General features: G+C 63.7%; 58 protein-coding genes, 2 tRNA genes and 1 pseudogene (1 of these 61 only partly in view). 29 read left to right on the top strand and 32 right to left on the bottom strand.

Annotated elements, in window-relative coordinates; translation table 11 throughout:
* Positions 1-51: 51 nt before the first annotated feature.
* The 3 genes from RJT37_RS16250 to RJT37_RS16240 form a co-directional block, all read right to left on the bottom strand.
* Positions 52-126 (bottom strand) — tRNA-Met (locus tag RJT37_RS16250).
* 114 nt (positions 127-240) lie between these two features.
* Positions 241-696 carry a GtrA family protein gene (locus tag RJT37_RS16245; protein WP_313686094.1) on the bottom strand — a complete coding sequence of 152 codons (456 nt, stop codon included), beginning with the start codon at positions 694-696 and terminating at the stop codon, positions 241-243.
* Positions 697-1509, bottom strand: coding sequence for a glycosyltransferase (locus RJT37_RS16240; protein ID WP_313686093.1), 813 nt, complete (start codon positions 1507-1509; stop codon positions 697-699). It lies immediately after the preceding gene.
* Positions 1510-1660: 151 nt separating this feature from the next.
* On the opposite strand from RJT37_RS16240, the gene RJT37_RS16235 reads away from it, so the two are divergent.
* Positions 1661-4075 carry a DUF2298 domain-containing protein gene (locus RJT37_RS16235; protein WP_313686091.1) on the top strand — a complete coding sequence of 805 codons (2415 nt, stop codon included), beginning with the start codon at positions 1661-1663 and terminating at the stop codon, positions 4073-4075.
* A 35-nt stretch (positions 4076-4110) separates the two neighbouring features.
* Here RJT37_RS16235 and RJT37_RS16230 read toward each other — a convergent pair whose 3' ends face one another.
* The 12 genes from RJT37_RS16230 to RJT37_RS16175 form a co-directional block, all read right to left on the bottom strand.
* Positions 4111-4800 carry a non-canonical purine NTP pyrophosphatase gene (locus RJT37_RS16230; protein ID WP_313686090.1) on the bottom strand — a complete coding sequence of 230 codons (690 nt, stop codon included), beginning with the start codon at positions 4798-4800 and terminating at the stop codon, positions 4111-4113.
* Positions 4801-4906: 106 nt separating this feature from the next.
* Positions 4907-5191, bottom strand: a complete 285-nt coding sequence (locus tag RJT37_RS16225) for a DUF5808 domain-containing protein (protein ID WP_313686088.1) — start codon at positions 5189-5191, stop codon at positions 4907-4909.
* 62 nt (positions 5192-5253) lie between these two features.
* Positions 5254-6900 carry a bifunctional N(6)-L-threonylcarbamoyladenine synthase/serine/threonine protein kinase gene (locus tag RJT37_RS16220; protein ID WP_313686086.1) on the bottom strand — a complete coding sequence of 549 codons (1647 nt, stop codon included), beginning with the start codon at positions 6898-6900 and terminating at the stop codon, positions 5254-5256.
* 33 nt (positions 6901-6933) lie between these two features.
* Positions 6934-7254, bottom strand: coding sequence for a 30S ribosomal protein S24e (locus RJT37_RS16215; protein ID WP_311173020.1), 321 nt, complete (start codon positions 7252-7254; stop codon positions 6934-6936).
* Positions 7255-7399: 145 nt separating this feature from the next.
* On the bottom strand, positions 7400-7933 hold the full coding sequence (locus RJT37_RS16210; RefSeq protein ID WP_313686084.1) for a GTP-dependent dephospho-CoA kinase family protein: 534 nt from the start codon (positions 7931-7933) through the stop codon (positions 7400-7402).
* Positions 7934-7936: 3 nt separating this feature from the next.
* Positions 7937-8134, bottom strand: coding sequence for a transcription elongation factor subunit Spt4 (gene spt4 / locus RJT37_RS16205; protein WP_313686082.1), 198 nt, complete (start codon positions 8132-8134; stop codon positions 7937-7939).
* A complete protein-coding gene (locus RJT37_RS16200; protein WP_313686081.1) occupies positions 8135-8713 on the bottom strand; it encodes a DNA-directed RNA polymerase in 579 nt (192 codons plus the stop codon).
* A gap of 3 nt (positions 8714-8716) precedes the next feature.
* Complete coding sequence (locus RJT37_RS16195) at positions 8717-9100, bottom strand: type II toxin-antitoxin system VapC family toxin (protein WP_313690017.1); 384 nt, start codon at positions 9098-9100, stop codon at positions 8717-8719.
* 124 nt (positions 9101-9224) lie between these two features.
* Positions 9225-10454 (bottom strand): translation initiation factor IF-2 subunit gamma, encoded by a 1230-nt coding sequence (locus tag RJT37_RS16190; RefSeq protein WP_313686079.1) that lies wholly within the window; start codon positions 10452-10454, stop codon positions 9225-9227.
* Positions 10455-10639: 185 nt separating this feature from the next.
* Positions 10640-12112, bottom strand: a complete 1473-nt coding sequence (locus RJT37_RS16185) for a ribonuclease FAU-1 family protein (RefSeq protein ID WP_313686077.1) — start codon at positions 12110-12112, stop codon at positions 10640-10642.
* Positions 12113-12155: 43 nt separating this feature from the next.
* Positions 12156-12530, bottom strand: a complete 375-nt coding sequence (locus tag RJT37_RS16180) for a DUF7532 family protein (RefSeq protein ID WP_313686075.1) — start codon at positions 12528-12530, stop codon at positions 12156-12158.
* A 259-nt stretch (positions 12531-12789) separates the two neighbouring features.
* Complete coding sequence (locus tag RJT37_RS16175) at positions 12790-13908, bottom strand: transposase (protein ID WP_313686073.1); 1119 nt, start codon at positions 13906-13908, stop codon at positions 12790-12792.
* A 177-nt stretch (positions 13909-14085) separates the two neighbouring features.
* Between RJT37_RS16175 and RJT37_RS16170 the strand changes: the two genes are divergently transcribed.
* A complete protein-coding gene (locus tag RJT37_RS16170) occupies positions 14086-15096 on the top strand; it encodes a PrsW family intramembrane metalloprotease (protein ID WP_313686071.1) in 1011 nt (336 codons plus the stop codon).
* A 53-nt stretch (positions 15097-15149) separates the two neighbouring features.
* On the opposite strand, the gene RJT37_RS16165 is transcribed toward RJT37_RS16170, so the two are convergent.
* Entirely contained in the window at positions 15150-15860 is a 711-nt protein-coding gene (locus RJT37_RS16165) for a riboflavin synthase (protein ID WP_313686069.1), read from the bottom strand.
* Positions 15861-15958: 98 nt separating this feature from the next.
* On the opposite strand from RJT37_RS16165, the gene RJT37_RS16160 reads away from it, so the two are divergent.
* The gene (locus RJT37_RS16160) at positions 15959-16207 is read left to right on the top strand and encodes a DUF7533 family protein (RefSeq protein ID WP_313686067.1); all 249 of its coding nucleotides are present in this window, start codon (positions 15959-15961) and stop codon (positions 16205-16207) included.
* 51 nt (positions 16208-16258) lie between these two features.
* On the opposite strand, the gene RJT37_RS16155 is transcribed toward RJT37_RS16160, so the two are convergent.
* The 4 genes from RJT37_RS16155 to RJT37_RS16140 all read right to left on the bottom strand — a co-directional run bounded on the left by RJT37_RS16155 (position 16259) and on the right by RJT37_RS16140 (position 21307).
* Positions 16259-17551 (bottom strand): M24 family metallopeptidase, encoded by a 1293-nt coding sequence (locus RJT37_RS16155; protein WP_313686065.1) that lies wholly within the window; start codon positions 17549-17551, stop codon positions 16259-16261.
* 7 nt (positions 17552-17558) lie between these two features.
* A complete protein-coding gene (locus RJT37_RS16150; RefSeq protein ID WP_313686063.1) occupies positions 17559-19415 on the bottom strand; it encodes a UvrD-helicase domain-containing protein in 1857 nt (618 codons plus the stop codon).
* 78 nt (positions 19416-19493) lie between these two features.
* Positions 19494-19676, bottom strand: coding sequence for an HVO_0416 family zinc finger protein (locus RJT37_RS16145; protein ID WP_313686061.1), 183 nt, complete (start codon positions 19674-19676; stop codon positions 19494-19496).
* A 113-nt stretch (positions 19677-19789) separates the two neighbouring features.
* Positions 19790-21307, bottom strand: coding sequence for a carboxypeptidase M32 (locus RJT37_RS16140; RefSeq protein ID WP_313686059.1), 1518 nt, complete (start codon positions 21305-21307; stop codon positions 19790-19792).
* Between the two features lie 101 nt (positions 21308-21408).
* Here RJT37_RS16140 and RJT37_RS16135 point away from each other — a divergent pair, with 101 nt between their 5' ends.
* The 5 genes from RJT37_RS16135 (at position 21409) to RJT37_RS16115 (ending at position 23464) form a co-directional block, all read left to right on the top strand.
* On the top strand, positions 21409-22098 hold the full coding sequence (locus RJT37_RS16135) for a DUF7114 family protein (RefSeq protein ID WP_313686057.1): 690 nt from the start codon (positions 21409-21411) through the stop codon (positions 22096-22098).
* 92 nt (positions 22099-22190) lie between these two features.
* Positions 22191-22262 (top strand) — tRNA-Thr (locus tag RJT37_RS16130).
* 352 nt (positions 22263-22614) lie between these two features.
* Entirely contained in the window at positions 22615-22896 is a 282-nt protein-coding gene (locus RJT37_RS16125) for a ribbon-helix-helix domain-containing protein (RefSeq protein ID WP_313686055.1), read from the top strand.
* Complete coding sequence (locus tag RJT37_RS16120) at positions 22889-23173, top strand: type II toxin-antitoxin system RelE family toxin (protein WP_313686053.1); 285 nt, start codon at positions 22889-22891, stop codon at positions 23171-23173. The genes RJT37_RS16125 and RJT37_RS16120 overlap by 8 nt, the downstream gene beginning before the upstream one ends.
* A gap of 87 nt (positions 23174-23260) precedes the next feature.
* Positions 23261-23464, top strand: coding sequence for a hypothetical protein (locus RJT37_RS16115; protein ID WP_313686051.1), 204 nt, complete (start codon positions 23261-23263; stop codon positions 23462-23464).
* Positions 23465-23831: 367 nt separating this feature from the next.
* Here RJT37_RS16115 and RJT37_RS16110 read toward each other — a convergent pair whose 3' ends face one another.
* The 4 genes from RJT37_RS16110 to RJT37_RS16095 form a co-directional block, all read right to left on the bottom strand.
* Positions 23832-24341: a hypothetical protein gene (locus tag RJT37_RS16110; protein ID WP_313686049.1), complete on the bottom strand. Its 510-nt coding sequence runs from the start codon at positions 24339-24341 to the stop codon at positions 23832-23834.
* Positions 24342-24485: 144 nt separating this feature from the next.
* A complete protein-coding gene (locus tag RJT37_RS16105; protein WP_313686047.1) occupies positions 24486-24809 on the bottom strand; it encodes an ASCH domain-containing protein in 324 nt (107 codons plus the stop codon).
* A gap of 66 nt (positions 24810-24875) precedes the next feature.
* Positions 24876-25955, bottom strand: a complete 1080-nt coding sequence (locus tag RJT37_RS16100; protein ID WP_313686045.1) for an AI-2E family transporter — start codon at positions 25953-25955, stop codon at positions 24876-24878.
* A gap of 109 nt (positions 25956-26064) precedes the next feature.
* On the bottom strand, positions 26065-27408 hold the full coding sequence (locus RJT37_RS16095) for an MFS transporter (protein ID WP_313686043.1): 1344 nt from the start codon (positions 27406-27408) through the stop codon (positions 26065-26067).
* Positions 27409-27597: 189 nt separating this feature from the next.
* Here RJT37_RS16095 and RJT37_RS16090 point away from each other — a divergent pair, with 189 nt between their 5' ends.
* The gene (locus RJT37_RS16090) at positions 27598-28722 is read left to right on the top strand and encodes a DUF3179 domain-containing protein (protein ID WP_313686041.1); all 1125 of its coding nucleotides are present in this window, start codon (positions 27598-27600) and stop codon (positions 28720-28722) included.
* Positions 28715-29308 carry a hypothetical protein gene (locus RJT37_RS16085; RefSeq protein ID WP_313686039.1) on the top strand — a complete coding sequence of 198 codons (594 nt, stop codon included), beginning with the start codon at positions 28715-28717 and terminating at the stop codon, positions 29306-29308. The genes RJT37_RS16090 and RJT37_RS16085 overlap by 8 nt, the downstream gene beginning before the upstream one ends.
* Before the next feature lie 382 nt (positions 29309-29690).
* Here RJT37_RS16085 and RJT37_RS16080 read toward each other — a convergent pair whose 3' ends face one another.
* A complete protein-coding gene (locus tag RJT37_RS16080; RefSeq protein ID WP_311172976.1) occupies positions 29691-29840 on the bottom strand; it encodes a 50S ribosomal protein L40e in 150 nt (49 codons plus the stop codon).
* A gap of 146 nt (positions 29841-29986) precedes the next feature.
* Positions 29987-30265, bottom strand: coding sequence for a thioredoxin family protein (locus RJT37_RS16075; protein WP_311172975.1), 279 nt, complete (start codon positions 30263-30265; stop codon positions 29987-29989).
* 213 nt (positions 30266-30478) lie between these two features.
* Here RJT37_RS16075 and RJT37_RS16070 point away from each other — a divergent pair, with 213 nt between their 5' ends.
* Positions 30479-30643 (top strand): preprotein translocase subunit Sec61beta, encoded by a 165-nt coding sequence (locus RJT37_RS16070; RefSeq protein WP_313686035.1) that lies wholly within the window; start codon positions 30479-30481, stop codon positions 30641-30643.
* Between the two features lie 143 nt (positions 30644-30786).
* A complete protein-coding gene (gene pdxT, locus RJT37_RS16065; RefSeq protein WP_313686033.1) occupies positions 30787-31383 on the top strand; it encodes a pyridoxal 5'-phosphate synthase glutaminase subunit PdxT in 597 nt (198 codons plus the stop codon).
* A gap of 1307 nt (positions 31384-32690) precedes the next feature.
* On the opposite strand, the gene RJT37_RS16060 is transcribed toward pdxT, so the two are convergent.
* Positions 32691-33461: an IclR family transcriptional regulator gene (locus tag RJT37_RS16060; RefSeq protein ID WP_313686032.1), complete on the bottom strand. Its 771-nt coding sequence runs from the start codon at positions 33459-33461 to the stop codon at positions 32691-32693.
* Positions 33462-33630: 169 nt separating this feature from the next.
* Between RJT37_RS16060 and RJT37_RS16055 the strand changes: the two genes are divergently transcribed.
* The 10 genes and pseudogenes from RJT37_RS16055 (at position 33631) to RJT37_RS16020 (ending at position 40934) form a co-directional block, all read left to right on the top strand.
* Complete coding sequence (locus RJT37_RS16055; protein ID WP_313686031.1) at positions 33631-34176, top strand: cupin domain-containing protein; 546 nt, start codon at positions 33631-33633, stop codon at positions 34174-34176.
* Positions 34177-34187: 11 nt separating this feature from the next.
* Positions 34188-35321, top strand: coding sequence for a mandelate racemase/muconate lactonizing enzyme family protein (locus RJT37_RS16050; RefSeq protein WP_313686029.1), 1134 nt, complete (start codon positions 34188-34190; stop codon positions 35319-35321).
* 96 nt (positions 35322-35417) lie between these two features.
* Positions 35418-36491, top strand: a complete 1074-nt coding sequence (locus RJT37_RS16045; protein WP_313686027.1) for a 2,5-dihydroxypyridine 5,6-dioxygenase NicX family protein — start codon at positions 35418-35420, stop codon at positions 36489-36491.
* A 4-nt stretch (positions 36492-36495) separates the two neighbouring features.
* On the top strand, positions 36496-36897 hold the full coding sequence (locus tag RJT37_RS16040) for a hypothetical protein (RefSeq protein WP_313686025.1): 402 nt from the start codon (positions 36496-36498) through the stop codon (positions 36895-36897).
* Complete coding sequence (locus tag RJT37_RS16035) at positions 36898-37026, top strand: hypothetical protein (RefSeq protein ID WP_313686023.1); 129 nt, start codon at positions 36898-36900, stop codon at positions 37024-37026.
* Positions 37013-37255 (top strand): annotated as a pseudogene (locus RJT37_RS20715) (peptide ABC transporter ATP-binding protein); the annotation flags it as partial. The gene RJT37_RS16035 and the pseudogene RJT37_RS20715, both read left to right, overlap by 14 nt.
* 49 nt (positions 37256-37304) lie before the next feature.
* Positions 37305-37442, top strand: a complete 138-nt coding sequence (locus RJT37_RS20710; protein ID WP_390209092.1) for an ATP-binding cassette domain-containing protein — start codon at positions 37305-37307, stop codon at positions 37440-37442.
* A gap of 159 nt (positions 37443-37601) precedes the next feature.
* Positions 37602-37886 (top strand): ABC transporter ATP-binding protein, encoded by a 285-nt coding sequence (locus RJT37_RS16030; protein WP_313686022.1) that lies wholly within the window; start codon positions 37602-37604, stop codon positions 37884-37886.
* Positions 37887-37896: 10 nt separating this feature from the next.
* A complete protein-coding gene (locus RJT37_RS16025) occupies positions 37897-39870 on the top strand; it encodes a VWA domain-containing protein (RefSeq protein WP_313686020.1) in 1974 nt (657 codons plus the stop codon).
* Positions 39867-40934 carry a magnesium chelatase ATPase subunit I gene (locus RJT37_RS16020; protein ID WP_313686018.1) on the top strand — a complete coding sequence of 356 codons (1068 nt, stop codon included), beginning with the start codon at positions 39867-39869 and terminating at the stop codon, positions 40932-40934. Before RJT37_RS16025 ends, RJT37_RS16020 begins: the two co-directional genes overlap by 4 nt.
* On the opposite strand, the gene RJT37_RS20705 is transcribed toward RJT37_RS16020, so the two are convergent.
* A complete protein-coding gene (locus RJT37_RS20705) occupies positions 40912-41301 on the bottom strand; it encodes an alpha/beta fold hydrolase (RefSeq protein ID WP_390209093.1) in 390 nt (129 codons plus the stop codon). The genes RJT37_RS16020 and RJT37_RS20705 overlap by 23 nt on opposite strands.
* 212 nt (positions 41302-41513) lie before the next feature.
* On the opposite strand from RJT37_RS20705, the gene RJT37_RS16015 reads away from it, so the two are divergent.
* From RJT37_RS16015 to RJT37_RS15995, 5 genes are all read left to right on the top strand, one after another.
* Positions 41514-42521 carry an ABC transporter ATP-binding protein gene (locus RJT37_RS16015; RefSeq protein ID WP_313686016.1) on the top strand — a complete coding sequence of 336 codons (1008 nt, stop codon included), beginning with the start codon at positions 41514-41516 and terminating at the stop codon, positions 42519-42521.
* 31 nt (positions 42522-42552) lie between these two features.
* On the top strand, positions 42553-43551 hold the full coding sequence (locus RJT37_RS16010; RefSeq protein ID WP_313686014.1) for an oligopeptide/dipeptide ABC transporter ATP-binding protein: 999 nt from the start codon (positions 42553-42555) through the stop codon (positions 43549-43551).
* A gap of 117 nt (positions 43552-43668) precedes the next feature.
* Positions 43669-45378, top strand: coding sequence for an ABC transporter substrate-binding protein (locus RJT37_RS16005; protein WP_313686013.1), 1710 nt, complete (start codon positions 43669-43671; stop codon positions 45376-45378).
* A 79-nt stretch (positions 45379-45457) separates the two neighbouring features.
* Positions 45458-46444: an ABC transporter permease gene (locus RJT37_RS16000; protein ID WP_313686012.1), complete on the top strand. Its 987-nt coding sequence runs from the start codon at positions 45458-45460 to the stop codon at positions 46442-46444.
* Positions 46441-47352 (top strand): ABC transporter permease, encoded by a 912-nt coding sequence (locus RJT37_RS15995; RefSeq protein WP_313686011.1) that lies wholly within the window; start codon positions 46441-46443, stop codon positions 47350-47352. Before RJT37_RS16000 ends, RJT37_RS15995 begins: the two co-directional genes overlap by 4 nt.
* A 179-nt stretch (positions 47353-47531) precedes the next feature.
* On the opposite strand, the gene RJT37_RS15990 is transcribed toward RJT37_RS15995, so the two are convergent.
* Together RJT37_RS15990 and RJT37_RS15985 are read right to left on the bottom strand one after the other, a co-directional pair.
* Entirely contained in the window at positions 47532-48314 is a 783-nt protein-coding gene (locus tag RJT37_RS15990; RefSeq protein WP_313686009.1) for a DUF7260 family protein, read from the bottom strand.
* 124 nt (positions 48315-48438) lie between these two features.
* Entirely contained in the window at positions 48439-49680 is a 1242-nt protein-coding gene (locus tag RJT37_RS15985) for an RNA-guided endonuclease InsQ/TnpB family protein (protein WP_313686008.1), read from the bottom strand.
* A gap of 729 nt (positions 49681-50409) precedes the next feature.
* Here RJT37_RS15985 and RJT37_RS15980 point away from each other — a divergent pair.
* Positions 50410-51528 (top strand): M20 family metallopeptidase, encoded by a 1119-nt coding sequence (locus RJT37_RS15980; RefSeq protein WP_313686006.1) that lies wholly within the window; start codon positions 50410-50412, stop codon positions 51526-51528.
* Between the two features lie 21 nt (positions 51529-51549).
* Here the strand turns inward: RJT37_RS15980 and RJT37_RS15975 are convergent, their stop codons facing one another.
* The gene (locus RJT37_RS15975; RefSeq protein WP_313686004.1) at positions 51550-52383 is read right to left on the bottom strand and encodes an NAD+ synthase; all 834 of its coding nucleotides are present in this window, start codon (positions 52381-52383) and stop codon (positions 51550-51552) included.
* A 412-nt stretch (positions 52384-52795) separates the two neighbouring features.
* On the opposite strand from RJT37_RS15975, the gene RJT37_RS15970 reads away from it, so the two are divergent.
* On the top strand, positions 52796-53941 hold the full coding sequence (locus RJT37_RS15970; RefSeq protein WP_313686003.1) for a signal peptidase I: 1146 nt from the start codon (positions 52796-52798) through the stop codon (positions 53939-53941).
* Between the two features lie 141 nt (positions 53942-54082).
* Here the strand turns inward: RJT37_RS15970 and RJT37_RS15965 are convergent, their stop codons facing one another.
* Positions 54083-54698: the 3' portion of a DUF5305 family protein gene (locus RJT37_RS15965; protein WP_313686002.1), read on the bottom strand. The gene runs 407 nt beyond the window's last position; 616 of the gene's 1023 nt are visible here — the last part of the coding sequence; its start codon lies off the right edge, out of view — the gene reads right to left on this strand; it ends in the stop codon at positions 54083-54085.

Here is a 54698-nt window from a genome sequence, read left to right as displayed (position 1 = left end):
GGTCGCCAGCGGTACATCATCGCGCAGATCAAAAGTCGATCTCGCGACGGATAGCGGGAGGTAGATTTGAACTACCGATCTCCGGGTTATGAGCCCGGCGGAATCTCCTGGCTATCCCATCCCGCTACTGGAACGAAACCGTGGATCACGGTTAAGGGTTGTGTTTCGCCCGCAGTGTGGCACTTTCACCCGCAGTCGTGATCGCCGCCCAGCCCGACTCAGGCCCGCCGCAACGTCGGGTCACGACCGCGTGACGCGCCAGGTGATGAGGCTCTCGGCGACGTAGTTCAAGAGGACCGACGCGCCGATGGCGATCGGGATGGGAATCAGCTGCCAGAGGTCGAAGCCGAAGACCACAACCGAGAGCTCGAGCTGGCGGAGCCCCCGGACGATCAGAAACTGCACGGCGAGGCCGCCGCTGCGAACGAGATTCGAGCGGACGAAGCGCTTCAGCGTCGGCAGCCTCCCGGGAGCGCCGAGTTCGGAGAACGTCCACCGCTCGTTGATCGCGAACATCACGACGATCGCGACCTCCGCACCGACGAGTTTCGCGTACTCGCCTAAGACGCCGAATCCGACGATGAGTGCGGTCGTGGTAGCTATATCGAAGACGGCGCCGACAGCGCCGACGGAGGCGAACTTCCCGAACCGCACGCCGGAGGCCAGGGCGGCGACGGTCTCGCGGACCCGGACCATTCAGTCGGCCTCGACGGCGTCTGCCGCCTCTCCGGCGGCGAGGCGTTCGACGAGCGACGGTTCCTTCGAGCGACGGGCGGCCAGCAGTTTGTGCATCCGATTCTCCCGGAGCAACTTGGCGCGGTGCCGGGCGGTAACGAGCGCCCGCGCGAGCCGCAGCGTCGTCCCGACGGTCGAGACGGTCGATCCGGGGCGGTCCTCCCAGCGGACGGGGACCTCCACGATCCGGTAGTCGAGCGCACCCGCGACGGCGACGAGTTCGAGGTCCCACGCGAATCCCGGTTCGTAGAGGTGCGAACGGATCCGGCCCCACACCTCAGTGGTGAGCGCCTTCGCGCCGCACTGGTAGTCGTAGAGTTGCTCGTCGAGGAAGCGGCGCGCGAGCCACGCGAAGCCGTCGCCGAGGCGACGGCGGGCGAACGTCTGGTGGGCGGCGACGTCCGCGTCGGGATGGCGGCGGGAGCCGGCGGCGAGGTCGGCCGAACCCGAGGCGACGGCGTCGACGACGGCAGCCAGCGAATCCGCGGGCGTGCTGCCGTCGGCGTCGGCGAACGCCAGGATCTCCACGGACGAGGCGAGCGCCTCGAATCCGGCGGTGATCGCCGCGCCTTTGCCCCGGCGACCGTCGGACGTCGCGACCTCGACGGTATCCGGAAGGTCCGCGAGTCGGTCCCGAACGCCGGGCTCCGGCGCGTCGAGCTCGACGCGGATAACCGTGGGATCGAGCCGGTCGTCGAGCGCGCGGAGGTACGCGCGGAGGCGCTCGGGATCGGGCCGGTAGGCTGGCACGACGATCCCGACGGGACGAGTCATCACCCCCAGCTACCGGCTTCTGTGTGAAAAGCGAACCGCTACCCGGCCAGCGGCGGAGACGACCCCGGTGATGAGCACCGGGGACAACCGCGGCGACGGCCGGCGCATCACAAAACGTATGTTCGGGCGTCCCACTCCGTCGGTACGGAGAATGGAGTACGCCCTCCTCGCCCGCTGGCTGGTCCTCTATGCGGCCCTCTTTACGCTCGGACTACCGCTCGTCGCTCGCCTCCTGCCGACGGCGACGGGACGGGGTGCGGGTCTCGCCGTGCCCGCCGCGCTCGTCACGCTCAGTCTCCCCGCCTACTGGGTCGGTCGGCTGACGTGGGGACCGGTCGCGCTCGCCGCCGGCGTCCTGACGCTGCTTACCGCCAGCGCGCTCGCGGCCCTCGACCTCGCCGCGCTCCGCAGGGGCGAGATCCGACTCGGGGTCGACCTCGACCGTGACGCCGCGACCGACGCCGCGGTCGTCTTTTTGGCCGGATTCCTGTTTCTCGTGGCGATCCGCGCCGTCGACCCGGCGGTCCACCCGGGCGGCGGCGAGAAGTTCCTCGATTTCGGCCTCCTGCAGACGCTCCAGCGGTCGACGGTTCTGCCGCCGGAGGACTTCTGGTTCGCGAACGAGCCAGTGAAATACTACTACGGCGGCCACCTGACGGCGACGCTCCTCTCGTGGCTGACTGGGACGCCGCCCCGTTTCGCCTACAACCTCGCGCTGGCGGGCTTCTACGCCGCACTCGTCTCGGCAGCGTTCGAACTCGCCGGCGCCGTCGGCGCGGAACGGGGGCTGTCCCGGCGCGTCGCCGGCGGGACCGCCGTCTTCTTTGTCGGCCTCGCGAGCAACCTCGTCACGGCCGGTCGGTTCGTGCTGCTCGGGCTTCCCGGGTCGCTCCAGCGGCCGATCGCCGAGTACGTCGCGGGGCGGACGGACTACACCGTCGCACAGCTCCTGGCGGGAGCGGAATCGTTCAGCTACTGGAGCGCCTCCCGCGTCATCCCCGGGACGATCAACGAGTTTCCGCTTTTCGCGTGGCTGAACGGCGATCTCCACGCGCATATGATGGGGACGCCGACGCTTCTTCTGGCTGCCGCGGTCGGGTATGCGTACTACCGGACACCCGCGGCGGCGCTGCGGCGGCGACGCGTCCTGCTGCTTGCCGTGATTCCGCTGCTTGCGGCCTGGCAGGCGATCCAGAGCACCTGGAGCTTTCCGAGCGTCCTCGCCGTCGGCTGGCTGGCTGCGACGTTCGCGCCGACCGATCCCTGGACGTTGCTTCCGGCGGGGTATCGTCCCCAGTGGGCCTCGATCCGGGGGCAGGTGGCCGACCGAAAGACGTCGGCAGACGGCCGCTCGGACGCCGCTATCGTCGCTGTGAAGCGTGAAATCGGGCGGGTGGGCGGAGCGCTTCTCGTCGCCGCAGCCGCGGGAGTCGTTGCTGGGATACTGGCTGCGCCGTTTCTCCTCGGTGCGGCGATCGGCGGCGGCGAGCGATCGGTCGAGTTCCTCGGCCCGGACCTCCGGAGCGGATTCGGCTCCCTGCTTCTCGTCCACGGCGCCTTCCTCGTCGGCCTGGGCGGCTTTCTCCTCTCGCAGGTCTCCGTCCGACGGCCGGTGGTGCTCCTCGGCGCTCTGATTGCCGCGGGTTACGTCGGGTACACGATCGGCTTCGCGACGCTCGCGGTCTCGGTACCGCTGCTCGTACTCGCCTGGGTTGCGCTCCGCGTCGAACGCTCGGTCGGCTACGAGGCGGTGCTCGTGGTCGCCGGGATGGGGCTCGTCACGCTCGTGGAACTGGTCTACGTGAACGAGCAGGCGGGGCCGGGACGAATGAACACCGTGTTCAAGACGTATATGCAGGTGTGGGTGTTCCTCGGGACGGCGATGGGCGTCGCGCTGCCGGCGCTTGTCGTCAAGTGGGGGCGCGGCCGCGGCGGAACAGGGGGATCCGGCACCGGAGGTGACGAAGCGAGCGGATCCGCCTCCCTCCCCGAAATCCCCTGGCGACGCGTCGCCGCCGTCGTCCTCGTAATCGGACTGGTGGCCGCAACGAGTATCTACGGTGTGCTCGCGCTTGGGTCGCACTTCGAGCAGCGGCCGGCACACGGCCCGACGCTCGACGCGACGGCGTTCGTCGAGACGGACCACCCCGAGCAGGTGGCGGCGATCGAGTGGCTCGACGACAGACCGGGACAGCCGACGCTCCTGGAAGCGCCCGGCACGCGCTCCTACGCCGGCGGCACCGACGGCCGCGACCGCGTGATGTACTCCTGGGCGGCCAACCCAGCGTCGAGTCTGACCGGCGTGCCGACCGTCGCCGGGTGGCAACACGAGGTCGGATACCGTGGCCAGGCCGCCTACAGCGAGCGCGTCAGCGACGTCGACGCGATGTACACCGGCAACGACTCCGTCCGCGAGTCGCTCCTCGAAGAGTACGACGTCCGGTACATCTGGGTCGGGCCGAGCGAGCGAGCGCGGTACGGCTCGATTTCGTTCGGCGAGGGAGTCGAGATCGTCCACCAGTCGGGCGACGTGACGATCTACGAGGTGACGGAGTCCGCGACGTGAGAAAGTCGGTCAATCCAGTCGTCGGGCCGAGTAACTCACTCAGAGCGCTCGGGATACCACTCGGCGAACTTCTCTAAGGCCCGACCGCGGTGTGAGATCGCGTTCTTCTCGGCGGGACTCATCTCCGCGAGCGTCCGGCCGTCGTGCTCGAAGATGGGGTCGTAGCCGAAGCCGCCGTCGCCGCGCGGTTCGACGATCCGTCCTCTGACCGTGCCTTCGAAGAGTTTCACCGGAAGCGGATCTGCGGCCGCATCGGACGTCACTGCGTCGTCGGTCCTTTCCGCCTCGTCGGCCGACGCCGCTTCGTCGTCGGTCTCCGCGCCCGCCGCGGCGGCCGCTGATCGATCCGCGCGGTCGACCGGATCGGGCGAGGCAGCGAACGCCTCGCCGTCGCAGTAGGCCATCACACACCGGAACGACGCGCGGCGCGGTTCGTCGATCTCGGCGGCGACGAGTCGGCCGACGGTCTCGATTCCGAGCGTCTCCTCGACGTAGGAGGAGTAGGGTCCGGGGAAGCCGTCGAACCCCTCGACGAACAGGCCGGCGTCGTCGACGAGAACCGGCTCGCCGGCGTGCTGGTATGCCTCCCGGGCGCCGCGGGCCGCGATCGGCCCGAGTTCGGTCGCCTGCACCTCGGTGTAGTCGTAGTCCAGTTGCGACACCGCGTCGAGATACTCGCGGGCCTCCCGGACCTTCCCGTCGTTCGTCGTGACGTATCTGAGCATTCGCCCCGAGGTCGGGCGGGTCGAAAGAAAGAATCGTCGGTTGACCCTCGGTCGTCGCGGCGACTCGCAGAACGGCGATCAATCGACGATGACGCGGGAACGGCGATCAGTCGACGATGACTTCGACGGGGCCTTCCTCGTCCTCGTCGGCCTCCTCCCCGGAGTCGCCGTCGCTGCCGCCCCGTTCCTGCCAGAGGAGCGCGCCGACCACGGCGAGGGCGACCCACGAGCGCCAGCTTGCGAGGTTCAGCGTGTAGCCGATGCCGAACGGTTTCTTGACGAGCATTCCCTTCCCGGGCTGCCAGTACGAGGAGAGCAGCCGGCCAATCGACGGCCGTTCGAAGTTGTACGGAATCCCGAGAATCTCGCCCTGTTTCGGTTTGTCTGCCATACCTACACCTACGCCGGGCGGTAATAAATCGTTTTGGCATCATCCGGCGGGTGGTGTTCCGGTTATTGGTACCGGCCGCGCTCCTCGATCTCGCGGAGTCGACGCAGGACGTCCTCCTCGCCCACGTCGTCGTAGCCGTCCTCGAACGCAGCGAGGAGCGCCTCCGGATCGGTAGCGGTCCCCGCGATGCTCTGTTTGAACACGTGGAGATCCATCGCGTGGTCTTCGACGTGTCCGGTGTGGTATCCGAGCCCGAAGTCGACGAGGTACGTCCGCTCGGCGCCGACGCGGACGTTCCGGGTGGTGGGATCGCCGTGGACGAAGCCGGCGTCGTGGATCGCTGCGAGGTGACCGCCAACCGCCCGGCACCGCTCGGCCGAAAGCGCAGTCGCGAGATCCGCCGTCCCGACGTGCTCGAAGACGAGCGTCCCCTCGGCGGGGTCGACGTCGTAGACCACGGGCGTCGGCACGCCGGCGCGGCGGGCAGCGCTCGTTAGCCGGGCCTCCGCCCGCGTTCGCTCGGCACGGAGCCGTTCGTCGAGCGCCGGGTGGCGGTAGGCTTTCGGCTCGCGTCGCTTGATCACGCGGTCGTCGGCCATCGTGACCGTCGCCTCCGCCCCGCGGATCGTTCCCGAGGCGGTCGGGTCTCTGACCACCGACTCCGCGTCGTCACGCCAGGTGACCGGAACCTCGTCGGGGCGGAAGTTCGGATCGACAGAGGAGTCCGCGATATCGAGCGTGTCGCCGGCGGCGTACATCTTCGCGCCGAGGACAGCGATCATCCCGGCGTTGTCGCGGAGGAAGCGCGGTTCGGGGGCGTAGAAGTCCGCGCCGCGCTGCTCGCACATCGACGCGAGCATTGCCCGCAGGCGGTCGTTCTGCCCGACGCCGCCGCCGAGGACCAACTCGTCGGTGCCGGTCAGAGACAGCGCGCGCTCGGCGACCTCGGTCAGCATCGCGAAGATCGTCTCCTGGAGCCCCGCGCAGACGTCCTCGACCGGCGCGCCGTCGTCGACGGCCTCTTTCGCCGCGGAGGTGATCCCCGAGAAGGAGAAGTCCATCCCCTTGACGACGTACGGGAGGTCGTAGTACTCGCCGTCCGCGGCCCGCTGTTCGACCTTCGGCCCGCCGGGGTGTGACCACCCGAGGTGCCGCGTGAACTTGTCGATTGCATTGCCGACGCCGGTGTCCATCGTCTCCCCGAGGACGCGGTAGCGGCCGTTGTGGTAGCCGAGGAGGTGGGCGTTCGCGCCCGAGGCGTTCAGACAGACCGGGGAGTCGAATCCCGAGCGGTCGCGGCCGATCTCCAGGTGGGCAACCATATGGTTGACACCCACGAGCGGCACCGACAGGGTTCCTGCGAGCGCCCGCGCTGCGGTGCCGACGATGCGGAGGCAGGGGCCCAGACCGGGGCCGCGGGAGAACGCGACGGCGTCGATATCGAGGTCGGCGTCTGTGTCTACGTCGCCGCCAGTATCGGCGTCGGAGCCGCCCGCTCCGCTATCCGTTGCGCTCCCAGCAGCCCGATCGAGGATCATCGAGACGACCTCGGGGATGGCCGAACCCATATGCTCGGCGGCCTCGCGGGGGTGAATGCCGCCGCTGTCGGGTTCGTAGGGGTCGGATTCGATGACGACCTCGCCGGTGTCGGTGTCGTACAGCGCCGCACTCGCGGCCCAGGCGGTCCCTTCGATTCCGACGATGCGCATCGAAAAGAGTGTTCGCGTGGCTGTGCGACCGAATCAGGCCTCTTCGGCCTCGGCCTCGGCTTCGGCGTCCTCGTCGGCCTCGATCTTGTTCCGGTCGAGCATGTAGTCCTGCTCGATGTCCCGAGCGAAGTCCGGCGAGTCGTAGACCTTCGCGTAGCCGACGGTCTTCCGCATCCCGAACTTCGTGTCGAGGCCGTGGACGACGACCTCTGCGGAGTCTTTGTTCAGTTTCGCGGCGAGGCTGTCGCGCACGGAGAGCCGCGAGGGCGTTGCGTCGTCGTGAACGATCTCGAACCGGACGTCGGTCCGATGTAACATCGGGTTCTCGTCCTCGGAGATGATGTCGATTTCCATGGGTCAGTTGTCCTACCATCCTCCCGAAAGCAGTAAAAGGATTTCGAAGGGCGGAAATCGGCGGTGAGACCCGATAGAAGCGGGATTTCGGCGCGACGGCCGAGGCAGTCCGCGGGGGCGCTTGTACTGATCGCGACGGCGCGACTTATTCTTCGACGCCGAGCGCGTCGAACGCCTCGTCGACGTCGCCGTCCATCCGTTCCAGAAGCGATCGCATCTCGGCCTTCGCCGCCTCGGTCACCTCGATCGCGACCATCCCCTCGTCCGGTTGGCCGTAGACGACGGTGGCGCCGAGCGGCGCGGCGAGGACGGCCGGGAGCGCCGCGAGGTCCTCCTCGCCGTCGACGACGATCGTGATGGGCTCGTCCGCATCGACGGCAGCCGCGAGCGTCGAGAGCAGCGATTCCGAGAGCGCGCCCGGAGGGTTCTCGACGCCCCGGCGATGGTCGGGGTCGGCGAGCGCCTCGCGGATCTCCGCGTCGACCGCCTCCCGTTTCGTCCGGCCGTCGACGACGGCGACCGCGGGGACGTGGCCGGCCTCCCGGAGGTGGTAGGTGACGACGTCGCCGACGGCGATGATGGGCCGGCCCGCGTCGGACAGCAGTGACTCGGCGTCAGTGTAGAGCGTTCCGAACGGCTCTTTGAACGCGCTTCGGAGTTCCTCGGGTAGCGTGAGCATCCCTCAGCGGACTTTCAGCGCGTAGCCGCCCGGTTCGGTCACGTTCATCTCCTCGGCGATTTCGGACTCCTCGGGGTGGGGGATGACCACGTAGCCCGCCCAGTCCTCGGTGAGGCTGCTCGACCCGCAGTTCTCACACGCCTGCGCGTCGCCGTGGTTGATGTAGTGACACTCCCGGCAGGCGAGACGGGAATCGGCCATCTACCCTCCCTCCGCCTCTGTCGTGGCGGTGTTTTTCTGCCGGTCGGCCTCCAGCCAGCCGTGCTTGCCGAGGCCGGGCTGTTTGGCCGTGAGGCCGATCTTCGAGTCCCGCGGGTTGCGCTCGTCGATGCTCTTCGTGACGACCCTCACGCGCACGGAGTCGCCGACGCTCAGCGTCCGGTTCGATTCCGTCGACGCGAGCTGCTGGTTCTCGCCGTCGTAGGCGAGGTATTCGTCCGAGATCTGCGAGACGTGCAGCAGGCCGTCGACCGGCCCGATGCCGACGAAGGCGCCGAACTCGACGACCTCGACGACCTCGCCGTCGACGACTTCCTGCATCGAGGGGTCGAAGGTGATGGCGTCGAACTCCGCCTCGTAGTACACCCCGGCGCGGCCCGGCAGCACCGTTCCCTCGCCGATGTCGTGGACGTCGACGACGGAGACGACGCTCCCGACGTCCTCGTCCATCCGGCCCTCGAGTTTGTCCTGCAGGAGCCGTTTGACCCGCTGTGGCGTCACGTCCGCGAGGTGCCGCGGCGGTACCTCAACTGTGTCTTTGAGTCGTACCCGTTTGTACATGCGTTATGGTTCTGTTATCTCCAATGTGTTTCGACCCCTTAAACCGATTACGCGAACGCCACGTTCGAGCAACCGGTCGCGGAGCGGCCTGTCGTTGGTGAGGACGTATTCCCCCTCCTGCGCTGCGAGTTCGACTACCGCGTCGTCGGCGTAGGACTCCCCGGTCTCGACGACCCGACAGCGGGAGACGAGGTCGCGTCCGACGCTCGCGGCCGTCGCCTCGGTGCCGTTGCCCGCCGCACTGAGTTTCTCTAACTCCGCGACGACCGACCGCGGGACGACGTACTCGGCGTCCGAACCGAGGAGTCGGTCGAGTTCCTCGAAGACCCGGACGTCGAGTTCCACCGGCATCATCAGCGCGTTTGTATCGAGTATCACTGTCGTCATCTCCGCGTCTGTGTCGTCCACGGATCTCCGGTCCGCAGTTCTTCGGTTCGCGGTTCTTCGGTCCGCGGTTCTTCGGTTCGCGGGTCACCGCGGGGTGGTCGCGTCGGGACCGTCCTCGCTTCGCTCACTGCAGCGTGCCGATGCCGATGAGTCGCCAGCGCGCGCCGACGCGGCGGTTGATCGCGATCTTCGCACCCGACTCGGCACAGACGGGACGCTTCAGCGACACTTCGGCCTCACCCGAGCGGGCGCTCGTGACTGCGCCGACCGTCGTTGCGGTCCCGACGGTGAGCATCAGCGGTTCGCCCGTCGAAATATCCTCGACTGCGCCCTCGTCCTCGCCGACGATCCGGTCGAGCAGTTCGACGTCCATCGTGAACTCCTCGCGCGTCGGCGGGAGCGTGCCGGGTTCGCCCGCGACCTGGCCGGCGAGGGCGTCGCCCTTCGTGAGGCTGGGGTCCAGTCCCGTGCCGACGCCGCAGAGCCCGCCGGGCGTGACCTCCTCGACGGAGCGCCCGCCGGCCTGCAGCGATCGGATCTCGGTCGTGATCGGCTGCCACTCCGAGGAGCCGCCCTCCTCGACCTCGCGGCCGGGGCGGATCTCGAGGTCCTCGCCTGTGGAGAGTTTCCCCTGGACGACCGACCCGCCGACGACGCCGCCGGCGAGATCCTCCCAGGTGGTACCGGGCCGGTTGATGTCGAACGAGCGCGCCGCGAACAGCCGCGGCGACTTCGTCTCGTCGCGCTCGGGCGTCGGGATCTCTCGCTCGATAGCATCGATCAGGAGGTCGACGTTGACCTCCTGTTGGGCGCTGACGGGAACGATCGGCGCGTCCTCGGCGACGGTCCCCTCGACGAACTCCTCGATCTGCTGGTAGGACTCGACCGCACGCTCGCGGTCGACGAGATCGATCTTGTTCTGCGCGATGACGATGTTCTCGATCCCGATGATGTCCAGCGCCATCAGGTGTTCTTCGGTCTGTGCCTGCGGGACGTCCTCGGTGGCCGAGACGACGAGCACGGCGCCGTCCATAATGGCCGCCCCCGAGAGCATCGTCGCCATCAGCGTCTCGTGACCCGGGGCGTCGACGAACGACACGGTCCGGATCGGCTCGGTCGCCTCGCCGTCGGGACCGGTCTCTTCGACCGTGTAGCACTCCGGCGGGTCGACGTCCGGGACCTTCCGGAACGTCGCGTCGGCGTAGCCGAGGCGGATGGAGATGCCGCGCTTCATCTCCTCGGAGTGTTGATCCGTCCACGATCCGGACAGCGCCTGCACGAGAGTCGTCTTCCCGTGGTCGACGTGCCCGACGAGCCCGATGTTCACCTCCGGTTGCTGTGTTTGTTGTGTCACCATTAACCTCCTAGAGAGTAATCTTGCGTGCAATTCGCCGCGAGCGACTGATAAACTTGCTGTTCTCCGCTCGCGTCCCGGAATCGAGGCGGTCGAGCGCCGGCCGTGGCGGCGATCCTGTCGGCGGAATCGTCCCGGCCGCTTCCGTTGGGACGCAAGCCGGGAATCCCCCGTCGGATCCGGCGCTACTCCGAGAGCGCCCGGACGAGGCTCGTGGCGACGGCCCGAGCCTTCTCGGCGACCGGCTCCGGGACGTCGCCGGTCTCGACCGCCGCGGCGAGTTCGTCGTCGTCGACGCGCTCGACCGTCCCGTCGGGATACTTCACCACGTCGACGTGGAGGTCGACGTACCTGATCTCGTCGGGGAAGCACTCGGCCGGGGTGCAGATGTTGACGTACGTCCCCTTGTGGTCGCCCCCCTCACTCCGGTAGACGGTCGGATACCACCATCGGCCCTCCCGGAACTTCGTCAGCGCGGTATCACCCGGTTCCTGCTCGGTGCCGAGCGCGTCGTAGGTGCCGCTGCCGGAGATCGTCCGCGTCACGGCGACGGTTCCGTCCGTGTCCCACTCGGTGACCTCGCCGCGGCCAAGCGAGAACGCTCGCCCGTCGGGCTTGCCGTGCCGGATCGCGACGCGGTCGCCCTCGACCGGCCCGAACTGCCGCGTCACGGTCGCGAAGGGGAACTCCTCGTCGCCGAGCGAGCCACAGAGCGCTTCCACGAGGTCGACGCCCGCGCTTGCTGCCTCACTCGCGGCTTTCGTCCGGTGGTGGCCGGGCATCGTCGCCGTCACCGACCGCCGGGCGTCGTCGAGCGCGAAGCGGGACTCGCGGCCGAACCACAGCCACCGGCCGGTCGCGGGGGTGGCGAGGCGACGCGGAGCGGTGTCGGGGTCCGCCCCGGGGTCCTCAGCGTCGAGTGCCGCAGCGAGGCCCTCAGCGCGCTCGGCGGCCCGTTCCAGGGCGGCTTCGAGCGCGTCCATCCCGGCCCGCGTCGCGGCGTGGGACCACTCGATTCCCCAGCCGTCGGGCACCTCGACGGAGAGAAGGTCCGTCATCCCGGCGAGTTCGCGCCCCGCGGCGTCGTCGCGGGTGTCGACCGTGACACCCTCGCGCCCGCGGACGAGCGTCGCGAGGCCGGCGTCCACCCGGATGTCGGTGCCGAGCGTCGTGCGCCGGTCGGCCCAGGGCGGCGCGCTCTCACGGACCTGCACGCGGCGGACGTCGCCCGTCTCCAGGTAGCCCTCGGCGTCGTCGAACGCGAGGAAGCCCTCCGCCTCGCCGAGGTCGCAGATCGCCCCGCCTCCGAGAGTGTCGGTCACGCGGGCCTCCAACACCGCGTCTGGCGGCGTCGGATCCGACCAGGTGAAGGTGTCGCGCCCGACATCCCGGAGTTCGGCTGCGACCGTCGTAACCGCGTCGTCGTCGCCGTGAACGCCGACCCCCTGCCGGTCGTCCGTGGTCGCGACCGTCGCGTCGTGGCCACCGTCGCCGAAGGCCGCGTCGAACCGCTCGCGGATCGGCTCCGAGGCCTGCACGATCGGGAAGCCGGCGTCGAGCAGGAGTTGTGTCACCGCCGTCGTGTAGATCCCCCGGACGCGGACGCGAGGTGGGTCTTCGGCGTCTTGGGCCGCCGGATCGTCTCCCGTGTCGCTCATCGTCGCGCCACCTCACGGCGGGGCGTCGGCTCGGCCATCGCGCTCATCTGAGGTCGTCAGGGTCGGCGGCGAACCGGACCCGATCGTCGACGGTCGGGCCGAGGGTGAGTTCCACTACGTCCTCCGAGAGCACCCGGCCGCCCTCGATCGGGACGCCCCAGGTCGCAAAGCGGAGGTAGCCGCGGAGGTCGCTCCCGTGGGTGAAGAGGTCGACGAATTCGACGTCGTGTTCGTGGATCTCGCCGCTGCTGTGGGCCATCTCCATATCCGAGTGGACGACGTCGCGGTCGAAGAAGTCCTGGAGGCGCTCGGCGTCGCTTTCGACCGCCTCGGCGACGAGGTCGGAGGCCTCCCGGATCTCCGCTCGCGAGAGGCCGACGTCCCGCAGGGCCTGCTGCGTGCGCTGATCGAAGTGCATTCTGGACGTCGATACAGACGGCCGGCTTTTGAATCCTTGACATCCTCCCACGGCTGAACAGTAGTTGCTGATTCGAGTGGGAGAACTGCTGAAGAGGAGTTGCGTTCTCGGCTCTGTTCAAGATCGATGGTACCGTCTGGTGAGAGCGGTAGCTGACTGCCGACCAAGAATCACCGATCAAGAGTGTTCTGGCAGTCTTGCCAGTAGCCAGCGGCGTCCTGACTCGGGCAGACGGCCCGAGTCAACGCCGAGTGACACGCTATCCGTCCGGGATTGGGCCGAGAAACTGCCGGAACAGGGTGGTCGGGAGGACAGGAGTGCTCCCGACCACCCGGTCTGGTGTGAGTAGCAGGTTCGTTAACACCCACAGATTATAGAGCGCCACAGCAAACAGAAAGTAGAATAACCGAACAGAGAACATTGGCGACGACGTTTTCGGAAGAAACTCCGTGACCTTTCGGTAGGATGTTTCGATACCCCACCGACGACGGTAGGCTTCTGCCAGCGGTTGAGCGAGGTCAAGCGTGACCTCGCGGTTGGTCACCAGACAAAAATAGTCGTTCTCACGGGAGCGATGTGGCACGACGACGAGCCGGACTGTCGTCCGGCCCGTCGGCGGGTTCGACCGCGCCATCTCGTACTCTGCAACGAACGTGTCTTCGTCGTGGTCGGCGATGAACCGCTGTACTTTCCGTGTCTGTGGCGCACGCATAACGAACTCGACGCCCAACTCCTCCAGCGCCAACGCGAGATGGACGCGATAGAAGCCACGATCGAGGTAGACACGGTTGATGTCGACGTACTCCCGCGCTTGGGAGACGAGTTGGCGGATCGCCTCCGCCAACTCGTCGGTCTCGTCACCGTCCAGCGCCACCCAGCCAAGCGTGAATCGGACGCTTGGACCGACGATACAGATGGTGGCGAACTTGTAGGCGCAGTCGGTTCCCCGGTCAGGATCAGTCCGTGAGACGTGCGGTGTGTCGCTGTCGCCGTAGTACAGCCAGTCGTGAACGTCGATCGCAACGTCGACGGGACGCGTAAACAACCGGTTGCGGGCTGCTTCGTTGAGGACAGCATCGAGGACGCGGTCGAACTGATCGTCGACCGCGTCCGCGTCAAGTCCACGAAGATGATACAGCAGCGCTCTTGCTAGTGGATTCCGTGACTCGGCTCCAACATCTACATCGTCGCCACGGGCGAGTTGATACGCTTTCGCGCCAGCGTTCGCAAATTCGTTGTCGAAGGCAATCCGAGCGAGGACTCGCTGGAAGTCCTCGCTCGGATAGGTACCGTTATCCGCAACACCGAAATCAAGCTCCGGGAACAGCGCTGACGAGGCGGCGCGACTCACCTGTTTGGCCTCGGCTGTCTCGACCATACCGAGACAACGAACCCGACGACAATCGGCTCTCTCCTACTTCAGCAACTACTGTGAAGGGGTGGGCTTCCGCTCGCACCGTGTCAGTTCGGTCGTGCAGGGAGGAGGTTGGTGCCAGCGAACTCCGCTTCGTATCCCCCGAAAACATTAGCCACCGGAGTCCGAACGAACCGACAGATGAGCGAACGACGGGACCCGGTCGAGGAGGCCGCGGACGACTCGATGGACCTCTACGGCGTCGCGACGTGGGAGGTCCGAACACCGTTCGATCGGGCCGCCGCGATCGTCTGGCGCCTCCTTGCCGGCTCGACACGCCTCGCTGTCGTGCTTCTCGCGTTTCTCTTGCTCCTCGGGATCGGTGGACTGGCGGCGCTGACGGATCCGGAGATCGGACTGCTCACCGCGCTGTCGGCGGTCCCCGCGATCGGGCTGGCAGCGTACGTCTACTCGACGGACGTGACGACGAACGAACCGCTCTCGTTGCTCGTCGCGACGTTCCTGCTCGGCGTGCTGACGGCGAACTTCGCGGCCGTGCTCAACAGCGTCCTCCAGCCGTTCTTCGGGCCGCTGGGAGCGATCGGAATGGTGCTTTTCTTCCTTCTCGTCGTCGGGCCGGTCGAGGAGGCGGTGAAGCTCCTCGCCGTGCGGTTGTACGCCTACACGGACGATCGCTTCGACGCGGTGCTCGACGGCGCGGTCTACGGCGCGATGGCGGGACTGGGTTTCGCCGTGATCGAGAACGCCCTGTACATCACCCGACAGCTCCCCAACGGCGGGATGGATCTCGGCTTCGGCCCCGAACTCATCGGCGTCGGCGGCGGCATCACGGCTATTCGAGCGCTCGCGGGCCCGGGGCACGTGATCTACTCGGCGATCGCCGGCTACTACCTGGGGCTCGCGAAGTTCAACCCCGGCAAGCGCGGGCCGATCGTGGTGAAGGGGATCATCATCGCGGCACTGATCCACGCCACCTACAACTCGACCGTCGGCATCGGCTCGGCGCTCATCGCCGCCGTGACGGGACTGTCGGGACTGGCACCGTTCCTGATCTACGTGCTGATCTACGACGGCATCTTCGGCCTGTATCTCGTCCGGAAGATCCAGAAGTACCGCGACAGCTACCACGAGGCCCACGCGCCGCCGGTCGACGAGTCGCGGCTCGAATCCGAACTCACTGAATTCGAGTGAGCGCGGGGAGACTGCGGCAGCGTGCGCCGAGAATCGACGGGAGATTCGACCGCTCAGTTCCCGCCGACCGCGTCGCGGTAGCCCGAGACCATCTGCTCGACGTACTTCGCGACGACGTCGACCTCGACGTGGACGGGATCGCCGACTGATTTCTCCGAGAGCGTCGTCAACTCGTAGGTCGTCGGGATGATCGCGACGCCGAAGGCGCTGGCGCCGCGCTCGGCGACGGTGAGGCTGATCCCGTCGAGCGCGATCGACCCCTTCCCGACGACGTACTGTGCGATATCCTCCGGGAGCGCGAACTCGAAGACCCAGTCGTCGCCGACGCGTTCGATTCCAGTCACCTCGGTCGTCGTGTCGACGTGTCCCTGCACGAGATGGCCGTCGAACCGGCCGTCGGCCGCGAGCGCGCGTTCGAGGTTCACGCGATCGCCCTCCTCGACCGAACCGAGATACGTCTTCTCGACGGTTTCGGCGGCGAGGAAGACCTCGAACCACGGCTCGGGCGGCGTCTCGAACGCCTCGACGGTCAGACAGACGCCGCTGACGCTGATCGACTGGCCGTGGTGCAGGTCGGCGTATGTCACGTCTGCGGCGCCGGGGGCGTCGGCGTCCGAATCAGAACTCGCTTCGGCGCTCTCCGCACTCCCGGAGCCGGTCTCGGCCGCTCTCCCGATATCGGGCGCGATGCGGAGCCGGCGGCCCCCCTCGTCTGCGGCCGTCTCGACGACCGTTCCCGTCGTCTCGACGATGCCGGTGAACATACCCTGGAGTTGGTCGCAGCGCCGATAAGCGTCCCGGATCCGACCTCGTCGCCGGAGCGACCGCGAATCTTATACGCCGAGGCCGCCGAAAGCGGACGATGCGACTGGGAATCGCCGGGACGATTCAGTTGGCCGCGACGCTGGTTTTCGCCGCGCCGGTCGGGATCTTCGGGCTCTCGCGGCTGCTCGCGGGCGAGACGCTGCTCGGGGCCGGCCTGCTGGCGGTCGCGGTCGGAATGGTCGCCCTCCCGCAGTATCTGACGACGCCGGGCGACGTCCCGGCGAAGATCGGGGAGCGTGTCGTCGGCAGCGTCGTGAAGACGCCCGAGGACGACGAGGACGCGTAGGCGAGCGGTCAGTTCCCCGGCACGAACGACCGCGAGTCGTCCCCGGGCAGTTCACTCCCGCGGTACGAACGACCGCGAGGCGTCCACGAGCAGATCGCCGCCGTCGTCGGTGACAACGACGAGGTCCCCGAGTCGGATACAGCCGCGCTCAGCGTCGCACACGCCGGGGGCGACGGCGACGACCATCCCCGCTTCGAGTTCGGTGTTCTCGTCGAGCGTCGGCGCCTCCCGTTGTTCGAGGCCGACACCGTGGACCGAAGTGAGCGGGCCCTCGGAGCCATCGCCCGCGTCCGAGGTCGGATCGAACCCGAACGCAGCGAGTTCCGCGTCGGCCTCGCGGGCGACCGTCGCGGGCGTGGCGCCGGGTTCGATGACCGAGAGCGCGGCGTCGAGAGCCAAATCGACGGCGACGTGTGCGCGGCGCTCCCACCCGCCGTCGCTGTCGACGACGAACGTCCGCGTCAGCGCGCCGTGATAGCCGTGTGGTCCGCGCGGGGCGACAGTGACGCGGATCGGTTCGCCGGCACGCAGCGACCGCTGAGGCGCGGCTGCGTGGTTCGTGTCGGCCGGTGGCCCCGGTCGGCCGGCACTGGAGTCTCTGCCGACCGAGATCGCGGTGTTGCCCGCGCTCCGGACCCCACAGGCCGCCAGTTCGGCGTTCACCGCCCGGCGGAGGCGCTCGGCAGTGAGCGGTCCGTCTCCCCAGCGGAGCGACGAGGATTGGTCCCGCTGTCCGTCGGTCTCGCTGTTCTCGGCTGCTGCGAGCACACGCTCGACCCGGCGGAGTCCGGCGGCGGCCGCGCGCTGCACGCCGCGGATCGCCGCGATCTCGTCGGGTGCTTTCGTCGCCCGCGCGGCCGCGACGGCCGCTGTCGACTGCAACTCGTAGCCCGCACGTTCGAGGTAGACGGCCGCATCGTGGGGAATCGTCGCGGGAACGAGGAGCGTCCCGCCAGCCTCGTTGCCGAGTAACTCAGCCAGTGCGGCCGCGGCGCGCACCCCGATGGGGTCACCGAGACGGTCAGTCGCGACCCGGCCGTCGAAGCGTTCTGCGACTCGCTCGGCGGGTCCGGACGGCGCACAGAGGACGTCGGTGCCGGCGGCGCGGACGTACGCGGACGACTCCGTGAGCGCCCCGAAGCGCGTCAGATACCGGAGGTCGGCGTCGAAACGACCGCCGACGGCGACGAACCCGACTGCGTCGGCGGCCGCGAGCGCGTCGTCGAGAAACGACCGGTCGGTAGCAAGCGAATCAGGACCTGGGAGCGAAGCGAGGGCTGACGAGTCGTCGCGGGCAGTCGCCGATCCAGGATCCGAGTCCGCGTCGGAAACCTCGCGGGCCACCGTCCGGTTACGCGTCGGGCTCCGGCGCGGGCGTTTCGCCCTCCTGGGCCTCCGCCAGCAGTTCCTCGACCGACTGGTCGCGGATCTCGTTGTGCAGGAGGACGCTCACCGGGAGCGTCGGCGCCCCGCTGACGAGGTTCTCAAGGAGGACGAGCCGCTCGCGGGCGCGGGACATCCCGACGTAGAACACGCGGCGCTCGTTGTCGGTGAGGATCGGCACCGGATCGGTCGTGGACGTAAAGTCCTCGACGCCGGGGACGTCCTCGTTCTCGACGGAGGCGGCCATCTGCTCGACGACCTTCTCCGTGAGGTCGGTCGCGACGAAGACGTGGTCCGCCTCGCGACCCTTCGCGGAGTGGATGGTGCCGACGCGGACGCGGTTGGGGTCCATCCCGCGGTACTCGCCGTCGAAGTACGCCTCGACGGAGTTCCGCTGGAAGGAGGTCACCTTCCGGAGCATATCGCCCGCAGCGTCGCCGTCCGGCGCGAACGGTGCGAACTCCGTGATCACGTCGGGGTCGACCGCCAGATCGGTCAGGTCGTCGACGCCCGCCGCTTCCTGGAGTTCGTCGATACGGTCGAACAGTTCGTCGCGGTCGTTCGCCCCGAACGCCGAATCCTGCAGCATGTCCGCGAGTCGCCGCGCCTGGAGTCCGTCGATCGGTTCCTCGCGTTCGAGCTGTTCGATCGCCCGGACGTACTGCGTCAGGCGGTCGGTCCACATCCGCTGGTCGGTGAGCGCCGAGAAGGGCATCCCAAGCGGGAGGAACTCGTCGATGAACTGGAACAGCTGATACCGGGCCCGAAACAGGACCATAATCGTCTCGTCGTCGTCGCCCTGCTCGATGGTGTAGCGGACGTTTCGCGCGAGATCAAGCATCGACGGGGAGTCGATCCCTTCGACGGTGCCGCCCTCCTTGCGGGGTCGGAGGTCCTTCTCCTGGCGCTTGTCGATGTGGCGGATCTCGCGGTTGACGACGTTGAGAACCTTCGAGGGCAGCCGATAGGAGTTCGGGAGGACGATGTCCTCGTCGCGGTCGGCGTCGAGCAGGAGGTTCGGATCGGCGCCCTGCCACGCGTAGACGACCTGGTCGTCGTCGCCCGCGATGAGAACCCGCTCCATATGGGGTTTCCACTCCTCGTAGACCTCATATTGCAGGGTCGTGATGTCCTGGAACTCGTCGATGACGAGGTAGTCGACGTGCGGAACGAGCGAGCGGCCCTGCACCCGTTCGAGCATATCCGCGAAGCCGACGAGGCCGTGTTCGCCCTTGTACGCCCGCCACGCCCGGATGACCTCCGGGACGTCGATCCGGTCGTCGTCGGAGGGCCACGTCGGGGTGTACTTGTTACCCTCCTGGGCGTTCGGATCGATCTCAGGCGGGAGCCGTACCTCTTCGACGTTCCACTGGAAGGGGACGTCGTACCAATCGGAGACGTCCCGGCGTGTCCGCTGGAGCCACTGGCTCGTCGCGATGATCTTGTTGCCGATCGTCGTCGAGCGGGCAGTTCGGCGGCCTGCGCCGCTGTACTCGTCTTCGAACTCGATGCCGTACTCCTCACAGAACTCCTTTTTGTCGCTCTCGCCAACGACGTCGCCGCGGGAGAGATCCAGCAGTTCGTAGGCTTTCGCGTGCATCGTGGCGACGTTACCCTTCAGCGCACGCGGCGAGACGTCGCGGCGCTCCGCGAGCCGTTCGCGGACTTCAGCGGCAGCAGCCCGGGTGTACGAGACCACGAGGATGTCGCGGATCGTCACGTCGTCGCGCTCGAGGAGTTCGTCGACCCGATCGAGGAGGGCCGTCGTCTTCCCGCTACCGGGGCCACCGAACAGTCGGGTGACCGACGCATCCGAGTTGCTCATTGAACGTTTTCACGCGCTTGTGCGTGATAAAGGACGTGTTTCGGAAATCGGGGTCGAGCAGCCCGAAACCTGACGCCGCTACGCCCGCGGGTCCCACCCGCAGACGGTACAGTCGACGGCGGCGGAGTCGTGGAGCGCCCCGCACTCCGGACACTGTTTCTTGTTATACGATGTCTCCCAGTCTACCGTCTCCGTCTCGTGTCCGCGGTCGTCGAGGAACTGGTCGAACAGTGCGTCGTCGGAGGACGGTGCTGAGGCCATACGGGCTATGGTATGCGTTACCATTACTTAGTTCTACTGCCGAATATCGGTGGGCAAGAACGGCACGAAGGAGCGGGTAATCGCCGGCTCTGAGGGGGTTTCGGCACTCGGTATCAGACCGAATCGAGATCGTACAGCGCGCCGTACTTCTCGGTGACGTAGTCGACAAAGGCGTCGGCGGTGAACGGCTCCCCGGTCGCCCGCTCGACGAGTTCGTTCGTCTCGTAGCGGGCGCCGTGGCGGTGAACGTGCTCGGTCAGCCACTCGTGCAGCGCGTCGAACTCGCCGGCGGCGACGTCGTCGTCGAGGTCGTCAATCGTCCCGTCGGCCGCGGCGTACAGCTGTGCGGCCATCGCCGAGCCCAGCGAGTAGGTCGGGAAGTACCCGAAGTTGCCGTGGCTCCAGTGGATGTCCTGGAGGCAGCCCTCGGTGTCCGTCTCGGGGCGGATGCCGAGGTACTCCTCGTATTTGTCGTTCCAGACGGCCGGGACCTCCGCGACGTCGAGGTCGCCTCTGATCAGGTCCCGCTCGATCTCGAAGCGGACGAGGATGTGCAGGTGGTAGGTGAGTTCGTCGGCCTCGACGCGGATGAGGTTGTCCTCGTACACCTGGTTTGCGGCCTCGTACGCTTCACGCGGGGTCACGTCGGCAGCCTGCGGGAACTGCTCGACGAACGTCGGGAGGAAGCTCTCCCAGAACGCTTGCGAGCGGCCGACGTGATTCTCCCAGAGCCGCGATTGGGACTCGTGGACCGACAGGTCGCGGTCCTCGCCGAGCGGCGTCCCGTAGGCGTCGTCGGGGAGCCCGAGCGTGTACGTCGCGTGTCCGAACTCGTGGACCGTCGAGAGCAGCGAGCCGAGCGGGTCGGACTCGTCGAACCGCGTGGTCACGCGGGCGTCGAACGTCGTCCCCGACGAGAAGGGGTGCGGCGCGGTGTCGAGGCGGCCGCGCTCCCAGGGGTAGCCGAGCGCCGAGAGGACGTCCCGGCAGAGCGACTCCTGCTCGTCGGCGGGATACGAGCCGAGCGACGTGAACGCCTCGGTCGCGAGGTCGACCTCCGAGGCTCGGATCTCCTCGATCATCGGGACGAGCGTCTCCCGGAGGTCCGCGAGGATCGACTCCGCACGCTCTAGTGAGAGACACGGCTCGAACTCCTCGAACAGCACCTCGTAGGGGTCACGGTCGGGATCGACGTGGTCGGCGTACTCGCGCTTGAGTTCGACGTGCTTCCGGAGGGCGGACGCGAACGCCTCGAAGTCGTCCTCGGCCTTCGCTTGCTTCCACGTCGGCAGCGCCTCCGAGGCCGTCTCGGAGATCTCTTCGACGAGGGCCGCCGGGACGGCGACGGCACGCTCGTGTTTGCGCTGGATCTCGCGGACGACCGCCGCCTGTTCGTCGGTGAGGTCCGCTCCGTCGAGTTCGTCGAGCGCGTCGGCCACCGCGTCGTCGACGAGCAGTTCGTGCGAGAGCGACGAAAGTGTCGAGAGTTGCTGCGACCGGGCGGGGGTTCCGTCCTCGGGCATCATCACCTGCTGATCCCACGAGAGGATCCCGCTCGCGTTGCGGACGTTCGCCACGCGGCGGTACGCTGCGAGGAGGTCGTCGTAGGCGTCGGGTGTGTCTGTCGCCATCGTCGTAGCCCTGGTGACCCGCGGGTATCAAGCCGACGGCTGGGGTCGGAGAGTCGGGGTTTTCCAAAGGTCTTTGCCCCTCGCGCCGCTAGGACGGATCGATGGACGACGCCGTGCAGGTCCGTGAAGCCGCCCGGGAGGCGGTCGAGGACATCGAGCCCGATCGCCTCCGCGACGTGCTGGTCGACCGTCTCTCGGACGCGCCGATGACACCGGCCGTGCTGGCGCTCGTGAGCGCCCGTGCACCCGAAACCGGCGTCGAAACGGACACCGACGGACTCGCCGAGCGCGCTGCGGGCGTGCAACTGATCTACGAGGGCCTCCGGCTCACTCGCTCGCTCTCCCACGACGAACCGTGGGACCACCTCGACGAACTCGACGTCACTGGCGACATCGACGCCGACATCGACGTCCTCGCCGCCGACGTCTTCGTCTCGCGGGGCTTCTATCTGCTCGCCCGGACCGACGCTGCGGACCGCGCGGTCGAGGTGGTCCGCGCCTTCGGCCGGAATCAGACGCTTCGCCGCGCGGAAGGCGCGGACGTCGACTCGCTCGACCGCACGCTCGAGGCCGACGTCTTCGCGCTCGCCGTCGTCGCCGGGATGACGGCCGTCGGCGCGACGCCCTCGGCGGCGCTTCTGGATTACGCGGCCGAACTGGGCCGCGACTGCGACGTCGACGGCCGCCTCCAGCCGGCCGACGTCGCCTTTTCGGAGGCCACTGCGGAACGGCTCGCCTCGCTGTCGGCCGGCGGCGACGACAGAGTGCCCTCCTCGGCGACCGACTCCTGATTGCTGGTGGCGGTTGTCGACCCCGGCGGATCGACGCACGGGGCGCCCGGAATCGAAACTCCTAAAGACGAATCCGGGCTACGGAGAAACGCGCCTGGGTAGCTTAGCGGTAAAGCGCGTCCTTGGTAAGGACGAGACCGCGGGTTCAAATCCCGCCTCAGGCTCTTTCTGCCGTACACTCCTTGTGCGCACACTTTTTTGGCTACACTCGTCTGAGCAAAATCGCCCAAGATTCGCTTCTCTCGGTGAACAGAGCATCCCTCGCCGTGTTGCGATTCGGTGAAGTGTCAGAACACAAAACTAGTTCACAGACAGCGGCGGGTAGCCTCGAAATCGACCGGGGGCGCGTCCCCTCAAGGGACACTCCTGATTTCGCTAATCTACGCTCACAGAGGAATAACTGAAGCTTAGTCAGGAATGTGATAGAACATCCTCGATGCGGTTATCCACGACGAGTACGCGGCGAGTGAGGTTCCGCCGAAACGACTATTGGTAAGATCAGCGTATTACGTCTATATGTCTGAAGCAGCTACGAATGACGACGACGGGGACGACATCGCCACGGTGAATTTCAAACTCACCGAGTCGTTCCTCGAACAGATAGACGATACGTGGCAGGGGCGCGGGTTCAACAGCCGAAGCGAGTTCATTCGGTATACGCTTCGAGACGCCGTCGAGTTCCCGACGTTCGACCGCGACGAACTCGTCGCCCTGCTCGAAGCCGAGGAGGACATCCGCGAGGGTCGAACGACGAGCGCCGAGGAGGCCCGCGAGCGGTTCGGCACGAGCGATGAGTGACGAGGGGTGGACGTGGGAACTCTCCTCGACGGCCGAAAACGACCTCGACGGACTGTCCCCCGCCGAGCAAGACCGGATACTCGACAAGCTCGATGAAATCGTCTCCTCACCGTGGCGCGACCCGCCGGACTACGGTGAGCCGCTCCAGAACAGTCCGTACAAGAAGATACGCGTCGGGGAGTTCCGGCTCTCCGTGAGCTTCCGGCAGGACGACGGGCGGCTCGTCGTCGCACGTATCAAGCGTCGGGGCGGCGCGTACACCGCTGACGACGACTAGCTAGTTGAAAAATACGCCGGCAGATATTTCTCAACGCCTGGTTGATAATCTCGATAAGGTTCCCCGTGTCGATGAGGTGAGAACGAGATGAGTCTCTTGACCGCGTACGACGGTCTGCTGGTTCGCGTCGGGCTGTACCTGCTCGTATTTTGGCCGACCGTCGGGTACTACGTGTATTCTGATTCGGAGAAACGAGGGTTTTCCAATCCGCAACTCCGTGGTGTCGTCTTAGGGCTCTTGGGTGTCCTCGGATTGCTTATCCATTTGTATACCGTCCAACGATGGGACTGATTTCTCTCCTCACGTTTGCCTGGCTCGATGAAATGGGCCATTCAGCTGAACTACTCGAACCCCACACGATTCTGATGTGTCGAGTAGGGCAACCCTCACCCGAACACGTTTGTCGTTTTCCGGTGTCCACAGACGACATACGGGGCCGAATATTCAATTTTTATAATTACCTTCTCTTTGTCCAGTCTGACCGGATTCTCTTCGACGGTGCCCGCCTTCTGCCGAGTGGTTTTCTGGGCGCTCATAAGTGATGAACCTTGGACCACATCGTACTTAATACTGATTCGGAAAGTTTCGTGCTCGGGTCGAAAGAGGCGCAGCCGGGACGGTGTTACCGGTCGGCCGTCGAGGGCGAACCGTACCCTGGTTAGGATCGGAGCGCGGCGTCGAGAATCGCCGCCGTCTGACCGATGCCGACCAGCGCGAGTCCGACAATCGGGACGGCGTGCGACGTCGCGAGAAAGCCCCCCGCGTACACCCCCGCGCCGAGGACCGAGGCGGCCGCGCTCCCGACGTAGAGCGACGATCGGTCGACGCCGCGGCGGGCGGTGTCGACGAAGCCGACGGCGGGCAGCAGCATCCAGCCGAACAGCGCGACCGCCTGCAACGAGGCCCCGGCGGCACCGAGTCGGAAGCCGACTGTCCCGAGCACCGTCACGACGAACCCGACGGCGACGATCCACCACCACACCCGGAGCGCGCCGTGGCGCATCTCGGCCCGTCCGGTCACGGTGAACACCGCAAGCAGGACCGACATCACGACGTGCGCGACGAAGAGCGTCGAGTCGGCGACGACGCCGAGGTGTGCGAGGATCACCACCGTCCACGCGATCGGGACCAGAAACGCGGGGCCGACCTCCCGGGCCTGACGGAGCATACCCGGGAGGAGTCGCTGCCGATACAAAGACGCTATGGGCCGCGCCCCTCTCGAGCCGCTGTCACCGCACTCTCGTCTGCAGTTTCGTCGCCACGCACTCTCGTCTGCAGTTTCGTCCTCACCGCGCCCGCCGGGCGCGATGCGTCACTCGACTGGCTGGAACCGGTAGGTCAGCACCTCGTCGCTGTCGTCCCACTCGAAATCGCCGGGGTGGACCCGCTGCATCCGCCGTTTGTACGCCTCGAGCGAGTCCGAGCCCTCGCGCTGGGCGTCGGCGTCGGTGAAGTCACCGAGCGTCCGGCGCTCGACGCTCGTCACCTTGAACCGATCGCCATCGATCTCGAAGGTGTCGCCCTCGCTGGCGTAGCGGTTCCCTGCACCGCGCGTCAGTTGGGTGATGTCGCCGTCGCGGACGGACTGCTGGACACGGTCGTTCGGGAGAATATCGTCGGCATCGATTTCAGCCATATCCACGCGTATGAACGGCGGCGCCAAAACGGCATCGCGTGGCCGCGAGAACGCGGGGACTGTCGGTCACGTCGCTGTCGACTCCTCGCTCGAATCGGACGCGCCGAGCAGCCGCGGGAGCGCCGTGTTCGCGAAGGTCAGCCCGACGACGAGCAAGATCGGCGCGAAGAAGAGCCCGTAGAATCCGAGCACGACCGGGCCGAGCGTATAGGCCAACATCAGCAGTCCGACGTGGGTCTCCTCGCCGCTGAGCAGCGGCCGGAGCACCAGATCCGGGATCGTATCCACGATGACGACCGCGACAAACAGGAACACGGCGATGTACACCAGGTTCGTGGGATCGCCCCCGAGAAGGATCGGCACGGCGCTGATGATCGTCAGCGGCAGGTAGACGATCTTCATTCCGACGACGGGGATCAGGCTCGCGATCCCGGTGAGGGCGCCGGCGAGCGCGGGGTAGGGCACTTGTGCGGGTTCCGGGACGAACACGTTGTACCCGCTGAAGGCGCCGATCGCGATCAGCGAGATTGCGAGCACGTTCAGGAGGTTGCCGAACAGGACCGCCTCCAGTTCCGTGTCGACGGCTTCGAGGTATTCGCGGATGATTGCGTCCTCGTCGAACCGCAGCAGCCACGCGCTGATCCGGTGGCCGTCGATCAGGAGGTAATAGGTGACGATGATGACGACAAAGAGGTTCAGGAAGAACTGCGAGACCAGCGTCGTCAGAAAGCGGGCGTGCTCAGTCGCGAAGTCGATGAAGGGCGCCAGATCGCCCGACTGATACGCGTCGTAGAGTCCCTCGATCGTCAACTCGGGGATGTCGGAGACGCCGCCGAACCACTCGAAGTTCTTGGCGGCGACGTCGACGAGGGCGTACGCCTCGACGAACTGTCGAGCCTCGATCACCAGAAGGACCGCCGCATAGCTCACGAGCAAGACGAGCGGGATCGCAAGCGAGGCCATCACGATCGCCGCCCGGACGTTCGCGGGCAGGCGGAAGCGGCTGAGGGCCTGATGGTAGCGTCGCGTCGAATAATAGAGGAAGACCGACACGGTGAGCGGGGCGATAAACTCGTATGCGAGAAAGCCGATTGCGACGGAGACGAGGATGCCGAACAGGGCGACGGCGAACCGGTTTCCGTTCATACGATTGAAATCTACGTGAGGGTCGTAAAAACGTATCCCTGTGCGGGCGTCCCGACGCCGAGCACCGGCAGAGTCCTCACCGGCCTCGCGACCGGGATCCACAGCACACTCACGTGTACGCGTCGAACTCCTCGCCGAAGACCAGGAAGTAACCGGTTCCGACGAGGCCGATCGCGGCGGCGATCGTGAAGGCGAGTTCCGGGTTCACGAACTCCCAGAGATAGCCGCCGAGGGCGGCGCTGGGGATGACGACCGTGTTCCGGAGGAGGTAGTACGTTCCCGTGACGCGACCGCCAGCACCCTGCTCGGCGGGGCCGACGATCAGAGCCTTGTGTGAGGGCAACCCGGCGAACCGCAACCCCGAGAAGGCAAACACGAGCACCATCGCGCCCCACGTGGCCGGCGCGTTGATGAGGACGATCGGGAAGACGGCGTAGACCGCAAAGCCGAGGGCGACGACCGGTTTCAGGCCGACGCGCTCGGCGACCTTCGCGGCGGGCGCCATCACGAGCAGCGCGATCAGCATCTCCACGCCGAGGAGGTAGCCGAAGAAGGCCGCAGGCGAGAGATCCAGCGCGTACGAAAAGCCCGCGACCGACACGGTCGCCTCGAGGCCGACCTCGTACAGTTGGGTGATCACGAGCACGAAAAACACGTAGACCATCCCGTTAGCGAAGCGGACGAGCGTGTCGCCGACGAGCAACGGCCGCAAGGCTGCGGGCATCTCCCGCAGGTCACGGCGGATCTCCCCGACGCCCGCGAAGGAGTCGCCGATCGTATCCTCGCTCGCGTCGTACAGGAAATGCTGCGCCAGCGTCCCGACGACGCCGAAGCCGACTGCGACCGCGAGGACGTACCGGAAACTCACCGTGAACGCCGGATGCAAGCCGATGAGCACGGCCGCGAGCACCGGGCCGACGAGAAAGGCCGTCCGCCGGAAGGTCTCCGTGCTGGCGAACCCGGCCGCCAGCCGGGAAGGGTCGGTCGCCTGCTTGACCACCGCGAAGGTCGCCCCCAGGCCGAATGACTTCCACGCCTGCGCCAGCAACAGCCCGACGAAGACCCAGAGCCACGGCTGGATCGTCACGCCGGCGACCGAGAGCGCCCCGAGATCCGGCGCCAGGAGCCAGATTCCGAAGCCCAGCGTCGACACGAGGCCGAAGAGCGTCAGCGAGTACCGCGAGCCGATCCGATCCGAGATCGCGCCGCCGGGATACGGATACACCGCCGAAATGACGTTGCCGACGGTCCCGAACAGCCCGACGACGAAGCCGCTGGCACCGAGTGCGACCAGATACTCCGGGAGGAACCGGTTCGTCATCTGGAACCCGAGGCTGAACGCGAACATCGCGAGCGACAGCACCAGGACGTCGCGTTCGAGCGCGAAGAATCGCCGGAACGTCTCGAAGGGCCCAGGGGCTTCCGCCTGCGTGTCGGGTTCTCTCGTTGTCATCGGACGGGGGGATTTCGAGGTGAATGCGCGCGTCAGAGCGGTAGTCCGATTCGGACTCGCCACCCTTCAGCCGTTACGAAGAATGGCGGCGCTCCGTTACATAAACCTCCGCAACGGCCGCGAGGGGGTGTGTGTATCGTTCGCACAGTCGCTCAAGCGTTAATCCCGTCTCGGCCGTATTCGACCAGTATGGTACCGCTCTCCCGACGAAAGTTCCTCGGCGGCGTGGGTCTCGCGGCACTGAGCGGCTGTGCCGGCCGAAGCGCGGGCGGGACGACGACACCCACGTCGACAGCGACGGCTGCAGAGGCGACCGACGGCGACGGGAGCGGATCGACGACCGATCCGGCGGTCCCGACGGCCGACTCGCGGCTTCCGCTTTCGATGTCGCCGAAAGCGCTGCGCGATGCGGCACGGTCTGGCGGCCCACCGAAAGACGGGATTCCCTCGATCGATAGCCCGGAGTTCGTCGCTCCCGACGCGATCGATTTCCTCAATCCCGGTGATCCGGTCTTCGGAGTCGTCGAGGGAGAGTCGGTGAAGGCCTACCCACAGAAGATCCTGGCGCAACACGAGATCGTCAACGACGAACTGGACGGGACGCCTGTGGCGGTTACCTACTGTCCCCTCACCGGGACCGTCCAGGGGTTCCTGCGCGGGGAGACCACGTTCGGCGTCTCCGGCCGACTCATCAACAACAATCTGGTGATGTACGACCGCGACACCGAGACGTGGTGGCCGCAGATCCTCGCGACGTCGATACCGGGCCCGTGGAACGAGAACCCTGAGATCGCCTCTCTCCGGGAGTTCCGGCTGATCTGGACCACCTGGGCGCGCTGGCAGCGCCAACATCCGGACACGACCGTGCTCTCGACGGACACCGGCTACACGAAGAACTACGGCCGCGATCCGTACGGCGGGTACAACCCGCGCGTCGGCTACTACGACAACGACAACCTCCTGTTTCCGGCCCTGCGGAACGACGACCGATACCCGCGGAAGACCGTCGTGATGGGCGCACGAGCGCCGGAGGGAGCCGTCGCGTTCCGCAAGGAGAGCCTGCGGGAGGCGAAGTTGATGGACGGCGAACTCGGCGGCGAGTCGGTGCTGGCAGTGTACGACCCGCGATACGACACGGGCTACGTCTATCGGAACCCCGAGCGCCAGGAGTACGACCACGGCGAAGACGGTGTCGTCGGCCCCGACGGCACGACGCACGCGTTCGATGCGCTGCCGCTCTCCCGGATTCACACCTTCGATGCGATGTGGTTCGCCTGGGCCGGCTACTACCCCGAGACGAACGTCTATGCGTAACGAATCGCCCGCTCGCCGGTCGAAACACGCCCTCTTCCGGACGCTGACAGCGTTGACGATGGTGCGGACCAGAACCGACGCCCGCCTCGTCTTCGGCGTCGTCACTGTGGTCTATCTGCTCGTGTATCTCCGGGCGATCGGCGATATCGCACCCGGACTCGGGGGCTACTCCCTCACGGTCGCCGCCGACCCCTTAGCGAGCCTGTTGCGGCCCGCACTCGGCCCGTTTTCCTTCGAATCTGTCGCGCGCGTCCGTCTGGGGCCGGTCACCTACCTGTTCTCCTTGAACTCCGTCATCGGCCTCCTGCTCGCCGTGCTCGTCGGCGCCAACCTCGCGCTCACGTATCTTGCCTGGACACAGCCGGCGGCCTGTGGGATCGGTGAATCCACCTCGGGCCTCCTGGCGAGTCTGCCAGCCGTCCTCTCGGGAACGGCCTGCTGTGGACCGGTGGTTCTGATCGTCCTCGGCATCCAGGCCTCGAGTGTCCTCCTGACGGCGTTTCAGTTTCTGCTTCCGGTCTCCGTGCTCCTGCTTGCGGGGAGTCTCGTCCTGGTTGGGCGGCAGATCGACCCACAGCGGGCCTGAACCGGGGCTGTCAATCGCTCCGGCAGTTGACACACAGCGCGTCGTCGACGTCCTCCTCGGGGATCGTTACCCCACAGCGGCGGCACCGGAACCGAGTGTGCGTGTACTCTGTGTGGGATTTAACCCTTGACTGTTCAGATTTATCGGCCATATGCATTCGAAACAGCGCAAGATACAAAATATCTTTGCACATATATCCCGTATTTCTGGTATCTCGTGGCGGGGCGCCCCGACTTGGTTTCGTAGCGGTCGCTGACGGGCACAGCGCACGCAAAAGACGAAATGGGGACCGCACCGAGTATCCGCGAGGACCGATCTGCCGGCGGAGAGAGCCGGGAGCGGAGTCGAACCGAAGAATCGCGCGACGGGTGCTCGGTCCGTCTCAGGCTGCGCGGCGTTCCTTCGACTTGGGTCGAAGGTTCTTGTAGCCGCACTTGCGGCACTGGTCGGCCCGCTGCGGGTTGCGGGCGTTGCAGCGCATACAGATCTGCTTTTCCAGTGTGCGCTTCACGGCGGATTCGTTCTTGGGCATACACTCCGCTTCCGGACGCGGGAGTATAACCCTTGCGAGACGAAAAAGCTCGGAGCGCCGGCGACCTCGATCGCAGCGACGGGTCGCGTGGAGTGCGGGGTGCGTCATACCGCCGTCGCAGCCGTCGACTGCGGCGGCGAGCCGAATCAGGCGTCGGCCGGCTGTGCGGCAGATTCGAGCGCCGCCTCGATGTCCTCCCGGCCGGTGAAGCCGACGAAGCGGTCGACGATCTCGCCGTCGCGCTCGACGACGACGGTCGGGAGCGACCGGACCTGATACTGATTTGCGACCTCCTGGTCGTCGTCGACATCGATCTTGCGGAAGTCGACGTTGCCGTAGTCGGACGCCAGTTCCTCTAAGATCGGGTCCTGCTTCTTACACGGGCCGCACCAGTCGGCGTAGAAATCGAGTAATCGGACACTCATCGTGTGCGGCGAGACGTTGCGGGGGGCGTCGCATAAACATTTCTACCGGGCCACCCCACGCCGCCTCACGCGGCATTCCGCGTCGCCTCACGCGAAATGGACGCACGCCGTCCCGGGACGGTCGAGCGTGTGACCCCCGAGACGGTCGAGAGGTACCCGAGACCTTCGGCGAGCATCCGAAACGTTTAGGCGGCGTACCGACGACGTAAGGGTATGAGCAGTGGCCAGAACAGCGGCGGCCTGATGTCGAGTGCGGGGCTCGTCCGGTACTTCGACGCCGAGGACCGCAACGCGATCCGCATCGACCCGAAAACCATCGTCGCGTTCGGACTCCTCTTCGGCGTCGGCGTCCTCCTTTTGAACGCCGTCGCGATCTGAGACGGAGAACTCTCACTGTATCCCGCCGAGCACCACCCCCGTTGACGGCGCTCGGCAGCAAGAGACGAGAGTACTCAGTATGAATCGCCCGCAACGTTACGCGGAACGGACGCTTTTTATCGATACGGTCCTCACTCGCAGATATGTTACGAGCGGGTGTCGTCGCCGTCCAGGGTGACGTCTCCGAACACGCCGCAGCGATCCGAAACGCGGGGGCGGCCCACGATGAAGACGTCGAGGTGGTCGAGATCAGACAGTCCGGCAGCGTCCCCGACTGCGACGTCCTCCTGCTTCCGGGCGGGGAGTCGACAGCGATCTCCCGCCTTTTGGCCCGCGAGGGGATCGACGAGGAGATCCAGACGCACGTCAATGCGGGCAAGCCAGTGCTTGCGACCTGCGCGGGACTGATCGTCGCTGCCAGCGACGCGCAGGACGACCGCGTCGACACCCTCGATATCCTGGACGTGACCGTCGACCGCAACGCCTTCGGCCGCCAGGTCGACAGCTTCGAGGCCCCGCTCGACGTCGCGGGCTTTTCGGCCCCGTTTCCGGCGGTCTTCATCCGCGCACCCGTCATCGACGAGGTCGGCGAGGAGGTCGAGGTTCTCGCTCGGTGGGAGGACGACCCCGTCGCCGTCCGCGAAGGGCCGGTCGTCGGTACCGCGTTTCACCCCGAACTGACCAACGACAGCCGGATTCACGACCTGGCGTTCTTCGACGAGATGGCCGTCGAAGCATAGGCTTCGGGGCGTACCGGCGGTCGACAGAGCCGATTGTGGTGGTCCTCACCGAGTCTTGTCTGGCCGCTCCTCCGAAAGAAGCCGTGAACGGCCCCCTTGTATCTCTGTGAGAAAATAATTTGTATTCTTATGCTTCTGACTTTTGATCAGGTTTGCTATATTTATATGAACGTTTCATATCGCCGTGTTGTCGAGCAAGCCAGGGTCGGTTCCGGGCCACAGTGAGTGCGGTTACACTACCAGTAGTGGGGACAGCGTCGATCACGCCGCGCCCGTGCCCGGTGCAGTGGGCAGTTCTCGTGGAATCGACAGTGAAGAGACGGGGACCGACAAAAGAGCACGGATCTATCGACCCCGGGATCGAATTCGGCTGCAGTCTGGCGTAGCCGTGGGTGTGCTGGAGAACTCCACCACCGACAACGACGTGATCCGAACTCTCGCCGCCCGCTTGGGACGAACCAACCGTCACTCCGACTGCCACTGTGAGCAGGCGTGCTATGAGCATTAACATAATATATCTTAACTATAAATTGAATTGGTACTACGCGTCCTTCGGCGAGCGATCAGTCAGTAGTTCACCACGCTTCGGGCGCTCGACAGCCCGCCTGCCGCTCGACTCGGTACACTCGATAGGGGGCGGCACTGGGTGTAGCCGCTTAAATCGACCCCCCGTCTCCTCCCCTCTGTGAGACACGGTCTCCCAGTGATAGAGTTCGATTGGCGAACCAAACGAACGTGTATACACGTCGCCGCGGTCGGGGACAGCGCCCAAACAAACATACGTACGTCTGTTATTCTCTCGTCCCGATAGCGTCGTTCCGTGTGCAGATACCATCCTCACTATAGTAGCGTTTGCAACTGATTACTCATCCAATCGTGCTGTCGTGCGATCGTGTGAGCGAAGACTTGCAAACGCTACTATAGGCGTGTATGTGGCCCGCTATCGATCGGACATAGCCATTGGCGAAGACAGATCGATAGCTCACAGCCGTTTGGCCGTGCGACCGACAAAAAAACAGACGCAGCGGAGGTTCGATTCCGACCGAACACTGTCGGAATCGATTCTCCCACTGGGGGTGCCCCAAAATTAATTATTAATCTGAGATAATTCCGAGCAAGTTGTTCGCTGTTACCGAATAGAAATCATTCCTCAGATCTCCGTTTACGCCCACTAACAGTGGATTCTAGGGTATTTCAGGATCAGTCGCAGAAAGCAGATTTTGCCGTAATCAAGACTTCCAGCGCTTCATCTAATCAAAATCAACATATAATCATATGGAAAGAATCCGTTCGCTCATAGCGAACCACTATCGGGGATGCCGGATGTTGATCTCGATCTCGTTCTTTTTCCCCAGGAGCCGCTCGACGTACTCCTCTTCCAGTTGCTCTCTGGTGAGATGCTTCGCCGGACCCGAGAGACTGATAGCGCCGTGGACGCCTTCTTCGATGCGTTTAATCGGCGCTCCGATGGCGTTGAGACCTTCCAGCGCCTCGCCGATGTTGAACGCGACTTCCTGTTCCCGGATCGTGTCCAGTTCGGCGCGCAGTTCGTCAGGATCGGTGATCGTGTTTTTCGTCTTTTCGGGGAGTGGACTGTCGCCGATCAGCGCCTCCCGCCGCTCTTCGGGGAGATGAGCCAGAATCGCTTTCCCCGCCGCCAGGAAGTGGAGTTCGGTAACGCCGCCCTCGCGCGCATACGTCTGAATCGGCGACTCGCCCTCGACACCGTACAGGTACACCGCTTTCCCCTGCCGTTCGACGATACACCAGACTTTGTATCCGGTTTCGTCGGCTAACTCCTGCAGGCGTGGTTTCGCCACCTGAAACAGGTCCATCTGATTGCGGGCCCAGATGCCGTAGTCCAGAAACCGATATCCGATCCGGTATTCCCCGTCCTCTCGATGCACGAACCCGTGTGCCTCAAGCGTTTTCAGATGGCTGTGGACGGAGCTCTTGGCCAAATCGAGGTCGGCGGCCAGTTCGGTGACTGTTGCTCCGTTCCGCTCCCGGACGGTCTCGATGATTTCGAGCAGCGTCTCGTCCGATTTGACACCGCCCTTCGTGGTTTTCCGAGCCATACTCGTGCGTGGTGATGAACGATAATAAATATTGATCGGTGATATCGAACGGCGCACTCGGTTGGGCACCCATCTCGGGCACCTGCACAGAGAGAGGCGACAGAACCGACAGGCACTCGTCATCCCTCCTGCCCCAAATTATATGTACCAATGAATTATTTGAGACGGTATGGCAAAGAACCCAGTAGCCGACAAAGACTACTCCGTACTACCGAAGCAGCAGGCGTTCAAGGTCCACGCGCCGGACGCCCCCGACCTGGTCGAGGGTGCGGGAGATAACCTCAAGACCGTCCATTCGGTCATGCTCACGAACGATATGTACGTGACGTGGACCACCGGTCAGCCCGGAGACGTCTTCCCGCTGCACAGCCATATGCCGGAGATGTATCAGATACTGACGACCATCAAAGGCCGGTGCATCTGGTACTACAAGGACAACGATGGCAACGAGCAATCCATCGAAGCCGGGCCGGGGGACGTGGTGTACCTCCCCGGCGGGGCCGAAAACCGCGTCGAAGTGATCGGCGACGAGGAGCACATCCACATCGGCTCGTACCCGCGGGTTCGCGTGCCGCGTGTCGAGCAGCTCACCGGGATCGTCCCCGACGAGGTGGAGAATCCCAAAGACTTCCGCGTGGGTGTCGACTTCGACAACGTGCGGGATCGGTTCGTCGAAACCGACGACGAGAGCTTCTCGACCGCCGACCACGAGTAACGCCCCGGCAGATGGAAGTCACCACGCTCGATGCGATCCCGGTCAGCGTTCCGAAAGCGACAGCGCTCCGCACCGGCGGGTCGACGGCGTCGACTGCCGGGTCGGCGTCGTTCGATCACGTGCTGGTCCGCGCAGAAACGGCGGGCGGTGTGACCGGCTACGGCGAAGTCGCGCCACACCCGGACTGGCCGAACAGCGGGACGCAGTCGACGGTCCGGTCGGTGATCGAATCGGAGTTCGCTCCCGTCGTCGAGGGGCGACGAGCGGCTCACGTGGCGCGGCTCACCGAGGAACTGGACCGGACGGTCGCCTCACAACCGTTCGCGCGGGCGGGCGTGGACGCTGCGCTCTACGATGCGTTCGGCAAACACGTCGGCGAGCCGACGTACGAATTGCTGGGGGGGCCGACGAACACGGACCGATCGCTCCCGCTGCACTACACGATCGGGATCAAAGATCCCGAAGAGGTCCGGGAGGAGGCATCGGCAGCGGCGGCCGATGGGTTCCGGGCGTTCAAACTGAAGGTCGGCGCCGACGAACGCTCGGCCGACTGTCGGCGACTCGAAGCCGTCCGTGACGCCTGCCCCGACGCGCGGATCCGTGTGGACGCCAACGGCACCTGGTCTGCGGGGGAGTCAGTCCGTGCGATCCGGGAGCTGAACGAAGCAGCCCAGGGGATCGTCTTCGTCGAACAGCCAGTCCCACACGACGACCGGAGCGGCCTCAGGCGCGTCCGCGAGGCGGTCGAACCGTCGGTTATGGCCGACGAAGGGTGTTACACACCTGGCGACGTTGCCACGCTGGCGGGGACGGACGCTGTCGACGCAATCAACATCAAGCCCGCAAAGGCCGGTGGCCTCTCCGGGGCGAAGCGTGTCGCGGCGACGGCGGCCGCGCACAACCTCCCGTGCTACATCGGGGGGATGTTGGAGCTGAGTGTTGGCGCGGCCGCGGCCGCACATTTCGCGCTCGCGACCCCGGAGCGGGCCTACCCGACGGGCCTCCTCAATGCAGACGCCGACGGGTCCCTCGTTGAGAACCCCGACCGGTGGAATGCAGCCGGCCCGTCGTTCACCGTTCCGGACGAACCGGGGATGGGCATCGCTGTCGACGCCGACGCCGTCGAGCGATATCGGGTCGACTGAGCAGATACGTCGTCTGTAATATTGTCGCCGGCGAGGGGGCGCATCGCCCATCTATTAGAAAAGTTTAATACATATCGTTATCTCTGTCGGGTTGGTATGAGAGCATCTGACAGAGCCAGAGGGATTAGAAACTATGTCGAAAACTGGGCGGAGGTATCTGAAGGCGAAGAGGTCATCGTCGTCGCCGACAGCTACGCCGACGAGGACGTGGTGAGCGAGGTCGCCGCCCAGGCAAGTGCCCAGGGAGCAAACGTTGTCGAGACGTGGATCGATTTCAACCCGATCCAGGCGCAGGGTGGCGGCCCGATCATCGACGAGGCGCTGAAGTCGGCCGACAAGATGCTCCGGATGACGTTCGCCACCAGTCACGACCGCGGGACACAGAAGGCGGTGATGGAGCACGGCCTGGAGATGTACAGCGTTGCGAACCCGAACGACCCGGAGTTTTTCGCCCAGGAGGCGGCGGAGTATCCCGTCGAACTCGTCTTGGAGATCGAAAAGAAAGCGCTCGAAATCGCTCGGGCGGGCTCTGAGATCCACGTGACGTGCGAGAAGGGGACCGACGTGACCGCGACGTACAACCCCGAAGACTGGGGCGGCGACTTCGGGACGGTCCCCGCCGACGAGAAACGACCGGGGACCTACCCGGCGACGTTCCCGGGCGCAATCGCCGGGGTACTCCCCCCGAAGGAGACGAACGGTGTCGTCTACTACGACGCCTTCAGCGGCGTCGGCGTCGGGGACGAACCGATCAAACTGACCTTCGAGGACAACTACTGCACGAACATCGAGGGCGGAAGCACGGCCAACGAACTCGCAGACATCGTCGAGGGGGTTCCGAACGTCGGGTTCTGCGAGGAGTTCATGTTCGGGCTCCACCCGAAGGTCCGCGACGCGCCGCTGGATCAGAAGCCGATTCCGAACGAGGCCGAACGGCGGTACGGTAATATCCACATCGCGATCGGGAATATGCGGACGTTCAGTATGTATCCCTTCGAGGAGACGGGCGGCTCGGAGCTCCACCTGGACGGATTCGTCCTGGACCCGACGATCGAAATCGACGGCGAACCGGTGGTCGAGGACGGCAAACTCACCTTCCTCGACGCGCCCGAGATTCGCGAAGTAGCCGCAGAGCACGGCGACCCGGACAAACTGCTCTCTCAAAAATAGACCAATGAGCGACATCACAACCCAAGTTGCCAGCTTCCTCGAACCGCTGGCCGACGACGACGAAGGTATCGAAGTACTCGATCAACAGCTCGCCGACCGACAGTTCGTGTTCGACCTGTCGGACGCCGATCCGTTCGTCCTCGACGCGTCCCTCGAGGACATCACCTGCGAGTTCGGGCAGATCGAATCGCCCGACCTAGTCAACGAGGTCACGCGCGTCGAAGGGGACACGGACTCGCTCCGCCGGATTATGCGGGGCGATGTGTCGCCGCTGGAGGCGCTCAACGAGGGCGACATCTTCATGACGAGTATGATGACCGCCCGGTGTTACAACTACGGCCTCCTGCGCGCGTTCCGGCGTGGTGCGGAGATCAACCCCTGCAGAAAATACGACTGGCAAGAATAGATGTCCCTGCTCTCCGTTCGTGATCTGGAAGTGCACTACGAGGTCGAAGACGGCTACGTCCACGCCGTCGACGACGTCTCGTTCGATATCGAACGGGAGTCACCTCATCGAGACGATGCTCCAGCTTGAACGGCCCACGGACGGCAAGGTCATCTTCGACGTCGAGGACATCTGTGAGTACTCGAGTACGAAGCTACGGTCGTTCCGCGAGCGTGCCCGGATGAGCTTCCAGGACCCCTACGAGACGCTCAATCCACAAAAGACGGTGTTTCAGGCGATCACGGAGCCGCTAAAGAACGTCCGCGTTCTGGACCACGATGAGTTGAGAGCGAAGGTCAAGACGACGCTGAACGACATCAGTCTCAGCCCGGCAGAGGAGTACATCGACCTGTTTCCCGAACAGCTGAGTGGGGGGCGAACGCCAGCGCGTCTGTATCGGCCGTGCTATCGTATTAGACCCAGATCTGCTGGTCGCAGACGAGCCGTTGTCGATGCTCGATGTCTCCCTGCAGTCGGGCATCCTTCGGCTACTCGACCGGCTCTAGGCCGAACACGGATTCGCGATGATCTACGTCACCCACAACCTCTCGGTGGTACAGTCGGTGGCAGATCGAATTGCCGTGCTGTATCCCGGGAAGATCGTCGAATAGGGGACTGCAAAACAGGTCGTCAACGACCCGAAGCACCCGTACACGCGGTCGCTCGTGGCCTGTCTGCCGACACTCACGGGCGACCGCGAACGGGTGTTGCTGCCGATCCCCGAGGACGACGACGACCGCGACATTCCGGGCTGTCAGTTCCACCCGCGCTGTCCCGACGCGATGGAGGAGTGCTCGCGTGCGGTTCCGGCGCTCGACGACAGTCAAACCGACAGACAGGTCGCCTGCTTCCTCCACCACGAGGTGACGGAGGCGGACCGCGACGAGCAACCGTCGGGCGTCGGATCGACGGCCGAACCCGAAAGCCGCGTGACGTCGGAGCCACAGTGATGGGAGGAAAATGAGCGGCCCGTATCCGTTCACCGCACTCGTAAACCAGGAGTCGATGAAGCGGGCGCTCGTCCTCAACGCGATCAATCCGACGATCGGCGGCGTGTTGATCCGCGGCGAACGCGGCACCGCCAAATCCACCGCCGTCCGCGCTCTCAGCGACGTCCTCCCCGACCAAAGGATGGTCGCCGACTGTCCGTACGGATGCCCTCCGGACGACGTCGAGCGGATGTGCGAAGAGTGTCGGCGCCGCACTCGACGTGGTGAGTCGCTCCCGACGAAGACGCGCTCGATGCGGGTGATCGACCTGCCGCTCGACGCGACGGAAGACCGACTCACGGGCACGCTCGACATCGAGCGGGCACTCGGCGGAGGCGAGACACGGTTCGAACCGGGCGTGCTGGCGTCGGCGAATCGGAACATCCTGTACGTCGACGAGGTGAATCTGCTCGACGACCACCTCGTCGACGCGCTGCTCGACGCCGCTGCGATGGGCGAAAACGTCGTCGAACGCGAGGGGATCTCTCACCGACACCCCGCCGAGTTCATCCTCGTCGGCACGATGAACCCCGAAGAGGGGTCGTTGCGACCTCAGTTGCTCGATCGCTTCGGCCTCGTCGTCGACGTCGAGGGCGTCGAGGACGTCGCCGAACGCGTCGAAATCAGCGACCGACGGGCCGCCTTCGAGGCCGACCCCGACGGATTCAGAGCGGAGTACGCAGAGACGGAGGCGGCGCTCGCGCGAGATATCGTCGAGGCCCGCGACCGTCTCGACAGGGTTTCCATCCCCGACGAGACGAGAACGGCGATTTCAGCACGCGCCGTCGACGAGCACGTGCCGGGACTGCGTGGCGATATCGCGGTTCGGCGGACGGCGGTCGCGGCTGCCGCGCTCGATGGGGTCGAAACAGTCGAAAAACGCCATCTGGAAGAGGCACTTGCCCTCGCGTTACCACACCGACAGGATGGAGACGAACACCACAGCGAAGACGAGAAAGCGGTCCTGTTGCCCGACGACGTCGACGCCGGCGAGGCTACCGATACGACTGCAAGCGATCACGAGTCCGACGGTCGCGTCCCTGTCACCGGTGGACGAAACGACCTGATTACCGAGACGGAGTCGACCTATCCGATCGACCGGACGGCGATGGACGTCTCGCAGGATCGGCGGGTCCGCGACGACTACGGGCGTCGGATCCCGTCGAAAGTGCGCTTCCGGAGCGGCCGATACGTGGGCGCACGCCGTCGCGACGACGTTACTGACGTCGCGATCGATGCGACGCTCCGGGCCGCGGCACACCGACAAGGAAAAGCAGCCAGCGGAGCCGACAGCCAGTTCGAGATCAGAACCGGGGATATCCGGAGCAAGGTTCGCGAACACACCGCGCGAGGCCTCCTCATCCTGGTCGTCGACGCCAGCGGGAGCGTGATGAACGGCTCGAAGATGAAAGAGACCAAACGCGCTGTGTTGTCTCTCATCGAAGACGCATATCAAACGCGTGACCGCGTTGCAGTCGTGGCGTTTCGCGGACGCGACGCGGACGTGATCGTGTCGCCGACCCGGAATATCGGTCGTGCGCGGGAGCGCGTCTCGGAACTCCGAGTCGGCGGGAACACGCCGCTGAGTCACGGCCTCGTCGCTGCCTACGAACTCGCCGAGCGAGAGCGACGCCGGGATAGCGAGGCATACCCGCTCGTGGTCCTCTTCAGCGACGGGAAGGCGAACGTCTCCTACGAGGACGGTGCCGAACCGGAGGACGAAGCGCTCCGAATCGCGACCGCACTGGGGAACGCCGATATCGAATCAGTCTACGTGGATACCGGCTACGGACTGAACGACTCGAAGTACTCACTGTGGTCCGACGAGAAGGCGCTGGCCGCAAAGCGCGAGGAGTTCGAGTGGAACCGACGGCTCGCCGACGCGATGGGCGGAGAGTATCTCCCGATGATCGAACTACCTGATGGCGATTTCATCCAGCAATGACCAACACTGACTTACAGACTACCGAATCGACGACGGACGGACCGTTTCCGTTCACCGCACTCGTAAACCAGGAGTCGATGAAGCGGGCGCTCGTCCTCAACGCGATCAATCCGACGATCGGCGGCGTGTTGATCCGCGGCGAACGCGGCACCGCCAAATCCACCGCCGTCCGCGCTCTCAGCGACGTCCTCCCCGAGCAGACGGTCGTTTCCGACTGTCCGTACGGCTGTCCGCCCGACGCGATCGAGCGGATGTGCGAGGAGTGTCGGCACCGTACGCAGGCGGGCGAGTCGCTGCCGACCGAAACACGCCCGATGCGGGTGGTCGACCTGCCGCTCGACGCGACGGAAGACCGTCTTACGGGCACGCTCGACATCGAGCAGGCACTCGGCGAAGGGCAAGCCCGCTTCGAACCGGGTGTGCTTGCGGCCGCGAATCGGAACATCCTGTACGTCGACGAGGTGAATCTACTCGACGACCACCTGGTCGACGCGCTGCTCGACGCCGCCGCGATGGGCGAAAACGTCGTCGAACGCGAGGGAATCTCCCACCGGCATCCCGCCGAGTTCATCCTCGTCGGCACGATGAACCCCGAAGAAGGATCGTTGCGACCACAGTTGCTCGACCGGTTCGGCCTCGTCGTCGACGTCGAGGGTGTCGACGACGTCGCCGACCGCGTCGAGATCAGCGACCGGCGCGCCGCCTTCGAGGCCGACCCTGCGGGCTTCCGACGGGAGTACGCGGAGAAGGAAGCAGCGCTTACGGGAGATATCGTCGATGCACGCGATCGGCTCGATTCGGTTTCGATACCAGTGCCGGTGAAACGTGCCATCGCGGAGACGAACATCCGCCTCGGCGTGGACGGTCATCGTGGCGATAATACGCTCCGCAGGGCTGTCCGCGCGCTTGCGGCGTTCCGTGGCGACACGGCTGTTACCACCGCGATGCTCCGGGAAGTTGCAGGGATGGCACTGGACCACCGGACAGTCCAACTTCCCTTCGAGGAGGAGTCGACGAGTGTCGAGGACGCTCTGTCGGCGGCTATCGATGAGCACGCGACGTAGTGGGCGCCGTCAGAACAGTACTATCACCAGAAATCATATTCATATATGCTACCCTGCGATTTATCATAATCAGTGTCTGGAATCGTTCCGGCGCCTCAACTGCGAGCCGCGTTGCCAATCCTGCACCGCGTGAGGATTCTGCGACATTGCACCGCTCAATTCCGAGTTCCTGCAGAAACGTCAGTGTATGTTCGACCTCGGTGCCGTCCCGATACGCATCGATCGTTTCAGGATTGTCGGTTAGCCCACAGCCGATGCGATCGAACGCGAGGACCCGAAATCGGTCGCTGAGATACTCGAAGGCGGTTGTCCGAATATTCGCACTGCTGAGTCCGCTCCAGTTCCCACTATGAAGGAGACCGAGCACCTCATCTGTTGGATCGCCAACGTCATAATAATCGAGTTCGGATACCGCCGATATCGATAAATTCCGGAGTATAGCCGTCAATACCGCCGTCCTTGTGCCCGTTGGACAGGTCCGTCTCTATGTTGGGAATTATGAGGGAATTGACATACCTTTCTCTCCTGGTTTCAATCTTACCCATACTTTGAAGTAGTACACTGATATAGCGGGACACTATGTCACTCCTCTCTGTGCGGGACCTGCACGTGGAGTATGCCACTGCCGATGGACCAGTCGGTGCAGTGGATGACGTCTCACTCGAGATCGAGCCAGAGTCAATCGTTGGCATCCTTGGTGAATCCGGATGCGGCAAATCGACTCTCGCCAAAGCGATTATGCGGTCACTTCCAGACAACGGCTCCATCCAACAGGGGGAGATTCAGCTTCACGATGAAGACCTGTCTGAGATGTCCGAATCACGGCTTCGTGAGATCCGATGGGAGACCATCGCGTACATCCCACAGAGTGCGATGGGGAGTCTCGATTCGGTCTACACCATCCGTGAACAGCTTACAGAGGCGATTCACGCTCATCGCACGGAGACCACTAAAACGGAGGCGATCGACCGCGCCAAAGAGGTGTTGCGTACCGTTGGTATGGACCCGTCACGTATCGAGGATTACCCGCACCAACTCAGTGGCGGTATGCGTCAACGAGTATTGCTCGCGATGGCGCTGATTCTTGAGCCCGATATCGTCATCGCTGACGAACCGACGACGGGGCTGGACGCGTTGATCCGCGACAAGGTACTAAGTGATCTCGAAACGTACCGTGACGAGTTCGGAATCTCTCTGGTGTTCGTGTCTCACGACATCGCTGATCTCGTCGAAACATCGGATCGCCTAGCCGTAATGTATGGTGGCAAAATCGTCGAACAGGGCCCCAGCAGGGAGGTGATCGATGAGCCTATTCATCCGTATACGATTGGGCTGAAAAACTCGCTGCCGGAGATTCATTCGACCCCAGAGGACCTAATCGCGATGGGAATGAATCCACCAAATCTTCGGGATCCGCCGAACGGCTGCCGATTCGTCGAGAAGTGTCCCTACGAAACTGAGGAATGTCGGACCACACACCCGGAGTTCCGCGAGGTCCGACCTGGAACAAGGACAGCGTGCTACCGCGCAGATGAGGCTGATCACCTCCGCTCGCAGGCAAAGGAGGTGACGTGGAGCGATGAGTGATTCTGAGTCCGCTGATGCGAGGACCCAACCGATGGACGAGCAGCCAGTCCTCGATATCCAGAATCTTCGCAAGTACTATCCAGTCTCAACAGGCTTGCTGAGCCGGATGATCGGGGAGCAACGGTATATCAAAGCTGTCGACGATGTCAGCCTCACACTCCGCGAGGAAGAAGTAGTCGGTATTATCGGCGAGTCTGGGTCGGGCAAATCAACGTTAGTCGAGACAGTACTTCGGCTTGAGGAGCCGACCGGTGGATCGATCCGATTCAAGCGGGCAGATCTGACGAGTGCAAGTAAAACGGCTCTGCGCCGCCACCGTGAAGACGCCCAAATCATATTTCAGGATCCGTACGATACGCTCAACCCACAAAAGACGGTATTCCAGGCAATTGCCGAGCCACTTCGCAACTTCCGAGAACTGGAGTATGATGAGCTCCGAGAACGAACTGCGGAGATTCTCCACGAGGTGGGACTCCGACCAGCAGAGGAGTATCTCGATACGTATCCTAGTCAACTCTCGGGTGGGCAGCGCCAGCGTGTGAACATCGCTCGTTCAGTCGTCCTTGACCCATCGCTGCTGATCGCGGACGAACCAGTGTCGATGTTGGACGTCTCGTTGCAGGCCGGGATCATTAAGATGCTCGATCGGCTGAAGCAAACGATTGGATTCTCGATGCTGTATGTCTCACACAATCTGCCGGTTGTTCGATTGGTCGCAGATCGAATTGGAGTGATGTACCGTGGCCGATTAGTCGAACTCGGTTCCGCGGATGATATCATCGAGAACCCCAAACACCCCTACACTCGAGCACTGGTAGCAAGCCTTCCCTCGATCACGGAGCGACGTGACCGCATCGAACTTCCCGAACAGCAGGGCAAGGACCACGAACTCCCGTCAGGCTGTCGCTTCCGGGATCGCTGCCCTGACGCAATGGCAGAATGTGCAAATCGTACTCCGGACCTCGAGACAGTCGCTGATCACGACGTGGCCTGTTTCCTCCACCACGACCACGGAACAGATACTGTATGACACCATCAGTTGGGGGTGTCTTCGCCAAATACATCATGAAAAATCAATTAATTATTTATATCAGTATGTTTAACCCACGAGCGAGGTATGACAGACCATAGTACTCGGGACGCGGGTATGCTCGATAATCTCAACAGACGGCAGCTTCTCACGTCAGGTGGTGCGACAACCGTAGCCCTCCTTGCAGGCTGTGGTGGTCAGCAAGGCGACGGTGGAAGCGACGGTGGAAGTAGTGACGGTAGTGGAAGCGACGGTGGAAGTAGTGACGGTAGTGGAAGCGACGGCACCAATACCAACGAGCCCGGTGAGCAAGTCGGAACTCAGACGATGGAGGTCGGACAGTTGACCTACTTCCCGGATCTTGGGCAGCAGATGAAACAACAGTGGGGGGAACTCGGTGTTGACTTCGAGGTGGAGACAAGCACGTGGGGATCCTTCGTCACGCGGATTTACGTCGATAACAAGTTCACAGACTCGACACTATCTCCCTGGGGGTCTTCGCCAGACAGAATTGATCCGAACTTCCATCTTTCGACGTACTCCTCGGATTCGTCGCTGAACATTTCGGGGTACTCAAACGAAGAGTACGACAAGGCATTCCAAAACCAGAAGACTGCCTTCGATGAAGAGGAACGGAACGAGTATATCAAACAGTGTCAGACGATTCTTCGGGAAGACCTGCCAGAAATCGTAATTAATTGGCCTAAGGCGACGCTTCCGGTCAACAGTTCCAAGTGGAATATCAAACCAACCAAGTTCATCGGTGCTCGGACCACTGGGACGATGACTGTGCTTACAGCTGAGCCGACTGGTGATACCCAACGGTTAGTTGTCGGGGCCCAACAGGAACTCACAACTCCCAACCCACTGGCGCCTGGTTCGAACGACGTCCAGTATCTGTTCAAGATGGCCTACGACACGCCACGCCGCGTGGGTCTAGACGGGACTGCCCAAAACTGGGCTGTTGAGGAGTTCGAGAATGTGGACGACTCAACGATCGATATGACGCTTCGGGAGGGGATGAAGTGGCACGATGGGGAAGACGTCACCGTCGATGATCTGAAGTTCACATTCGACTTCTTCACCGAGTATTCGTTCCCGAAATACGACCCGTACGTGTCGAGCGTGGAGAGCACGTCGATCCAGACAGACCGAACGCTTCGAGTGAGCTTGAAAGAGCCGAACGTCGCATTCTTGACATCAGCGATGACGTTTATGAATATCCTCCCGAAGCACATCTGGGAATCCGTCCCCGATAAGGTCGACCAGCCGGTCAACTACAACATGCCGGTTGATGAGATGGTCGCTAGTGGTCCCCTGAAGATCACAGACAAGACCACCGACGAACTACAGATGGAGAAGTTCGATGATCACTTCCACGACCTTCCCTACGAGGAGTTCGTCTTCGTCAACCGTGCGAGTACGGAGGCGATCCGTGCAGGCTTCGTCGAGCAGAACATCCATATGACTACGTCGTCACCTTCGCCGAGTGTGACGAATGAACTTGCCAAGAAAGATTACATCAAGAAATCGGTTGCACCGTCGGTCCTCCAGATGAAGTTCAGTTTCGATCTCAGCACGAAGCCCTGGAACGACCCTGCGTTCCGAAGGGCGCTACTCGCAGCGACCGATGCGAAGAAGATCTCGCAACTCTTCTTCAACGGCGCCGCCAACGAGGCTGATGGGACCATCATCCATCCTGAACAGAAGTGGGGACGCAACGACCTCGAAAGTGTCGGATCTGCCGACGTTGAGAAAGCTAAAAGCATCCTGCGGGACGCCGGCTACACCTACGACAATAATGGGAATCTGCACTACCCGTCGTAGTTGTACCCCTTCACTCACATAATTTATTTTATGCTGCATCATACCGACCTGACCATATCGCTCAAAAGGGGGATACTGAATGGCTAACAACGTCACTAACTACGTCGCCTGGCGCCTTGCCCGGTTCGTCTTCCTACTGTTCGCGCTAATCACGATTATTTTCTTCCTATTCCGGGTGATGCCCGGCGATCCGACAGCGTTACTGCTGACCGGGAACTTCTCCGAGGAAGCGCGTCAGGCGATGCTGGAAAACTTCGGACTTGACAAGCCGCTGCACGAACAGTATTTCATCTTCATCGTCAACATCTTTCAGGGTGAGTTCGGCCGGTCGTACTTCTACAAGGAACCGGTCCTGGACGTGATTATCCCACGGATGGTCAACACTCTATTGATTATGATCCCGGCGCTGAGTCTCGTAATGATCAACGCCTACATCACGGGATCGTACCTCGGCTGGAACAAGGGAACGCTCCGCGAGCGGATCGGCACGTATCTGCCGCTGTCTCTGCGGGCAATGCCACACTTCGTGCTCGGGCTGTTCTTGCTGATGATTTTCTCCTACTGGCTGAACTGGTTCCCGATCGGCGGGATGGGCCCGATTGGCGGGAGAGAACTCAACCTGATTGAGACGATCACGTCACCAACGTTCTACAAATACGCGGCACTCCCGTTTGCGACAGCGCTATTCCACTATATTGGGGATCCACTACTGTTGATGCGGAGCAACATCATCAGCGAGCGGAACAAAGACTACATCGAACTGCTCGAATTGAAGGGATTGTCTCCCAGAAAGGTTCGAGAACACGCCGCTCGGAACAGTCTCCTGCCGCTGCTCACGTGGCTCACGCCGATGGTTGGGGTTGCATTTGGTGGCCAGATCCTCATAGAGGTCGTCTTCTCGTGGCCCGGGATCGGTCGGGCGCTTGTACTCGCCGCACAGCGTCAGGACTTCCCGATCGCTCAGGCAGCCTTTTTCATCATTGCGTTCCTCGTTTTGCTCACCAACCTGATCGTTGACTTGGCATACGGCTACTTCGATCCCCGCATTACCTACGGTGAATCATGAGTACGAGTGACCTCACGCAGTACCGGGATGCACTACGCCGGGCGGGCAACCAGACGTATGAGTTCCTCAAACCGGCTCTCAAGCAACGGTGGAGTCGGTGGGGACTGTACGTCATCGCGATCTACGTCCTGCTTGGAATCTTTGGGCCGTATCTCCCGCTCCCGGAGGCATTCACGAGTGTTCAGGGGGCGAACGGCGGATACGCCAAACTCAGTAGACCGAGCCTCGCTCATCCGCTCGGCACGACCTCCCTGGCGTACAGTGTTCTCGCACGGACACTCTACTCGTTCCGCACCTCGTTGTTAGTCGGGCTATTGTCCGCGCTGCTCGTGATTGGGATCGGAGTTAACGTCGGACTTGTCGCTGGATACTACGGTGGTCGTGTCGAGAGCGTGTTTATGGGGTTGACCGATCTGATGTTCGGATTACCCTTCTATCCGTTTGCGATTGTGCTCATTGCAATCCTTGGTTCTTCGATGATCAACGTCGCAATAGTTATCGCATTGGTATTCTGGCGTGAGATCGCTCGTGTCACGCGTTCCGAGACACTGTCGCTCAAAGAGCGGACCTACATCAAGAGCGCACGGGCTGCAGGCTCGTCGAATCTAAAGATTATGTACTATCACATCTTGCCGAACCTGATGCCGCTGATCCTCATCTACTTCGTGTTCGGCATCACGTGGGGGATTCTCCTGGAGGCGAGCCTGAGTTTCATTGGACTCGGAGATCCCGACACGGTCAGTTGGGGACTGATGCTACACAACGCGTTCAGCGCCGGTGCACTCACCCAAGCATGGTGGTGGGTGATTCCGCCTGCACTGGCGCTGTGGCTGTTCATCTGGAGTCTCTACGTCGTCGCTCGAGCACTGGAAGACAACATCGACACCAACGTTGAAGGCGGCGCGTAACTGCACTCTGCTGTTCTCTTTTCTGGCCGTAGTCTCAATTACTCGGTGTTTTCTTATGGCGTGAAGTGGATTTGACCAATCAGGGCCGTGCAGTCACCAGACTCAGGACGCGTCGAGCACTTCGAGTACGTCGACCGCCTTCGACAACGGTGAGGCTCCGTGGTCGAACGACAGCCGATTCACCGTTCGGAAAGCGCATATTCGCGCTCCGACTGATATGCTTCGATCGTCCGCTGAATGTCGACGAGCGCCGAAAGCAGCGGGTAGTTGTCCTCGAAGTCCCGATAGAGATAGGTCGGGATGTCGGGAGCCTCCGGCGTGAGATTGAACACGTCTCGTTGCCGCTTGATCGCCGTCTGACGGTCGCCGGCGATTCGGTCGACCTTCGTCGCGAGCAGCCGCAACCGGTTCCATTCGGCTTCGAGTGCTCCGTAGCTCTCCGTTCCGGAGCACTCAGGGGAGAAGGTTCGGAGTTCGTCGGTTATCGGCCGGAGTCTGTTTTCGACCGCACCGACAGAATCGGCTTCGATTTCGAGCGTCTGCAGGAATTGGTCACGTTCGCGCCGACACTGGCGTGTCTTCTCCCGTAGCGCTGTCTTGAGGCGCTGGTCGAAACAGTTCCCTTCGGTGAGAAGCAGTCCCACTTCCGGACCGAATTCTTCGGTGACGCTCTGTTCGTAGGTATCGCCGTACTCTGCGTCGTAGTGGGGGACGCTCATAACGGTGGATTCGTAGGCATTTCGTACGCTATCGAGTCCCACCGTCCGTTCCACCTGCAACGGCTGTGTGACCCCGGCGGCGTGATCCGGCTTCGTCGGCTCGATGGATTCGAGACGGGACCGAAAATCGTCGAACGCTTCGCGTTCGTCCCGCAGACACCGACGTTCCTGCTGGATCGAGGAACGGAGTGTGTCCAGGAGAGACAGAATCTCCGCTGTTTCGAGAACTGGTTCGGGAACCATAGCAAAAGATAGACTTGAAATGTAGTAAACTTTTATTATTTTCAAGCCCAGACGGGTCCTCATTTTGTGCTCGGCACGGAACAGTTCGCGGTGATCACTCTTGCAGTCGTGAATCGCCTCGGGGTCAAGCCCCGAGGCTTCCCGTTTCTACGACGTGACTTGCAGACACGGATTCGAGGTGAGTCGTGTCCGTAGCGGTCACAGTCTCCACGGGCGTGTCTTCGGGCCATCCCAGCCCTAGTTCAGAAAAGCCTCTCTGCAACACATTCATCGCCGCGTTCGCATCTCTATCCGTCTCGAATCCGCACGACGGACAGGAGTGTTCCCGCACCCAGATGGGCTTTGCCGTCTCCACACCACACGACGCACACTCCTTGGTCGTGCCTCGTGCTTCGACCTGTACGACGTGACAACCGTACAGGTCTGCTTTGTATTCCAGGAGGGTGATGAATTGTCGCCACGCCGCATCCTGCTTGTTCCGAGCGTTATGCGACTGTTCGAGCATCCCCTTCACGTCCAAGTCTTCCACGAACACGGCGTCGTACTCGCGGACGAGCCACGTCGTAATCTTGTGCTGGTAGTCCAGCACCTTCCGCTTGATGTGGCGTTTGACCTTGGCGACCTTCAGACGTTGTTTCTCGTAGTTGCTCGACCCCTTCTCTTTCCGTGAGAGTTTGCGTTGTTCTCCTCGAAGTCGTTCGTAGTCGTCTTCGAGGTCGAGCCAATCCACAGTGTGACCGTCGCTCGTGTGGATGTAGTTGAGTATTCCGAGGTCGATACCGACGCTGTTGCTCGCGTCAAGCGAGTCTACGTCGAGTTTCTCGGGCAGGTCAGCTTCATCAGTTTCCAAACCAAATGTGACGAACCACTCGCCAGTCCGTTCCTTCTTGAACGTGACCTCTTTGATGGTGGCGTGGTCGGGAATCGGACGGTGGTAACGAATCTTCACCCAGCCAATTTTGCTGAAGCGGACGTACGCATACTTGTCGCGCCCCCTCTTTTCATCGAGGTCGAAACCGGACTGGTTGTACGTCGCGCTTCGGTAGTCGGTAGGTGCTTGCCGTTTGAGCCGACCAACGTTGTACCCCTTCTCTTTCTTCTTGCGAAGATTCGAGAGGTTTCGATGGAAGCGTGCAACGGTGGCTTGGGCGGCCTTCGAGTGAAGTTCACTGAAGACAGGCCACTTGCGTTTCCACTCAGGGAGTTTGTTGTTCTGGTCGTACTCACTCGGCTTATCGTCCTCTGGGGCTTGTTCGTAGTCCCAGCGGACGTGGTTGTAGAGTTGGCGATGAACATCTAGATGGTGTTCCAGTCCCTCCGCTACCTCTCCTTTTGGGTAGGCGTGGTAGCGGTGACTGTGTTCCATCGCTGTCTCTTGATTAGGAACGTTTTGACTTAGTGGTTTGTATCACGAGTCGTCGGCTTCATCCCCGAGGTCAAGCCTCGGGGTATTCGCCTTGTCCGCTGATAAAATGAGAGAAACCACTATCCGTCGCCTTCAGAGGCCGAAATCACTATTTGAAAATTTCTATTTATAAATAAATATATTTTTTATAATATTTTGTCTCTCTGAAATTTTTACTTTGACTTAAGTAATCCAGCAGTAGCCAGCCGTGGTGAGATCGGTCGTTAGATGTCCAAAATGAGTGTTTTAGACCACTTTTCCCGCAATAAGTATCAGTCTGGAATTACGCCAGTGACAGAGAGGAGACCAGATCGAAAGTTAATATATCAAATAAAAATTATATATTGTGTTTTGGTGTTTACTGAATCCGACCGTACACTCCCTATCCACAAGTCGGGCCGATCAGACCTGGATTCGATTCGGCTCTCTCCCGGTAATCAAGGCAGGTACCTGATACTGATCACTCTCGTCTCTTCCCGCCGAGCGCGACCTCCGTTGACGGCGCTCGGCGGGGAAACAGTGAGAGGAATCAGTATTCCGGCTCGACCCCGAGGGTGAAGTCTGCACCGAAGTACGCTCGGTCGTTCGATCCACCGGTCATCCGTTTCACACTCACAAGTCGACCTCTCATCGTGCCGTGACGGGTCCCCGGGGCGGAGCCTTTTGTACGAAGCCGAACGAGGTCCCACCGTGAGCGGGAATCGAGCGGAGGTAACGGAACTGACCCGTCGGCTCGTGTCGATTCCGAGCCACGAGGACGAGACGGCCGCGGGCGACGAGATCGAGGCGTGGCTGCGCGCGGAGACCGACGCGACTGTCCGGCGTGACGACCACGGCAACGTCTTCGCACAGCGGGGAGAGGGGGCGGCCTCACTGGCGCTCGTCGGCCACCACGACGTCGTTTCGCCCGACGGCTCGCAGGTCGAATCCGGGGCGGAGAGCGACGGCGAGGCCGCGTACGTCGTCGAGGAGCGCGACGGGCGGTTGTACGGCCGCGGGACGGCGGATATGAAAGGCTCCCTCGTAGCAGCGATGTGCGCGTTCCGCGACGCCGATCCCGCGGGTGAACTCGTCTTCGCCTCCTTCGTCGGCGAGGAGGCGGGCGGCGTCGGCGCACGCGCCGCCATCGACGACGGGTTCGCGCCCGACTACGCCGTCGTCGGCGAAGGGTCGACGAACTACGCGGGCGCAGATCAGACCGACGTGGCCGTCGCCCACCACGGCCGGCGGGGATCGACGCTCACTGCCCGTGGCACGGCCGCACACGCCAGCGAGCCCGAGGCGGGTAAGAACGCGGTCTATCGCGCCTGCGACGCGGTGGACGTCGTGCGCGACCTCGACGCGCCGTCGACGGGAGTTCTCGGTGAACACGTCTGTGGGAGTGTCGTCGTGACCGAGATCGAGGGGGGGTCTGCGTGGAACGTCATCCCGGAAACCTGTTCGGTGACAGTCGACGAGCGCACCGTCCCCGGCGAGCGCACGCCGCTCGAACGCGCCGAGCAGATAGACGGCGTCGAATGGACCGTCGACCAAGATCTCCCGCCGATGGCCTGCGACGACGAGGCGTTCGCCGACGCCGCCCTCGCCGCGGCCGACGCGGCCCAGTCGGCGACGCCGGAGCACGTGACCAAACCACACGCGACCGACGCCGGGTGGCTCGCGGCCGCCGGGACGGCCTGCCTCGTCGCGGGCGCCGCAGCGCCCGGCGAGGCCCACACCGCCACCGAGAGCGTCTCGATCGACGCGCTGCAGCGGTGCCGCCGGCTCTACCGGGATCTCGCGGAGCGGTGGCCCGAGGGACGAAACTGAGATGAGAGCGGGAGAAACGCGCTACAGGTGCTGCGGCTCCGGCGCCGGCGGCATCGACCGCTTGTGGGCGCTTCGCTCGTAGAGTTCCACGACGCGTTCGATCTGCGCTTCGGTGACGTCGAGATGGCGAACGGTGGCGGCCGTCGACAGCGGCCCGTCGACGTGGAGCGCGAGGATCGCATCCAGCGTGTCGTAGTCCAGTCCCATCTCCGCTTCGTCGGTCTGGCCGGCCCACATCTCCGCGGAGGGGGTCTTCGCGACCAGTTCTTCGGGGACGTCGAGCGACGCCGCGAGCTGGCGGACCTGCTGTTTGTAGAGGTTGCCGATCGGGTTGCAGTCGACCGCCTGATCGCCATACTTGGTGAAGTAGCCGGTCAGCGCCTCCGAGCGGTTGCCGGTCCCGAGGACGACCTTGTTCTCGTAGTTCGCCACGAAGTAGTTCATCACGGCCCGCGTCCGGACGTAGACGTTGCCGGCGGCCGTCCGGTCGTCCTCGGCCTCGGGGAATGCCTCGAAGAACGCCTCCGCGATGGGCTGGATCTCCACGACGTCGTAGGTGATCCCGAGTTCCTGTGCGACCCACTCGGCGTCGCTCATATTGTCCTCGGTGTTCACCACGCTCGGCATCACCAGCCCGTGGACGCTGTCGGCGCCGAGCGCCTCGACCGCCAGGTACCCGACGGTCGTGCTGTCGATGCCGCCCGAGAGACCGAGCACCGCCCCTTCGGCGCCCGCGTCGTCGACGACGTCGGCGATGAAGGTGGTGAGATGCTCCACCGTCGATTCGAGCTCCGGATCGGAGAGTCTCAGATCCAGCGGTGCGTCCTCGTCGAGAACCGCCTGTTCGGTGGTCATCGACAGTCAGTACCGACTCGGGACACTAATACTCACCTCTTCCGGTTGATATATGAACGATCGTATACTTCCGCGCGCTATTTTACCGGATTCATCCACAGAATCGCGAACCGACGGCCACGTTGTGATACTTGCGAAACCAGCGTGAGCAGATCGAGCGGCAGCTATCGTAGTGATTGCAACTGATTATTCATCCGATCGCACGCTGTCGTACGATCGTGTGAACGAAGACTCGCAAACGCTCCTATAACAACTGCACGCCAGGGAGCCTCGCTGCGATGACCGACAGCTTATGTTTTTGCATCGACTTGATGTAACCACGTCGTCCGAACGTGAGAACGACTACCGCTCCCGACGGGCGGAGAGATAGCCGCTCTCTCGGTCCGTCTCGGACGACCCTTCGGATCACACAATGAACCTTCGTACCCTGGGATCGTACACGCTCGGTGCGATCGTTGTCGTCTTCGTCGGCTCGCTTCTCGTCGGGCAACTGCTCGGACAGCCCGTACTCTTGGCGTTCGTCGAAACCGGGAGTATGTCGCCGACGCTCGAACCCGGAGACGGCTTCATCGCTGTGCCGGCCGAGATTGCGGGCCCGGTCGAGGAGGGTGACGTCGTCACGTTCCGTGCGGAAACTCTCAACGGCGGCTCACTCACTACCCACCGTGTCGTCGACGAGACGAGCAGCGGATTCATCACAAAGGGGGACGCGAATCCCGTGACTGATCAGGACGGCGACGAGCCGCCGGTCGAACGCGACCAGATCGTCGCCAAGGCGCTTCAGGTCGGCGGGACCGTTGTCGTCATCCCCAAAGTCGGCGTGCTCGTCACCGGGGTCAACGACCTCCTCTCGACCGTCCAGCGCACGCTGGCGACGATGCTCGGAACGCGGGCACTTCTCGGAACCCAGGGGCTCGCGTACTTGCTGTTCGCCGTCGGCGTGCTGTCGTACGTCGTAAGCGCGGCTCTCGCATCCGAAAAGCGGGAACGGCGAACCAGACGGGAGACCGGGGTGCTCGACGCACGGCTCGTGATCGTCGGTCTCACTGCCGTGTTGGTGCTGATTCTCACGTTGAGTATGGTGGCCCCTGCGGGCGTACAGACGTTCACGTTCGTCAGTTCGCAGTCCGACGCACCGGGACCGAGCGTCATCCCCACCGGAGAAAGCGAGAATCTGACGTACGTGGTCCCGAGCAACGGACTCGTGCCGACGGTCGTCTACCTCGAACCGGGAAGCGAGGGGATCAACGTGACCCCACAGCGGTTGTACGTCGGGAGCGGGGGCCAGGCGAACGCGACTGTCACGATCTCTGCGCCGCCCGAGACGGGGAGTTACGAACGGACACTCGTCGAACATCGCTACCTGGCACTGCTCCCACGGTCGATCATCCACGGCCTGTACACGGTCCATCCGTGGCTTCCGATACTGGCGATCAACGCCCTCGTGGGGCTCGGCTTCGTGGGGATCGCATCCGCGGTCGTCGGCTGGGGGGCGATCCGCGTCGACTCCCGCACCAGACAGCCGTTACTGCGGCGACTGCGCCGATGGTTCCGCTGACTGGTGGGCGGGCCCGGGCGTCGAACCACTTGAACGTCGAATCGCCTATACGTCGAACCACTTGAACGTCGAATCGCCTATACGTCGAACCACTTGAACGTCGAATCGCCTATACGTCGAACCACTTGAACGTCGAACCGCCTATACGTCGAACCACTCGGTCAGTGCCGTCTCGTCGGTCATAAAGTAGTAGACCAGATCGCCCTGCACGACGGCGTACGCGTCAAGGCTCCGATCGTAGATCACGCGGCCGTTGGAGTCGATCGCGATGTCGACCAGATCTTCGAGGGAGTCGGTCCGGATGTACTCTTTGTCCGACTTCGTGGGGATCTCGCCGTTTGAGATCCACTCGTCGTATCGCGAGCGGGCCAGGTCGGTCTCGACTCCCAAGGGGTCGATCTCCCGGGAGCGACGGAGGACGGCGACTGCGCCGGCAAGCAGCCCGATTCCGAGGGCCCCGAGACCGCCCACGGTCGTCATATCGGGCGAGCCGACGGACCGCCGCGTCACCGGGGTGCTGTGGGTGCGACTCGCCGAGAGGTCGCCGTCGATCCAGTACGTGTTCCCGGAGAGCGCAAGCGGCGCGGACGTGGTGAGGGTGCCCGCGTAGTCGTTTGTCTCGTAGGTCACGCTCAACTGGAGCGTGACCTGAAGGCTCCCGGCACCCGAGACGGCGCTCTGTTTCTCGGAGACGTACGATCGGATATCCTCCATATCCATCGTGGTGTTCACCCAGACCGTTCCGTCGGACACCCGG

Source organism: Halobellus marinus (assembly GCF_032113415.1).
Taxonomy (GTDB): domain Archaea; phylum Halobacteriota; class Halobacteria; order Halobacteriales; family Haloferacaceae; genus Haloquadratum; species Haloquadratum marinus.
This window is presented reverse-complemented; position numbering and strand designations above follow the sequence as displayed.

Excerpts from the sequence above, each read along its gene's own strand:
- RJT37_RS16095 (WP_313686043.1), bottom strand. The coding sequence starts at position 27,408 with ATGACAACGAGAGAACCCGACACGCAGGCGGAAGCCCCTGGGCCCTTC.
- RJT37_RS16235 (WP_313686091.1), top strand. The coding sequence starts at position 1,661 with ATGGAGTACGCCCTCCTCGCCCGCTGGCTGGTCCTCTATGCGGCCCTC.
- RJT37_RS16070 (WP_313686035.1), top strand. The coding sequence starts at position 30,479 with ATGAGCAGTGGCCAGAACAGCGGCGGCCTGATGTCGAGTGCGGGGCTC.
- RJT37_RS16240 (WP_313686093.1), bottom strand. The coding sequence starts at position 1,509 with ATGACTCGTCCCGTCGGGATCGTCGTGCCAGCCTACCGGCCCGATCCC.
- RJT37_RS16225 (WP_313686088.1), bottom strand. The coding sequence starts at position 5,191 with ATGGCAGACAAACCGAAACAGGGCGAGATTCTCGGGATTCCGTACAAC.
- RJT37_RS16050 (WP_313686029.1), top strand. The coding sequence starts at position 34,188 with ATGGAAGTCACCACGCTCGATGCGATCCCGGTCAGCGTTCCGAAAGCG.
- RJT37_RS16090 (WP_313686041.1), top strand. The coding sequence starts at position 27,598 with ATGGTACCGCTCTCCCGACGAAAGTTCCTCGGCGGCGTGGGTCTCGCG.
- RJT37_RS16145 (WP_313686061.1), bottom strand. The coding sequence starts at position 19,676 with ATGGCCTCAGCACCGTCCTCCGACGACGCACTGTTCGACCAGTTCCTC.
- RJT37_RS16005 (WP_313686013.1), top strand. The coding sequence starts at position 43,669 with ATGCTCGATAATCTCAACAGACGGCAGCTTCTCACGTCAGGTGGTGCG.
- RJT37_RS16170 (WP_313686071.1), top strand. The coding sequence starts at position 14,086 with ATGAGCGAACGACGGGACCCGGTCGAGGAGGCCGCGGACGACTCGATG.
- RJT37_RS16230 (WP_313686090.1), bottom strand. The coding sequence starts at position 4,800 with ATGCTCAGATACGTCACGACGAACGACGGGAAGGTCCGGGAGGCCCGC.
- RJT37_RS16180 (WP_313686075.1), bottom strand. The coding sequence starts at position 12,530 with ATGCACTTCGATCAGCGCACGCAGCAGGCCCTGCGGGACGTCGGCCTC.
- RJT37_RS16115 (WP_313686051.1), top strand. The coding sequence starts at position 23,261 with ATGAGTCTCTTGACCGCGTACGACGGTCTGCTGGTTCGCGTCGGGCTG.
- RJT37_RS16105 (WP_313686047.1), bottom strand. The coding sequence starts at position 24,809 with ATGGCTGAAATCGATGCCGACGATATTCTCCCGAACGACCGTGTCCAG.
- RJT37_RS16010 (WP_313686014.1), top strand. The coding sequence starts at position 42,553 with ATGGACGAGCAGCCAGTCCTCGATATCCAGAATCTTCGCAAGTACTAT.
- RJT37_RS16025 (WP_313686020.1), top strand. The coding sequence starts at position 37,897 with ATGAGCGGCCCGTATCCGTTCACCGCACTCGTAAACCAGGAGTCGATG.
- RJT37_RS16220 (WP_313686086.1), bottom strand. The coding sequence starts at position 6,900 with ATGCGCATCGTCGGAATCGAAGGGACCGCCTGGGCCGCGAGTGCGGCG.
- RJT37_RS15975 (WP_313686004.1), bottom strand. The coding sequence starts at position 52,383 with ATGACCACCGAACAGGCGGTTCTCGACGAGGACGCACCGCTGGATCTG.
- RJT37_RS16245 (WP_313686094.1), bottom strand. The coding sequence starts at position 696 with ATGGTCCGGGTCCGCGAGACCGTCGCCGCCCTGGCCTCCGGCGTGCGG.
- RJT37_RS16160 (WP_313686067.1), top strand. The coding sequence starts at position 15,959 with ATGCGACTGGGAATCGCCGGGACGATTCAGTTGGCCGCGACGCTGGTT.
- RJT37_RS15990 (WP_313686009.1), bottom strand. The coding sequence starts at position 48,314 with ATGGTTCCCGAACCAGTTCTCGAAACAGCGGAGATTCTGTCTCTCCTG.
- RJT37_RS16015 (WP_313686016.1), top strand. The coding sequence starts at position 41,514 with ATGTCACTCCTCTCTGTGCGGGACCTGCACGTGGAGTATGCCACTGCC.
- RJT37_RS16100 (WP_313686045.1), bottom strand. The coding sequence starts at position 25,955 with ATGAACGGAAACCGGTTCGCCGTCGCCCTGTTCGGCATCCTCGTCTCC.
- RJT37_RS16195 (WP_313690017.1), bottom strand. The coding sequence starts at position 9,100 with ATGACGACAGTGATACTCGATACAAACGCGCTGATGATGCCGGTGGAA.
- RJT37_RS15970 (WP_313686003.1), top strand. The coding sequence starts at position 52,796 with ATGAACCTTCGTACCCTGGGATCGTACACGCTCGGTGCGATCGTTGTC.
- pdxT (WP_313686033.1), top strand. The coding sequence starts at position 30,787 with ATGTTACGAGCGGGTGTCGTCGCCGTCCAGGGTGACGTCTCCGAACAC.
- RJT37_RS16210 (WP_313686084.1), bottom strand. The coding sequence starts at position 7,933 with ATGCTCACGCTACCCGAGGAACTCCGAAGCGCGTTCAAAGAGCCGTTC.
- RJT37_RS16020 (WP_313686018.1), top strand. The coding sequence starts at position 39,867 with ATGACCAACACTGACTTACAGACTACCGAATCGACGACGGACGGACCG.
- RJT37_RS16110 (WP_313686049.1), bottom strand. The coding sequence starts at position 24,341 with ATGCTCCGTCAGGCCCGGGAGGTCGGCCCCGCGTTTCTGGTCCCGATC.
- RJT37_RS16175 (WP_313686073.1), bottom strand. The coding sequence starts at position 13,908 with ATGGTCGAGACAGCCGAGGCCAAACAGGTGAGTCGCGCCGCCTCGTCA.
- RJT37_RS16150 (WP_313686063.1), bottom strand. The coding sequence starts at position 19,415 with ATGAGCAACTCGGATGCGTCGGTCACCCGACTGTTCGGTGGCCCCGGT.
- RJT37_RS16045 (WP_313686027.1), top strand. The coding sequence starts at position 35,418 with ATGAGAGCATCTGACAGAGCCAGAGGGATTAGAAACTATGTCGAAAAC.
- RJT37_RS16040 (WP_313686025.1), top strand. The coding sequence starts at position 36,496 with ATGAGCGACATCACAACCCAAGTTGCCAGCTTCCTCGAACCGCTGGCC.
- RJT37_RS16135 (WP_313686057.1), top strand. The coding sequence starts at position 21,409 with ATGGACGACGCCGTGCAGGTCCGTGAAGCCGCCCGGGAGGCGGTCGAG.
- RJT37_RS16140 (WP_313686059.1), bottom strand. The coding sequence starts at position 21,307 with ATGGCGACAGACACACCCGACGCCTACGACGACCTCCTCGCAGCGTAC.
- RJT37_RS16200 (WP_313686081.1), bottom strand. The coding sequence starts at position 8,713 with ATGTACAAACGGGTACGACTCAAAGACACAGTTGAGGTACCGCCGCGG.
- RJT37_RS16080 (WP_311172976.1), bottom strand. The coding sequence starts at position 29,840 with ATGCCCAAGAACGAATCCGCCGTGAAGCGCACACTGGAAAAGCAGATC.
- RJT37_RS16055 (WP_313686031.1), top strand. The coding sequence starts at position 33,631 with ATGGCAAAGAACCCAGTAGCCGACAAAGACTACTCCGTACTACCGAAG.
- RJT37_RS16085 (WP_313686039.1), top strand. The coding sequence starts at position 28,715 with ATGCGTAACGAATCGCCCGCTCGCCGGTCGAAACACGCCCTCTTCCGG.
- RJT37_RS16165 (WP_313686069.1), bottom strand. The coding sequence starts at position 15,860 with ATGTTCACCGGCATCGTCGAGACGACGGGAACGGTCGTCGAGACGGCC.
- RJT37_RS16035 (WP_313686023.1), top strand. The coding sequence starts at position 36,898 with ATGTCCCTGCTCTCCGTTCGTGATCTGGAAGTGCACTACGAGGTCGAA.
- RJT37_RS16000 (WP_313686012.1), top strand. The coding sequence starts at position 45,458 with ATGGCTAACAACGTCACTAACTACGTCGCCTGGCGCCTTGCCCGGTTC.
- RJT37_RS16120 (WP_313686053.1), top strand. The coding sequence starts at position 22,889 with ATGAGTGACGAGGGGTGGACGTGGGAACTCTCCTCGACGGCCGAAAAC.
- spt4 (WP_313686082.1), bottom strand. The coding sequence starts at position 8,134 with ATGGCCGATTCCCGTCTCGCCTGCCGGGAGTGTCACTACATCAACCAC.
- RJT37_RS16060 (WP_313686032.1), bottom strand. The coding sequence starts at position 33,461 with ATGGCTCGGAAAACCACGAAGGGCGGTGTCAAATCGGACGAGACGCTG.
- RJT37_RS15995 (WP_313686011.1), top strand. The coding sequence starts at position 46,441 with ATGAGTACGAGTGACCTCACGCAGTACCGGGATGCACTACGCCGGGCG.
- RJT37_RS16125 (WP_313686055.1), top strand. The coding sequence starts at position 22,615 with ATGTCTGAAGCAGCTACGAATGACGACGACGGGGACGACATCGCCACG.
- RJT37_RS16185 (WP_313686077.1), bottom strand. The coding sequence starts at position 12,112 with ATGAGCGACACGGGAGACGATCCGGCGGCCCAAGACGCCGAAGACCCA.
- RJT37_RS16215 (WP_311173020.1), bottom strand. The coding sequence starts at position 7,254 with ATGGAAATCGACATCATCTCCGAGGACGAGAACCCGATGTTACATCGG.
- RJT37_RS16075 (WP_311172975.1), bottom strand. The coding sequence starts at position 30,265 with ATGAGTGTCCGATTACTCGATTTCTACGCCGACTGGTGCGGCCCGTGT.
- RJT37_RS15985 (WP_313686008.1), bottom strand. The coding sequence starts at position 49,680 with ATGGAACACAGTCACCGCTACCACGCCTACCCAAAAGGAGAGGTAGCG.